This window comes from Caballeronia udeis, from assembly GCF_044909315.1.
Classification (GTDB): domain Bacteria; phylum Pseudomonadota; class Gammaproteobacteria; order Burkholderiales; family Burkholderiaceae; genus Caballeronia; species Caballeronia udeis_A.
The window spans coordinates 1-56,787 of the sequence record NZ_JBIYEB010000012.1 but is presented as its reverse complement, the minus strand read 5'-3'; the positions used below and the strand labels follow the sequence as shown (position 1 = coordinate 56,787).

Annotated in this window: 56 protein-coding genes and 1 pseudogene (1 of these 57 only partly in view); 34 read left to right on the top strand and 23 right to left on the bottom strand. The window is 59.7% G+C overall.

The window, feature by feature from the left end; genetic code table 11:
• The 3 genes in view from ABH944_RS20085 to ABH944_RS20075 are tightly spaced (each overlapping or abutting the next) and all read left to right on the top strand, a layout consistent with a single transcriptional unit that may run on beyond the window.
• Window positions 1-25 carry the 3' portion of an antitoxin MazE-like protein gene (locus ABH944_RS20085; protein ID WP_404609603.1) on the top strand. Its footprint begins 65 nt before the window's first position, so the window shows 25 of its 90 coding nt (coding positions 66-90); the start codon falls outside the window, past its left edge; its stop codon occupies window positions 23-25.
• Window positions 6-149 carry an antitoxin MazE family protein gene (locus tag ABH944_RS20080; protein WP_404659474.1) on the top strand — a complete coding sequence of 48 codons (144 nt, stop codon included), beginning with the start codon at window positions 6-8 and terminating at the stop codon, window positions 147-149. Before ABH944_RS20085 ends, ABH944_RS20080 begins: the two co-directional genes overlap by 20 nt.
• On the top strand, window positions 146-469 hold the full coding sequence (locus tag ABH944_RS20075; RefSeq protein WP_404609604.1) for a type II toxin-antitoxin system PemK/MazF family toxin: 324 nt from the start codon (window positions 146-148) through the stop codon (window positions 467-469). The genes ABH944_RS20080 and ABH944_RS20075 overlap by 4 nt, the downstream gene beginning before the upstream one ends.
• 9 nt (window positions 470-478) lie before the next feature.
• On the opposite strand, the gene ABH944_RS20070 is transcribed toward ABH944_RS20075, so the two are convergent.
• Both ABH944_RS20070 and vapB read right to left on the bottom strand, forming a co-directional pair.
• Window positions 479-904: a type II toxin-antitoxin system VapC family toxin gene (locus tag ABH944_RS20070; RefSeq protein WP_404609605.1), complete on the bottom strand. Its 426-nt coding sequence runs from the start codon at window positions 902-904 to the stop codon at window positions 479-481.
• Entirely contained in the window at window positions 901-1,164 is a 264-nt protein-coding gene (gene vapB / locus ABH944_RS20065) for a type II toxin-antitoxin system VapB family antitoxin (RefSeq protein ID WP_404609606.1), read from the bottom strand. Before vapB ends, ABH944_RS20070 begins: the two co-directional genes overlap by 4 nt.
• Before the next feature lie 214 nt (window positions 1,165-1,378).
• On the opposite strand from vapB, the gene ABH944_RS20060 reads away from it, so the two are divergent.
• Window positions 1,379-2,227, top strand: a complete 849-nt coding sequence (locus tag ABH944_RS20060) for a DUF2242 domain-containing protein (RefSeq protein ID WP_404609607.1) — start codon at window positions 1,379-1,381, stop codon at window positions 2,225-2,227.
• A gap of 144 nt (window positions 2,228-2,371) precedes the next feature.
• Here ABH944_RS20060 and ABH944_RS20055 read toward each other — a convergent pair whose 3' ends face one another.
• Window positions 2,372-4,480 carry a D-(-)-3-hydroxybutyrate oligomer hydrolase gene (locus ABH944_RS20055; protein ID WP_404609608.1) on the bottom strand — a complete coding sequence of 703 codons (2,109 nt, stop codon included), beginning with the start codon at window positions 4,478-4,480 and terminating at the stop codon, window positions 2,372-2,374.
• Between the two features lie 228 nt (window positions 4,481-4,708).
• Complete coding sequence (locus ABH944_RS20050; protein ID WP_404609609.1) at window positions 4,709-5,068, bottom strand: BON domain-containing protein; 360 nt, start codon at window positions 5,066-5,068, stop codon at window positions 4,709-4,711.
• Between the two features lie 808 nt (window positions 5,069-5,876).
• Here ABH944_RS20050 and ABH944_RS20045 point away from each other — a divergent pair.
• The 6 genes from ABH944_RS20045 (at window position 5,877) to ABH944_RS20020 (ending at window position 12,156) form a co-directional block, all read left to right on the top strand.
• Window positions 5,877-7,232, top strand: a complete 1,356-nt coding sequence (locus ABH944_RS20045) for a TAXI family TRAP transporter solute-binding subunit (protein ID WP_404659465.1) — start codon at window positions 5,877-5,879, stop codon at window positions 7,230-7,232.
• Window positions 7,233-7,302: 70 nt separating this feature from the next.
• Window positions 7,303-7,953, top strand: coding sequence for a 2-hydroxychromene-2-carboxylate isomerase (locus ABH944_RS20040; protein WP_404609611.1), 651 nt, complete (start codon window positions 7,303-7,305; stop codon window positions 7,951-7,953).
• 210 nt (window positions 7,954-8,163) lie between these two features.
• Window positions 8,164-9,144, top strand: coding sequence for a LysR family transcriptional regulator (locus tag ABH944_RS20035; protein WP_404609612.1), 981 nt, complete (start codon window positions 8,164-8,166; stop codon window positions 9,142-9,144).
• 205 nt (window positions 9,145-9,349) lie between these two features.
• Complete coding sequence (locus ABH944_RS20030; protein WP_404609613.1) at window positions 9,350-10,564, top strand: MFS transporter; 1,215 nt, start codon at window positions 9,350-9,352, stop codon at window positions 10,562-10,564.
• A gap of 169 nt (window positions 10,565-10,733) precedes the next feature.
• Window positions 10,734-11,315 (top strand): DinB family protein, encoded by a 582-nt coding sequence (locus ABH944_RS20025; protein WP_404609614.1) that lies wholly within the window; start codon window positions 10,734-10,736, stop codon window positions 11,313-11,315.
• Between the two features lie 94 nt (window positions 11,316-11,409).
• Window positions 11,410-12,156 (top strand): GntR family transcriptional regulator, encoded by a 747-nt coding sequence (locus ABH944_RS20020; RefSeq protein WP_404609615.1) that lies wholly within the window; start codon window positions 11,410-11,412, stop codon window positions 12,154-12,156.
• Window positions 12,157-12,176: 20 nt separating this feature from the next.
• Here ABH944_RS20020 and ABH944_RS20015 read toward each other — a convergent pair whose 3' ends face one another.
• The gene (locus ABH944_RS20015; RefSeq protein ID WP_404609616.1) at window positions 12,177-13,568 is read right to left on the bottom strand and encodes a CoA transferase; all 1,392 of its coding nucleotides are present in this window, start codon (window positions 13,566-13,568) and stop codon (window positions 12,177-12,179) included.
• 190 nt (window positions 13,569-13,758) lie between these two features.
• Between ABH944_RS20015 and mdtD the strand changes: the two genes are divergently transcribed.
• Window positions 13,759-15,207, top strand: a complete 1,449-nt coding sequence (mdtD, locus tag ABH944_RS20010) for a multidrug transporter subunit MdtD (RefSeq protein WP_404609617.1) — start codon at window positions 13,759-13,761, stop codon at window positions 15,205-15,207.
• Between the two features lie 305 nt (window positions 15,208-15,512).
• Window positions 15,513-16,787 (top strand): EAL domain-containing protein, encoded by a 1,275-nt coding sequence (locus tag ABH944_RS20005; protein WP_404609618.1) that lies wholly within the window; start codon window positions 15,513-15,515, stop codon window positions 16,785-16,787.
• 47 nt (window positions 16,788-16,834) lie between these two features.
• On the opposite strand, the gene ABH944_RS20000 is transcribed toward ABH944_RS20005, so the two are convergent.
• Together ABH944_RS20000 and ABH944_RS19995 are read right to left on the bottom strand one after the other, a co-directional pair.
• Window positions 16,835-18,892: a hybrid sensor histidine kinase/response regulator gene (locus ABH944_RS20000; protein ID WP_404609619.1), complete on the bottom strand. Its 2,058-nt coding sequence runs from the start codon at window positions 18,890-18,892 to the stop codon at window positions 16,835-16,837.
• 3 nt (window positions 18,893-18,895) lie between these two features.
• Complete coding sequence (locus tag ABH944_RS19995) at window positions 18,896-20,365, bottom strand: ATPase domain-containing protein (RefSeq protein WP_404609620.1); 1,470 nt, start codon at window positions 20,363-20,365, stop codon at window positions 18,896-18,898.
• A 231-nt stretch (window positions 20,366-20,596) separates the two neighbouring features.
• Here ABH944_RS19995 and ABH944_RS19990 point away from each other — a divergent pair, with 231 nt between their 5' ends.
• From ABH944_RS19990 to serC, 3 genes are all read left to right on the top strand, one after another.
• Complete coding sequence (locus ABH944_RS19990) at window positions 20,597-22,486, top strand: DUF3857 domain-containing transglutaminase family protein (protein ID WP_404609621.1); 1,890 nt, start codon at window positions 20,597-20,599, stop codon at window positions 22,484-22,486.
• Window positions 22,487-22,592: 106 nt separating this feature from the next.
• Complete coding sequence (locus tag ABH944_RS19985; protein WP_404609622.1) at window positions 22,593-23,996, top strand: hypothetical protein; 1,404 nt, start codon at window positions 22,593-22,595, stop codon at window positions 23,994-23,996.
• Window positions 23,997-25,088, top strand: a complete 1,092-nt coding sequence (gene serC / locus ABH944_RS19980; protein WP_404609623.1) for a 3-phosphoserine/phosphohydroxythreonine transaminase — start codon at window positions 23,997-23,999, stop codon at window positions 25,086-25,088.
• 62 nt (window positions 25,089-25,150) lie between these two features.
• Here serC and ABH944_RS19975 read toward each other — a convergent pair whose 3' ends face one another.
• The 5 genes from ABH944_RS19975 to ABH944_RS19955 all read right to left on the bottom strand — a co-directional run bounded on the left by ABH944_RS19975 (window position 25,151) and on the right by ABH944_RS19955 (window position 28,978).
• Window positions 25,151-25,975, bottom strand: a complete 825-nt coding sequence (locus ABH944_RS19975; RefSeq protein WP_404609624.1) for a LytR/AlgR family response regulator transcription factor — start codon at window positions 25,973-25,975, stop codon at window positions 25,151-25,153.
• A 47-nt stretch (window positions 25,976-26,022) separates the two neighbouring features.
• Window positions 26,023-27,126: a sensor histidine kinase gene (locus tag ABH944_RS19970; RefSeq protein ID WP_404609625.1), complete on the bottom strand. Its 1,104-nt coding sequence runs from the start codon at window positions 27,124-27,126 to the stop codon at window positions 26,023-26,025.
• Between the two features lie 24 nt (window positions 27,127-27,150).
• Window positions 27,151-27,435 carry a hypothetical protein gene (locus ABH944_RS19965; RefSeq protein ID WP_404659463.1) on the bottom strand — a complete coding sequence of 95 codons (285 nt, stop codon included), beginning with the start codon at window positions 27,433-27,435 and terminating at the stop codon, window positions 27,151-27,153.
• Between the two features lie 37 nt (window positions 27,436-27,472).
• Window positions 27,473-28,030, bottom strand: coding sequence for a DUF6622 family protein (locus ABH944_RS19960; RefSeq protein WP_404609626.1), 558 nt, complete (start codon window positions 28,028-28,030; stop codon window positions 27,473-27,475).
• A 342-nt stretch (window positions 28,031-28,372) separates the two neighbouring features.
• Window positions 28,373-28,978 (bottom strand): TetR/AcrR family transcriptional regulator, encoded by a 606-nt coding sequence (locus ABH944_RS19955; RefSeq protein ID WP_404609627.1) that lies wholly within the window; start codon window positions 28,976-28,978, stop codon window positions 28,373-28,375.
• A gap of 220 nt (window positions 28,979-29,198) precedes the next feature.
• On the opposite strand from ABH944_RS19955, the gene ABH944_RS19950 reads away from it, so the two are divergent.
• The 3 genes from ABH944_RS19950 to ABH944_RS19940 all read left to right on the top strand — a co-directional run bounded on the left by ABH944_RS19950 (window position 29,199) and on the right by ABH944_RS19940 (window position 33,137).
• Window positions 29,199-29,771, top strand: a complete 573-nt coding sequence (locus ABH944_RS19950) for a hydrolase (RefSeq protein WP_404609628.1) — start codon at window positions 29,199-29,201, stop codon at window positions 29,769-29,771.
• Window positions 29,772-29,781: 10 nt separating this feature from the next.
• Window positions 29,782-31,191, top strand: a complete 1,410-nt coding sequence (locus ABH944_RS19945) for an MFS transporter (RefSeq protein ID WP_404609629.1) — start codon at window positions 29,782-29,784, stop codon at window positions 31,189-31,191.
• A gap of 491 nt (window positions 31,192-31,682) precedes the next feature.
• On the top strand, window positions 31,683-33,137 hold the full coding sequence (locus ABH944_RS19940; protein ID WP_404609630.1) for a hypothetical protein: 1,455 nt from the start codon (window positions 31,683-31,685) through the stop codon (window positions 33,135-33,137).
• A 194-nt stretch (window positions 33,138-33,331) separates the two neighbouring features.
• Here the strand turns inward: ABH944_RS19940 and ABH944_RS19935 are convergent, their stop codons facing one another.
• Entirely contained in the window at window positions 33,332-34,090 is a 759-nt protein-coding gene (locus ABH944_RS19935; RefSeq protein ID WP_404609631.1) for an arylamine N-acetyltransferase family protein, read from the bottom strand.
• Window positions 34,091-34,111: 21 nt separating this feature from the next.
• Complete coding sequence (locus ABH944_RS19930; protein WP_404609632.1) at window positions 34,112-34,687, bottom strand: SRPBCC family protein; 576 nt, start codon at window positions 34,685-34,687, stop codon at window positions 34,112-34,114.
• A gap of 538 nt (window positions 34,688-35,225) precedes the next feature.
• Here ABH944_RS19930 and ABH944_RS19925 point away from each other — a divergent pair.
• From ABH944_RS19925 to ABH944_RS19885, 9 genes are all read left to right on the top strand, one after another.
• Window positions 35,226-35,678, top strand: a complete 453-nt coding sequence (locus ABH944_RS19925; protein ID WP_404609633.1) for a hypothetical protein — start codon at window positions 35,226-35,228, stop codon at window positions 35,676-35,678.
• Between the two features lie 1,169 nt (window positions 35,679-36,847).
• Window positions 36,848-38,281, top strand: coding sequence for a hypothetical protein (locus ABH944_RS19920; protein ID WP_404609634.1), 1,434 nt, complete (start codon window positions 36,848-36,850; stop codon window positions 38,279-38,281).
• A 976-nt stretch (window positions 38,282-39,257) separates the two neighbouring features.
• Window positions 39,258-40,226, top strand: coding sequence for a CobW family GTP-binding protein (locus tag ABH944_RS19915; protein WP_404609635.1), 969 nt, complete (start codon window positions 39,258-39,260; stop codon window positions 40,224-40,226).
• Between the two features lie 46 nt (window positions 40,227-40,272).
• Window positions 40,273-40,776: a DUF1097 domain-containing protein gene (locus ABH944_RS19910; RefSeq protein WP_404609636.1), complete on the top strand. Its 504-nt coding sequence runs from the start codon at window positions 40,273-40,275 to the stop codon at window positions 40,774-40,776.
• A gap of 49 nt (window positions 40,777-40,825) precedes the next feature.
• A complete protein-coding gene (nthB, locus tag ABH944_RS19905) occupies window positions 40,826-41,569 on the top strand; it encodes a nitrile hydratase subunit beta (RefSeq protein WP_404609637.1) in 744 nt (247 codons plus the stop codon).
• A gap of 21 nt (window positions 41,570-41,590) precedes the next feature.
• Window positions 41,591-42,217, top strand: coding sequence for a nitrile hydratase subunit alpha (gene nthA / locus ABH944_RS19900; protein WP_404609638.1), 627 nt, complete (start codon window positions 41,591-41,593; stop codon window positions 42,215-42,217).
• A 44-nt stretch (window positions 42,218-42,261) separates the two neighbouring features.
• A complete protein-coding gene (locus ABH944_RS19895; RefSeq protein ID WP_404609639.1) occupies window positions 42,262-42,609 on the top strand; it encodes a nitrile hydratase accessory protein in 348 nt (115 codons plus the stop codon).
• A 31-nt stretch (window positions 42,610-42,640) separates the two neighbouring features.
• The gene (locus tag ABH944_RS19890) at window positions 42,641-43,690 is read left to right on the top strand and encodes a HoxN/HupN/NixA family nickel/cobalt transporter (RefSeq protein WP_089161316.1); all 1,050 of its coding nucleotides are present in this window, start codon (window positions 42,641-42,643) and stop codon (window positions 43,688-43,690) included.
• A 71-nt stretch (window positions 43,691-43,761) separates the two neighbouring features.
• Window positions 43,762-44,769 carry a GlxA family transcriptional regulator gene (locus ABH944_RS19885; protein ID WP_404609640.1) on the top strand — a complete coding sequence of 336 codons (1,008 nt, stop codon included), beginning with the start codon at window positions 43,762-43,764 and terminating at the stop codon, window positions 44,767-44,769.
• A gap of 398 nt (window positions 44,770-45,167) precedes the next feature.
• Here the strand turns inward: ABH944_RS19885 and ABH944_RS19880 are convergent, their stop codons facing one another.
• The 8 genes and pseudogenes from ABH944_RS19880 to ABH944_RS19845 all read right to left on the bottom strand — a co-directional run bounded on the left by ABH944_RS19880 (window position 45,168) and on the right by ABH944_RS19845 (window position 51,512).
• A complete protein-coding gene (locus ABH944_RS19880; RefSeq protein WP_404659461.1) occupies window positions 45,168-45,590 on the bottom strand; it encodes a YunG family protein in 423 nt (140 codons plus the stop codon).
• Between the two features lie 25 nt (window positions 45,591-45,615).
• A complete protein-coding gene (aac(6'), locus tag ABH944_RS19875) occupies window positions 45,616-46,077 on the bottom strand; it encodes an aminoglycoside 6'-N-acetyltransferase (protein ID WP_404659472.1) in 462 nt (153 codons plus the stop codon).
• 199 nt (window positions 46,078-46,276) lie between these two features.
• Window positions 46,277-46,618: a hypothetical protein gene (locus ABH944_RS19870; RefSeq protein ID WP_404659459.1), complete on the bottom strand. Its 342-nt coding sequence runs from the start codon at window positions 46,616-46,618 to the stop codon at window positions 46,277-46,279.
• A gap of 337 nt (window positions 46,619-46,955) precedes the next feature.
• Window positions 46,956-47,834, bottom strand: a complete 879-nt coding sequence (locus tag ABH944_RS19865; RefSeq protein ID WP_404615774.1) for a hypothetical protein — start codon at window positions 47,832-47,834, stop codon at window positions 46,956-46,958.
• A gap of 445 nt (window positions 47,835-48,279) precedes the next feature.
• Window positions 48,280-49,002 carry a Type 1 glutamine amidotransferase-like domain-containing protein gene (locus ABH944_RS19860; RefSeq protein ID WP_404615772.1) on the bottom strand — a complete coding sequence of 241 codons (723 nt, stop codon included), beginning with the start codon at window positions 49,000-49,002 and terminating at the stop codon, window positions 48,280-48,282.
• Window positions 49,003-49,156: 154 nt separating this feature from the next.
• Window positions 49,157-49,951, bottom strand: a complete 795-nt coding sequence (locus tag ABH944_RS19855) for a bifunctional GNAT family N-acetyltransferase/NUDIX hydrolase (RefSeq protein WP_404615770.1) — start codon at window positions 49,949-49,951, stop codon at window positions 49,157-49,159.
• A gap of 294 nt (window positions 49,952-50,245) precedes the next feature.
• Window positions 50,246-50,449, bottom strand: coding sequence for a GNAT family N-acetyltransferase (locus tag ABH944_RS19850; protein ID WP_404615768.1), 204 nt, complete (start codon window positions 50,447-50,449; stop codon window positions 50,246-50,248).
• A gap of 437 nt (window positions 50,450-50,886) precedes the next feature.
• A pseudogene (locus tag ABH944_RS19845) lies at window positions 50,887-51,512 on the bottom strand (tyrosine-type recombinase/integrase).
• Window positions 51,513-51,646: 134 nt separating this feature from the next.
• Here ABH944_RS19845 and ABH944_RS19840 point away from each other — a divergent pair.
• Genes ABH944_RS19840 through arsN2 form a run of 7 tightly spaced genes read left to right on the top strand, consistent with a single transcriptional unit; the run spans window position 51,647 to window position 56,205 of the window.
• Window positions 51,647-51,979 carry an ArsR/SmtB family transcription factor gene (locus ABH944_RS19840; protein WP_404615766.1) on the top strand — a complete coding sequence of 111 codons (333 nt, stop codon included), beginning with the start codon at window positions 51,647-51,649 and terminating at the stop codon, window positions 51,977-51,979.
• On the top strand, window positions 51,976-52,443 hold the full coding sequence (locus ABH944_RS19835) for an ArsI/CadI family heavy metal resistance metalloenzyme (protein WP_404615765.1): 468 nt from the start codon (window positions 51,976-51,978) through the stop codon (window positions 52,441-52,443). The genes ABH944_RS19840 and ABH944_RS19835 overlap by 4 nt, the downstream gene beginning before the upstream one ends.
• Entirely contained in the window at window positions 52,440-52,961 is a 522-nt protein-coding gene (locus tag ABH944_RS19830; protein WP_404615764.1) for an arsenate reductase ArsC, read from the top strand. Before ABH944_RS19835 ends, ABH944_RS19830 begins: the two co-directional genes overlap by 4 nt.
• Window positions 52,948-54,033, top strand: a complete 1,086-nt coding sequence (arsB, locus tag ABH944_RS19825; RefSeq protein ID WP_404615763.1) for an ACR3 family arsenite efflux transporter — start codon at window positions 52,948-52,950, stop codon at window positions 54,031-54,033. The genes ABH944_RS19830 and arsB overlap by 14 nt, the downstream gene beginning before the upstream one ends.
• Window positions 54,030-54,455: an arsenate reductase (glutaredoxin) gene (gene arsC / locus ABH944_RS19820; protein WP_404615761.1), complete on the top strand. Its 426-nt coding sequence runs from the start codon at window positions 54,030-54,032 to the stop codon at window positions 54,453-54,455. The genes arsB and arsC overlap by 4 nt, the downstream gene beginning before the upstream one ends.
• Window positions 54,456-54,470: 15 nt before the next feature.
• Window positions 54,471-55,715 (top strand): MFS transporter, encoded by a 1,245-nt coding sequence (locus tag ABH944_RS19815; protein WP_404615760.1) that lies wholly within the window; start codon window positions 54,471-54,473, stop codon window positions 55,713-55,715.
• A 10-nt stretch (window positions 55,716-55,725) separates the two neighbouring features.
• Window positions 55,726-56,205: an arsenic resistance N-acetyltransferase ArsN2 gene (gene arsN2, locus ABH944_RS19810; RefSeq protein WP_404615759.1), complete on the top strand. Its 480-nt coding sequence runs from the start codon at window positions 55,726-55,728 to the stop codon at window positions 56,203-56,205.
• Window positions 56,206-56,622: 417 nt separating this feature from the next.
• Here arsN2 and ABH944_RS19805 read toward each other — a convergent pair.
• Window positions 56,623-56,787: IS1096 element passenger TnpR family protein (locus ABH944_RS19805; RefSeq protein WP_472975134.1), on the bottom strand; the 165-nt coding region annotated here is incomplete at its 5' end.

The window sequence follows — 56,787 nt, the reverse complement described above, 5'->3', positions numbered from 1 at the left end:
GCCAGATCCAGATCTGGGTACCTGACACGCGTCGTCCCGGTTTCGCCGAGGAGTGCGCGCGCCAGTCGCGCGTTATCCGCGAAAGTCACCCTGAAGCGGATCTGCTCGACTTCGTCGAACAGATCGCCGATCTCGAGGACCTGCGATGAGGCGGGGCAACATCGTCGCCGTCGCTATCCAGGGTAATGTCGGCAAGGCTCGGCCAGCGCTAATCGTGCAATCGGACCTGTTCACCGAACATCCAAGCGTGACCCTGCTACTGATGTCAAGTGAGATCGTCGACGCGCCGTTGATCCGCATCAACGTAAACCCGTCTGAACAGAATGGCTTGCGCGCGCCGTCGCAGGTCGCCGTCGACAAGACGTTCATCGTGCGCCGCGAGAAAGTCGGCCGCATCATCGGCCACCTCGAAGACGAAATCATGGTCGCAGTGAATCGCGCGATGCTCGTGTGCCTGGGTTTAGCGTAACCGGGACTGTCAGTTCGCGGGCGTGGCCCAGTCTTCGATACGTAAGCCGGGGACCCGTTCAAACTCGCGAACGTTGTTCGTCACCAGCACCGTGCCGGCGGCCAGAGCGTGGCCGGCGATAGCGGCATCGTTATCGCCGATGGGCGTCCCGCAGCTTGCCAGCGCGATTCGCACGCGTGTTGTCTCGTCGACGGCCGCAGTGTCCCAGGGCAGGATCCCGTCCAGTCGCGCGACAAAGGTCGAGACGAGTCCAGCATGCTTGGGAGATGCTTTTTTGCCAATGGAGCCAAAACGCATTTCCGCGTAGGTAATGGCTGAAATGACAATCCGCCGCTGAGCATCGACGCAGGCTTGCAGTTTCGCCAGGATTTCAGTTGGGCGCTCGCGCATGATGAACGAACAGATGTTTGTGTCGAGCATATAGAGTTGCGTCACTGGCCCGATTCCCCTGCGTCGTCATCGGGGCCCGAAAGATCAAAGCGTCCGCTCTGAATAATCGCCGGGCGCTCCGCGAGAAAATCTGCATCGGCGACCGGCTCGCCCACGAACGAAGTCCAGTTTGGCCGCACCGGGCGAAGCAGTATGGTGTCTCCTTCGCGCTGGATTTCAAGTTCGGTCACCCCTTCGAACTGCATGTCCTTCGGAATACGGACCGCCTGGTTTGCGTTGTTCTTAAAAATAGACACAGTGCGCATGAGAGCCTCCTGAAGCAAAAAATATGCATCTAATTTTATGCATATGCTGACATATGTCAAGTATTTAACCTGACCCGCTTCACCCTATGGAATCGATTGTCAGGGACACTTCCACATCCATGCAGCCCCCTCATTTCTTGCCTTTTTACGTCCGCCCGCGCGGCGCACTACAATCTAGCCCGCCGAAGTCCTTCGTTTCGATCAGCCGACTGTCATGCAAAACCCGTTTGTCCGTCTTTCACTCGCCCTGCCCCTGCTCGCCCTCGCCGCTTGTGGCAGCAGGGCCGCGCCCACGCCCAGTTACCAGGCCGAAATGTTCTCGACGGGCGCGAGTCCATTCGCCCACAACTACGACGCCACCAGCCAGGAAACCTGCGAGGCCTCGCGTCGCGCGCTGCTGAGCCAGGGTTACGTGACGACCATGCCGCAGCCCGATACCGTCGATGCCACCAAGAACTTCCAGCCCGCGGCGGATACACACGTGGTGGTGTCGTTCCATGTGGTCTGCACGCCGGGCGAGAATGCGAGCAATACGAGCATCGCGTATGTGAACGCGGTGCAGGACGGTTATACGCTGAAGAAAAGCGATACCTCGGCAAGCGTGGGATTGAGCGTACTCGGCTCGCTCTCGCTGCCGATCCGCTCAAACAGCGACTCGATGGTCAAGATTTCCAGCGAAACCGTGCCGGCAGGCAAGTTCTACGATCGTTTTTTTAGTCTGGTCGGGCACTATTTGAAAACCGTGCCGCGCAGTTCACCCATTCCCGGCGAGAACGTCAGCAGCCAGACGCTTGCGCCATCGCTGATCCTGAATTCGCCGGACCTCACGCCGACACCTATCGTCGTGCAGACGCCGGCCGCGAGTTCGGCCGCTCGAGCGGCCGTGGCCGCCAGTGCGGCGAATGTTGTCCCCGTAGTGAATGTTGCCCCAGCGGCGAATGTTGCGCCAGCGGCGAGTCCTGCACCAGCGGCAAGTGCTGTTTCAGCCGCCAGCACCACGGCGGCGACCGCGGCTACCTCATCGGCATCCGCGCCGGTGGCGGCGTCGGCGGCCACGCCTTAGGCACCCGAACGTAGTTGCGCTCAACCTGCGGCGAGTTACGCGCCAGTGGCCGCTACGTCAGCGGCCTCGCCATGACCGATCGGATGGAAACGTTCAGCCTGTCACTGACTGCGCGCGCTCGCCGGAAAGCCGTGTATCGCTCCGTCAATTCGGTACATTCACCCCGCCACCGCCGAACGTGATCGCGTTCGCCCCGGGCGAGGCGGAAATCGACGGTAAATTGGTCAGCGACAAAGCCGGCGCCGCCCCCGCCGTACCGCCCCGCGGCACCGTATGCACGACCTGCGACGGCGGCAAAGGCGCCCCGTTCTTCAAATGCGCCCACATCAGGTTCAGCGCCTGAAGGTTGTAGTACTGCAGCGGCACGAAGCGCGTATCGAAGCCCGCGACGCTCAGGAACGCGTCGAAATGCTGCCCGTTCGTTATCTCGTAAAACGACAAATTGCTTGAATTACCCTCGGCCAGCTTGTTCATCGCGGCGTACGGACGCGACGCGTGGTTGATCGGCACGAGCGTATCGGAGCGGCCCTGCACGATAATCGCCGGCTTCCCGCGCAGGTTCGCATTCACGCGAATCGCATTGACACTCGCCGTCATCCGCGCGTCGCCGTTGCTCCACAAACCGCGCAGACAAAACGCGCCGGCGAAACTGGCGTCGGCGGTAGCGAAGCGATGATCCGCCGCGCCCGAATTCCCCGCGTTGTAGACGAGATTGATACCGTTGGTCGGCGGCACCCCATTGCCGTTGCCGAACACGGTAAGCATCGGGGAAACCAGCGGGCTGACTCCGGCCGCCCCCGTCACCGCATTGGTCGTGCCGAAACTGAAGTTGCAGAGGTTATCGGCGACGCTTGAGCGCGTGTACGCATTGGCATACGTCACGGCAACCGCGGGCACGGCCTGCGAATCCCACATCGGCGCCTGCAGAAAGTCGGAGTCCGTCTGATACCCGGCCTGATGCAGTTGGGCAAGGGCATTGGTGGCCTCGCTGGTCACATCGCCCCCGGCAATCACGCCGTTCGCCGCGAGCGACGCGCAGCGCGCCGCCCGGATCGACGCGGTCGTGGCGGCAGGCAACGCCGAGAGATACGGCGCGCCGGCTGCGGCCGGCGCCAGCGCCGCGCACGGCTGCAGCAGGTTGGCGAGTGTCATGTAGTCGGCGAGCGGCCGGCCGAACGACGCCACCGGCGCGCCGCCCTGTCTCACCGAAACCTGTGACGGCACGTTCAGGTTGATCTGCGGCTCACCCACGACCACCGCCGTGATCCATCCCTGCGTGTCCTGCTCGGCGGCCGCGAGCGACGCACCGCCGCCATTGCTCACCGACGCCGCGATGGTCGTCACATCGCCGCGGTTATAGCGGATCTTGCGCGTGGTGCCGTCGAGGGAGCCGTAGGTGTCGTTGAGCGCCCAGTACGCAAACTGGATCGCCTGCAGCGTATTGGTGCCCCAGCTTTTCTCCGGGTTCTGCTGCGAGTGGGCGTGCTTGAACGCATAGCGGTTCGGGAATTGCGCGTTGAACGCGGCAAGACTGGTGCTCCCGAGGTTCGCCGTGAACACGCTCGTCTTGCTGGCAGCGGCGGCGTTGAACAACGTACCGTCGATGAGCGTAACGGTGTTGGTCGCCAGTTCGTGCGCGCCGTTGCCGCTACCTTTATCGGTATAGGCGACCGCGCAGCCGCGCTTCAAACCCCATTCTCCCGCCGCCGATATCGCCCCATACACCCCGCGTGACCCCGACGAAGTGGCCGTGACAATGCACGGCTGGCCGGGGTTGAAACTCGCCGGGATCTGCACGAGCAAACTCACGTTGAGCGTGCCGCTGCCGTCGTCGGCGAAAGCCAGGTATTCCTTGCCGGCGATCATCCCCTCGCCGAGCGTGTCGTTGCCGTTCAGGTCGACATTCGGGCCCCAGAAACGCCCGTAGCCGCCATTGGCGGACATATCGACGAGCGCTCGATAATTCGAATAGATCGCAAGACGACGCAAGTCAGCCGCGCTCGGCGCTGCCGGGTTGGCAATGGCCGGCGGCGTTGCCGATGCCAGTCCGTCCTTGCCCAGCCCCGCTGTCAGCAGGTCGTCGGTCGTGCCGTCATAGGTTTGCGTACGCACACTGCCGGAGATGAAGTTCGGCAGCACGTTGGTTTGCGAACCGTTGCCGTTGCCGTTGCCGTCATCGTTGCCGTGACAGGCCGCAAGGCCGAACGCCGCCAATGCCAGGGCAAGCGCCGTGGCTCCGGGAAATCGTTTCATCGTCGCTCTCCACCATGTTGTATTTATTCGGCGTACGTCTTTCGATGCACGTCGCCAATGCGCTCCTGCTCTCAACCAGGAAGCTTGAACCTAAAGCTTGAACCAATAACGCATAACGGGTTCCGGTGCGAAGCACCGGAACCCGTTATTTAAACCACTGGACGAAATCGCCTCGCACGCTGCACAACCGCTGCAACGACACGCTGCGGTCCAAGGCTCAGGAAAGCATTAGCCTCCACCACCGTTCGGTGCAGCCAGCGTAATCTTGTTCGATACCGACGTCACGCCAGCCACGCCCTTCGCCACTTCCTCGGCCTTCGGAATCTGCGCGCCGTCCGGCACCGTACCCGTCAGCACGACTGCACCGCCCCGTGCACGCACGAAGATGTTCGACACGTCGATGCCCTGTGCCTTGCTCAAGGCACGCCGCACATCGAGGCCGAGCTTACGATTGACCTTCTTGACGGTCTTGGCCGACGGTGCTGCGCCCGACGCGGCCATGGCATCACTTGATTGAGCATAAGCGCTCGACGCCACTGCGACGCACACCACGACGCTAAGCGCCTTCAACATATCGACTACTTTCATGACTTCTCCTTTTGTTTCGCTTTGGACTTCGCAAAGTGTTGCTCTTGTGCTTCTTTTGGACCGCATCAACCCAGCGGCTTGGCTACGACATCTTGCGGGCTGACTGTAAAAACGGCGACCTGACGAATGACGCACGTACGATACAAACAGACCGGCGATGCTGGCGACACGGTGTTGCGAGAGACTGGCGAAAAAACAAATGGCCTGGCCGTTTTCTACGGGTGTCATTACCGTTGGCTCAAGGACATAAGGTGCTGCACATCATGCGACGCTGCCGGTTCTGCTCGGAGCATTTCCCCGAATGCCGGTTAGGCGGCGCGGATGCTGGTTCTACGGCGGCGAACGTCAATTTAATCCAGCCTTGCGAGAAGCGCAAAGCATTTAACACGATGAAGCACGCACTCGCCCGTACTTATCCGTATTGTCATACCCGCTTAGGGCCTGCCCTTGATCCGACGGCACGGCCGATCATGTACCATCGGCGAAAATTGCAACAGAACGTGAACAGTGAATGTGAAGGCAGACGTTTCAACGTATTAGCACAGGCGTGTTTCATTACCGCGACTGAGTAAAAGGCTTAACGCGTGGGACCGGAGGGTTTTTTAAACAGCGCGGGTTGTTTTGTGAATGAGTGGATGCGAGGGTTTTCCCTTTCTCCTTTCACGTTTATAAAATCCACTGCTTTCAAGGTTTTGCGTCAACGCAGGTCCCCGCCCCACCGAACCCGACAATGACTCAAACTCCCGGCCAAGAACCTCCCGCCCAGAAAATCCCGAAGAAACCCCGCACCCGTCGCATCGCTCCAACAATGGCGCGTTTCGTCGCGATCTCGTGGCGCGACCTCGCGGTGTCGTTCGGGCCCATCCTGCTGATCAGCGCGGCTGCAATCTACCTTGCCGTGCGACTGATCCAGCCCGCGCCGCCCAGTACGCTGAACATCTCGGCGGGAACCAAGGGCAGTTCGTTCTGGAACGACGCGCAGCAGTACAAGAAGATCCTGGCGCGCAACGGCGTCACGCTAAACGTGCTGGAGTCGCAGGGTTCGCTCGATAACCTGCAAAAGCTCGAAGATCCGAAGGTGAACGTGGATGTCGGTTTCGTGCAGGGCGGCATGTCGGCGCCCGGCACGCCGGACAAGCACGAGGACCTGGTCTCGCTCGGCAGCGTAGCGTATGTGCCACTGGCGGTGTTCTACCGCGGATCGCTGCTGACGCGACTTTCGGAATTGAAAGATAAGCGGCTCGCCATCAGCACCGAAGGCAGCGGCACGCGTGCGCTCGCGCTGGCGGTACTGAAGGCGAACGGCATCGAGCCGGGCGGCGACACCGAATTGCTGCCGCTAAGCGGCGACGCCGCGGCCAGCGCGCTGACGGACGGGAGTATCGACGCCGCGTTTCTCACCGGCGATTCCGCGCAGCCGCCGACCATGGGCAAGCTGTTTCGCACGCCCGGCATCCATTTCTTCGACTTCACCCAGGCCGACGCCTACGCGCGCCGCTTCCCCTACCTGAAGGTGATCGCCTTGCCGATGGGCGTCCTCGATCTCGCGAAGAACGTGCCGCCGCATCCCATTCACCTGATTGCACCGACCGCCGAGCTGATCGCCCGCGACGGCCTGCATCCGGCACTCTCTGACCTGCTGATCGAAGCCGCGAAAGAGGTGCACGGGCACGCGAACCTGCTACAGGCAGCCGGCGAATTCCCTGCGCCGCTCCAGCACGAGTTCCATATCAGCGACGACGCCGAGCGTTACTACAAATCGGGTAAAAGCTTCCTGTACCGGACGTTGCCGTTCTGGATCGCAAGCCTCGCGGATCGTGTGATCGTGCTGCTGGTGCCGATCATCGTGGTGCTGATTCCGGGTCTGCGGCTGGTACCGGGGCTGTACCGGTGGCGAGTGAGGTCGCGGATCTACAAGATCTACGGCGCGCTGATCGGCATTGAACGGGAAGCCATGACCGATCCCGAACCGGCCCAGCGCGAGGCGCTGATCGAGCGGGTGGACGGTATCGAGAACACGGTCAACCAGATGAAGATGCCGCTTGCCTACGCCGACCAGTTCTACGTGCTGCGTGAGCATATCGGCTTTGTCCGGCAGCGGCTGACCATCGCGCAGGCCGCCGCACTCGATGCTCAGGCAGACAGCGTTCAGCACACCACGTAATATCGAAAGAAGAAACGACGGTAGCCGAATCAACGGGCGCCGCGACGAGCACCGCACCAGGGAGATTCAAATGAGCGCCTCGCCTTCCATCGATCCGCATCAGCCATACTTTTTTTTCGATTTCAACTCGCCCTTTTCGTACCTGCTGCTCGAACAGCACGAAAAGTGGCCGAACATGCCGTTCGAAATCCTGCCCATCGACTATCTGAAGCTCCTCAAGCACTGGGGCCAGCCGATGCCGGGCAATATCCCGTCAAAACGCGTGTTTATGTACCGATACGCGCTCTTTCGCGCCGAACAGCTCGGTATTCCGTTCAGAATGCCGCCGTCGCATCCCTTCGATTCCAGCAAGGCGCTGCGTCTGGCCGTGGCCGCGGGTGGGGAAATTGGCTGCATCCGCGAGATCTTCCGGTTCATCTGGAAACAGGGCCGCGATCCGTCGACCGAACAGGGTTTCGACGATCTCTGCCACCACGTGGGCCTGCCCGAGGGCGCGAAGATGATCGAGCTCGAGGACGTCACGGCGACACTGAAGGCAAATGTCGAGCGGGCCGTGGCGCTCGGCGTGTTCGGCGTGCCCACCTTCGTGGTGAACGGTCAATTGTTCTGGGGCGAGGACACGCTGCCGATGGTGCTCTACGTTGCCCGTTCGCCGAACTGGCTGGACGGCGCGGAAGTGCAGCGAATCAGCAATCTGCCCCGGACCGCACCGGCCGTGTAAGCGGTGAGGGCCTGAAGAATAGAAGGTTCGGCACATTAGGCAGGTTCGATGGATCGCGCCCTATGCCGTGCATAGCGCGCACGCTATGGCGTGAGCGTGCGCTCAGGCTTAACGTAGTGCATTCCCGGTCGGGCGCGCATCCCGCCTGGCCGTCCCGCCACGAATCGCTACGCAACACCACGCCAAAGGTCCGCGCGAAGACCGTGCTCTATGAACGATTCCATCGACCCCGCCGATTACGACGCCGGCTCCGCCACTGACTCCCTGGACATCTGGCTGATCCGCGTGCTGCAAACGCTGCTGACCGAGCGCAGCGTCACGCAAGCCGCGCTGCGCCTGGGCCAGACGCAGCCCGCCATCAGCACCGCGCTGCGGCGCCTGCGCGATCTCCTGCGCGACCCCATTCTCGTGCGCGGCAAGCAGGGCATGGTGCCGACCGAGTACGGCGCGTCGCTGCTGCCGGCTGTGCAGCGCGCGTTACGCGAGGTCGAATTTGTCGCCACGCCGCATGGCGCCTTCGATCCGGCCACGTCGCGGCGCACGTTCCGGGTCGCCGCGCCTGACTACCTGAACGACTTTTTCATGCCGACGCTGATTCGCGCTTTCCGCGTGGCGGCGCCGAACGCACGGCTGGAGATCGAGTCGCTGACACCCACGCTCGATCACGAACGCGCGCTCGATGAAGGCGATCTCGATCTCGTCGTCGGCAACTGGGAGAATCCGGAGCCGCGTTTTGCGCGCCGCGACCTCTTCACCGACAGCTTCGTGTGCCTCATGCGCCGCGGGCATCCGCTCGCACGCGAACCGCTGACAGCGGTGCGTTACGCTAACGCCGCGCATCTCGCGCCCACCACGTATAGCGGCGCGAAGCGTCATCCGGTCGATATCGGCCTGGCGGGCGCGGGCATTCGGCGACGCATCGTGACGACCATTCCGTACTTCGGGCTCGTGCCGCAAGTGCTGCTGCAATCGGACCTGATCTTCACCGCCACGCGACGTTTCGCGCTGCACTACGCGGAGCTCCTGCCACTTGTCGTGATGGAATCGCCAATCGAGTTTCCGCCGATCGAGAGTTATTTGATGTCCTTGCCCGAGGTCAGCCGTCCCACTGACCTGGCTTGGCTGCAGACGCTGATGGCCGATGTCTCCAGGGAATTGACCGGGCAACCCGCAGACGCGAAAAAGCGGTAAGAATTTCTCGCCGCGTGACCTGATGCTGGCCCGACGCTGGCCAGACGCAAATTCTTCTGCCGCAGCGCAAAATCCCGCGAACCCTTTCCCCACAAGCCTCCGGGCTATTCTGCAGCTTCTGAAAAAGCGTCCGGCGAGCCACGGCCGCCTTAAACCTATGGGAGAATCACGCTTCTTCAGCGATATCAACCCCGCACTTACCCCAATGTCCACCGAAGCCCCGTTGTCCCGACGCGCCGATCTAGCCATTACCGGGCGAATCGTCGCGGTTGTCACGTTCACGTTCATTTGCTACCTGACCATCGGTATCCCGCTCGCGGTGCTGCCGGGTTTCGTGCACACGGATCTAGGCTACGGATCGGTCATGGCTGGCGTGGCAATCAGCGTCCAGTACTTCGCGACGCTCGCCTCGCGGCCGCTCGCCGGGCGCACGGCGGACACCATTGGACCGAAACAGACCGTGTTGTACGGCCTGACCGCCTGCGCGATCAGCGGCGTGCTGCTGTTCAGCGCGGCGCTCGCGTCGCAATGGCATTCGGTGAGCCTGGGACTGCTCATCGCCGGCCGCCTTGTGCTTGGCTTCGGTGAAAGTTGGGTCGGAACCGGCGCGATCACGTGGGGTATCGGACGGGTTGGAACCGGCAGCAGCGGACGCGTGATCTCGTGGAACGGCATTGCCACGTATGGCGCACTCGCTATCGGCGCGCCGCTTGGTGTGGCGATGGAACGCTCGATCGGCTTTGCGTCGCTGGGCGCGTTCGTGATCGCGCTCGGCGGCCTCGGCTACTGGCTCGCGACGCGCATGGAGGCTGTTCCGATCGTGCATGGCGAGCGCATGTCGTATCGCAGCGTGTTCTTTCGTGTGCTGCCCCACGGCATGGGTCTCGCGCTGGGGTCCGCTGGGTTTGGGTCTATCGCCACGTTCATCACGCTCTTTTATGCCGCGCACAACTGGCCCGACGCCGCACTTTCGCTGACGGTCTTCGGCACGATGTTCGTCGGCTCGCGGCTCTTGTTCGCCAACACCATCAAGGTCTTCGGCGGCTTTCGCGTGGCGATTGTGTCGTTTGCGTTCGAATGCGTCGGCTTGCTGATGCTCTGGCTCGCCGCCGATCCCGCCTTCGCACTCGCGGGCGCCGCGCTGACCGGGTTCGGCTTCGCGTTGATCTTCCCCGCGCTCGGCGTGGAAGCCGTCGGACTCGTGCCGCCGGCCAGCCGCGGCGCGGCGTTGTCGGCGTATTCGGTGTTTTTGGATCTGTCGCTCGGTGTGACCGGGCCGCTGGCCGGGTATGTCGCGGGGGAATTTGGCTTCAGCTCCGTGTATCTGTTCGCCGCGGTCGCGTCGGCGGCGGGCGTGGCGCTGACTGTCGCGCTGTATATGCGGACCGGGCGCGGGCTCGGTGGCGCAGCTACCGCCTGAGAGACCGGGTTGCTCAACCAATGACAAACGTCCGCTTCGGCGGACGTTTTGTTTGGCGGGTCCGAATGGCAGAGGGAGGACCCCAAGACAGCGCTCACCGTTCCTCATGCCATAATTTCCGGCTGCTATCCCGCGATAGCATTCTTCCTGTCTCATGAGCCCGCCGACCATGTCCAACCTGCTTTCGCGCCACTTCCTCAGCATGGCCTACAACAATGCATGGTCGAATCATCGCCTGTTGAAGGCTTGCGCTTTACTGAGCCAGGCGGATTTCGTCGCGCATCGAACAAGCTTCTTCCCGTCGATCAAGGCAACGCTCAATCACAACCTCACTGTGGACTGGTTTTACATCGATGCGCTCGAGCGCGAGCAGCGCGACGACCCGCCCCATCCGCAGATCATGTCTTTCTTCGATCCGGAAGAACCCTTCAATGCCTGCGCCGACCTGCAACGCGAGCAACGGCTGGCGGACGGGCGGCTCATCGACTACTGCGCTCAACTGAGTGACGACACCCTCGAGCGCCAGGTCACCCTCCTGCGTCCACGCGTAAAACAGCAGGAAACACGCACGCGGCTGCTCGGGCATGTGTTCCAGCATCAGATCCATCATCGCGGGCAAGTGCATGCCATGCTTGCCGGAACGTCGGTCGCGGCGCCGCAGCTCGATGAGTTTTTCTGCGATATGGATGCCGGCCTGCGCGCCGCCGACCTTGCTGAAATGGGCCTGAGCGAAGCGGCTGTCTGGGGATAAACCGCCGGCCGCTGTTTGCCGTCGCGAACGAATCCGAACCGCCACCGCGCTGCTTGTCTTAAAATCCACCCTTGGTCCCCACTTCCTGCGCTCTATGAACTCGACATCGGAAGACCGCTGGCGCGACTTGCGCCCGGACCCGGACAGTGACACCCCGCTTTATCTTCAGCTCGCCCGCAAGCTCGGCAATGCAATTCACGACAATCGCTGGAACGCGGGCGAAGCGCTGCCCTCCGAACGCGTGTTGTCGGAAGCCCTCGGGGTATCGCGGATCACGTCGCGTAAAGCGATCGCATTGCTGGTCGAACAAGGACTGATTCGCCGCACGCAGGGCGCTGGTTCGTTCATCACGCCGCGCTATGAAGATCCGCTGTCGCGGCTGTCGAGCTTCAGTGAAATGCTGCGTCGACGCGGTTTTACGCCCGGCTCGAAGTGGCTCTCACGCGTGATTGAGCCCGCGAATCGCGATGAAGTGATCCAGCTCGGCTTGTCGCCGGCGGCGGCCGTGACACGCTTGCGGCGCTTGCGCACAGCCGACGGCATTGTGATGGCCGTTGAGAATTCCACCTTTCCGGCCGCATTGATTCCGGATCCGCTGGCCGTTGGCGATTCGCTTTATAGCTTCCTGGAACAGCGCAACCTGTCGATCGTGCGAGCCCTGCAGCATTTCCGCGCGGTGAACGCGAGCGACGAGATCGCCACGCAAATGGGCATTGCGCCCCACGACGCGCTGCTGCTGATCACGCGCGTGGGTTATACGGCGGACCAGCGGCCGATCGAACTCACCGATACCTACTGCCGCAACGACTACTACGATTTCGTCGCGGAGTTGCGCAAGTAGTCACACCGAAGCACAAGCAGTCACCACCAGTGCGGCTGATCGGTCCCAATAGGCACCGGTGGCAAACCCCAGTAAGGCGGCGTCAAGGACATGCGCTCAGGCGGCTGCGTGCAGGTCAGCGGTCCGAACGGCGATTCGATGGTTTGCAGCATGTCGCGGACATCGTCGAGTTGGGGATCGGGCACGTTCTGGCCATCGTCGACCAGACCCATGGATTGCAGCCAGCGCCCGGTCCGCGCCAGCGCCACCCGCACATGCCAGCTTCCGCCTTGCGTGGCGCGTCGTTGCAACGCGATCATCGCGCCGAGCGCCGCGAGATAACCGGTGGCGTGATCGAGCGCCTGACACGGCAGATGACGCGGTTGCGCGCTCCCGGCCGCCTGCGCTTCCGCCCACGCAATGCCGCTCGCCGACTGCACGAGGCTGTCGAAACCGCGCCGCTGCGACCAGGGGCCTTTGTGCCCATACGCCGATATCGTCACGTACACAATGCCAGGGCGCAGGCGCGCAACCTTTTCCGGGCCGAAACCGTGTGCTGCAAGCGCGCCGGGGCGATAGCCTTGCAAGAATACATCGGCATTGTTCAATAACGCGCGCAGCGATTCGCGGCCGTCTTCTTCGCGAAGATCGAGCGTAGCCGACCGCTTGCCGCGGCCGTTGTCGATCACCAGCGGTGGAATGTTCGGCAGATGCGGACCGTTGATGAGCAGGACATCAGCGCCATGCTCGGCGAGCGTGCGCCCCGCCACCGGACCCGCGATGATGCGGCTCAGGTCCAGCACGCGCACGCCTGACAAAGGCCGTTGCGGCCCGCCCTCGGTGCTCTCGCCAATCGGCTCCGGCGGGGCATCGTCGAGTTTGACGATCTCCAGCAACGGTATTTCCGCGATCGCCCGGGCTTGCGGCAACAGCGCCCATTCCTCCGGCGTGCGGATCAGCGCGGCGCACAGGCCTGCATCGGCGAGCGCCTCGTCGAGGATTGCGCCGTTCCAGCCGCGGATGGCCTGAGTGACACCGGCGTGATCGTTCGAGCAGCCGAGCAGCCTGACCACGCCGTCCCGATGATGCTTGAAGTTCGTATGGAGCTGGATCCAACGGCCGTCGCCGGTCTCGTAGAAACCCATCAGCGGATCGCGCAGCTCCGGCGGTTTATCGGTTCCGATGCGCAAGTAGCGCTCACTGCGGAACGCGATTGCCGCACGGCGCGTGTAGATGTGCACGTCTTGCTGCCGCCCCGTGCGATGCCTGAAGCATTCTGCCGCCGCCAACGCCGACGCTCCCACGCTCGCCGTGGCCAGGTCACTCACCCGATACACCGACGGCAGTTGCCGTTCATCGCCGCTAACCGTGAGGTGGTTCAGCGCTTCGGGGTCTCCCTGCACCAGACGCCAGAGTTCTTCGACAGCTTTCATCCTCATGCTCCTTCTCAATGTCGTCTGGTGCACCCGGGGTCTCCGGGTTCACCCTCGATGGTATGGACAGCTGGCGCTCCAATCAGTTTCCGGTCATGTCCAACCGGTGCGCCAGTCGTTGCGAAGATCGGCACGCAATCCGTGCGTACATCCACGTAAAATCACCCCACCCTTCCCGCCGGCTTCCTTCATGCCCGACACAATCCGCTCGAACGTTGCGTCCACTCCCTCCCCAAAAGCGCTCACGATCATGCTGTGGCTCGTCGCCACCGGCTTTTTCATGCAGACGCTCGATTCAACCATCGTCAACACCGCCCTGCCCGCCATGGCGAAAAGCCTCGGTGAAGCGCCCCTTCGCATGCAGGGCGTGGTCATTGCGTATTCGCTGACCATGGCGACGGTCATTCCGTTCTCCGGCTGGCTGGCCGACAAGCTCGGCACGCGTCATGTCTTCTTCAGCGCGATCCTGATCTTCACCATCGGCTCATTGCTTTGCGCGAATGCTCATACGCTCATGCAACTCGTGATTTATCGCGTGGTGCAAGGGGTGGGGGGCGCCATGCTGCTGCCCGTCGGTCGCCTCTCGCTGCTGCGCGTGGTGCCTGCCGAACGTTACCTCAGCGCCATGTCATTTGTGGCCATTCCGGGGTTGATCGGGCCGCTGATCGGACCGACGCTCGGTGGCTGGATCGTGCAGATCGCGTCGTGGCACTGGATCTTCCTGATCAATGTGCCGGTAGGCGTGATTGGCTGCATTGCCACGCGGCTTTTCATGACCGATAGCCGCAACCCCGCTACCGCCCCTTTCGATCTCGCTGGTTACCTTCTGCTCGCGGTCGGCATGGTCGCGCTGACGATTTCACTCGATGGCCTCGCCGATCTGGGCCTCCAGCACGCCATCGTGCTGGTGTTGCTCGTGCTGAGCTTCGGGTGTTTCGTGGCCTACGGGCTGCATGCCACGCGCGTGCCGCAACCCATCTTCTCGCTCGATCTGTTCAAGATCCATACGTTCAGCGTCGGCTTGCTCGGCAACCTGTTCGCGCGGATCGGCAGCGGCGCGATGCCGTATCTGCTGCCACTGCTGCTGCAAATCAGTCTCGGTTATTCGGCGTTTGAAGCCGGTCTCATGATGCTACCCGTGGCCGCTGCGGGGATGGTGTCAAAGCGCATCGTGACGAGCCTGATCATGAAGCGTGGGTATCGGAAGGTGCTGATCGTCAACACGGTTCTCGTCGGCCTCACCATGGCAAGTTTCTCGCTCACCAGCGCCGAGCAGCCTCTTTGGGTGAGGCTCGTGCAACTGGCGTTCTTCGGCGGCGTCAACTCGATCCAGTTCACCGCGATGAACACGCTGACGCTGAAAGACCTTGGGACCGGCGGCGCCAGCAGCGGCAACAGCTTGTTCTCGCTCGTGCAGATGCTGTCCATGAGTCTTGGCGTCACGATCGCGGGCGCGGTGCTCGCGACTTTCACCGGCATCCTGCCGAAGGTCACCGCGACAAATTCGCTGCCCGCCTTTCACGCGACTTTCCTCTGCGTCGGCGTTATTACGGCCGCGTCAGCGTGGATCTTTGCGCAGCTCGCGCCGGAGATCCGCGCCGTGAAGACCAAGCAAGCCGATCCGTCGGAAGCGCACTGAACGTTGGTTTTTCGCTCGCACTGGCTCACTGCTGGTCACGCAGTGCTCAGGGAGCGTTGCCAACAACGCGCCATCGCGCTGTGCGTGCTGCACTACGAGGGTGCACGCGGCTTCGCCCCCGGGCCACGATGAAAACCGGGGCCACAGCCCTGCCCCCGCCGGAGCAGCTTTCGGCGGGAATATCTCAATTGTGCGGCAAATGCGCATATTTCTTGCTCTTCTCGGAGTGGCCCTATCCTGTAAACTAGCTCGTTCCCGATGTTTACTCCCACTCGAGCCGCGTTCGAACGCCTGCCAAAACCACCATGAGCATGGTTGATCTCGACCCTCCCCGCTTTCAGCCTCCTCGCCCCGTCGCGGGCGACGACGGCTCGCGGCGCACTGTCCTGTACGGCGAATACACGGTGTTCAGCGTGTTCCAGCCGGTGTTCTCCGTGTCTCATCGCCGCGCGATCGGCTATCACGCGTCGCTGCGGGCTCGCGACGATTCCGGCCGGCAAGTCCCCTCGCATGAGGTCTTTACGCAGGCAGCACGGCGCGGCGATCTGCTCGAACTCGGCCGGCTGGCCGAATCGCTGCATCTGGGCAACTTCTTTTCTTTCGATAGCGACGACGAATGGCTGTTCCTCAGCCTCCATCCGGCCGCATTGATGGACACGAGCTACGGCGATGCGCTGCTGGCATCGCTGAAAAACGTCGGGCTGCCGCCGCAGCGCGTGGTGCTGGAGGTGCCCGAGCAAGCAGGCGGCGAGACCACGCGCTTCGCTGAAATCATCGATTCGTTGCGCAAGTCAGGCTTCCTGATCGCGCTGGACGGCTTCGGCGTGAAGCATTCGAACATCGACCGCGTGTGGCATCTGCGGCCCGATATTGTGACGCTCGACCGCTGCATCCTGCAGCAGGCGAGCGAACATTCGCATATCGAGCGCGTGTTGCCGGGCCTCGTTTCCCTGCTGCATGAGTCGGGTCAACTGGTGTTGATGGGTGGCCTGAGCACCGAACGCGATGCGCTGATCGCGCTCGAATGCAATGTCGATTTCGTGCAGGGCGCGTATTTCGCCGGACCCAGCGTGGAAGCTGTGAAACCGCAAGCCGCGCAAGGCGTGCTGGACGCGTTGTCCGCGGCCTCCCGCGAACGCGTGGCCGCGCGTGAACGCACGCAGTCGGCACGGCTGGCACCCTATGTGGGTGCGCTGGAAACGGCGGCGGCGCGTCTGATCGAAGGCGAAACGCTCGCCAGTGCAACCCGCACGCTATTGCAACTTCACGAAACAGCGCGCTGTTTCCTGCTCGATGCATCCGGCCGGCAGATCGGCGACAACGTCTTGCCCGTCGCGCGGGCGTCGCAACGGGCCAAGCGTTTCAGGCCCCTGTTGCATTCGGAAGGCGCTAGCTGGGAGCGCCGGCCTTATTTCATTGAAGCGTTGCGCACGCCGGACCGGGTCCACCTGACCGCGCCGTATCTGTCGATCAATGAGGCGCACCTGTGCGTGACGGCGTCCATCGCGGCGCAAACGCCGCGCGGCCTGCAGGTCCTGTGCGTCGATATCAACTGGGACGTGACTTCGCAACGGCGTTGAGCGATGTGCGTTGAACCTTGGTAAAGCAGCAAAGCAGGCTCGCTGCCTCACACGTGTGTGCGTGTCAGCGCGGCCTTCACCGTGCGCGCAAGATCTCCTATCTGAAACGGCTTCCTGAGCACCGCGTATCCGTCTACGCGGTCCTTCGATACATCCACGTCCGCATACCCCGTCGCCAGGATCGCAGGCAGTTGCGGACGCGAGCGCTTCGCTTCGGCAATCACTTCCAGGCCGTTCATGCCGGGCATCGCAAAGTCGACCACCAGCAAGTCCGGATCGTCAGTGTGCAGGCGATCCAGCCCCGCGCGGCCATGCGATGCCTCGGTGACGGTGTAGCCGAGCATCTTCAGGCAATCGACGAGAAAGGTCCGCACGTCCACGTCGTCTTCAATCACGAGAATCCGCTCGTGCGCGCCCGCGGTCTCTTCGCCCTGCTCCGCGACCTGCGCCTCGGCCACCACGCGCTCGCGTAAAGGCAGCCACAGCTCGACGGTCGTGCCCTCGCCTGGTTCACTATGAATCCGCGCCGTTCCTCCGGCCTGGCGCGCAATGCCGTAGACCTGGCTCAAGCCGAGACCCGTGCCCTTGCCAACCGGCTTGGTGGTGAAGAACGGATCGAAAACGCGCGACAGCAACTCCGGCGCGATGCCGGTACCCGTATCGCTCACGCCGATCACCACATACTGTCCCGGCGGCACCGCTTCATCCGGCGCGGTGCACTGGCTCACGCGAATGGTCAGGAGGCCGCCGTCGGGCATTGCATCGCGGGCATTGATGGCCAGGTTCAGCACGGCGAGTTCGAGCTGGTTGGCGTCGGCGTCGGTCCAGGCTTCCTTCACGTCGAACCGGGTGCCGAAATGAATGCCCGTTCCCAGCGACAACGTCAGCATGTCGCGCATGCCATGCAGCATCGAAATGACGTCGATGGCCTTCAGGTCCAGATTGCTGCTGCGTGAAAACGTGAGTAGCTGCCCGGTCAGCTTCGCGCCGCGTTCGGTTGCCCGCTTGACCGTCTGCGCCATGGTCTGCACACGCTCATCGCGGCTCACGCGTGTGATCAGTTCGGCGTTGCCCATGATCACGTTCAGCAGGTTGTTGAAGTCGTGGGCAATGCCGCCGGTCAGTTGCCCAAGCGCTTCCATCTTTTGCGCCTGCACGAGCACCGCCTGGACCTTCGCACGCTCGTGGATCTCTTTCATCAGCCGGTCGTTCGCCGACGCCAGTTCGTGAGTCCGTTCCGCAATCCGGCTTTCCAGCGTGTCGTTCAAACGCTCGACCACAAGCTGGCTCGCGAGAATCTTCTCGTTGACTTCGTGACGGTCGGTGACATCCAGCGACACCCCGATGATCCGCGTCGTACTCGTTCCCGGAACGCTGCCCGGCGCACGCATGGGATGGCCGCGCGACTGCACCCAGTGGACGGTGCCGTCCGCCCAAATCACACGATATTCGACCGTCAGGTTGGTATTGTTATCGATGCAATGATCCAGCGCCCGCTGGCGCATCTCGCGGTCGTCGGGGTGCACGAGCTGGACGATCTGCGCATAGTCCAGCGTCGGCCCCTTGTGCCCGTAGATCTTGCGGAACGCTTCGGTGGAGCGCAGCAAGCCAGTCTCCACATCGAGCTCCCATGATCCCAGTTGCCCCGCCGCGAGCGCCAGGTGCAACCGCTCCTGCGCCTCCACGCGCTCGGCAAGCTGACGCCGCGCCTCGTATTGCCGCAAGCGCGCGCGCAATGCTGACGACACCGCCCGGCGCAGCGTTTCTGCATTGAGCGGACGCTCCAGCACCACGACATTGCCCAGCATCTCGAGCCGGTCGAGCGCGTGTTTCGGACGTCGCTCGACGCGTTTGGTCGCAAGCAGGATCAGCGGAAAATCAGACCATGTAGGCTGCTGGCCAAGCCACTGGAAAAGCTGCGGCATGTCGCTGTCGGCCAGGGCTTCTTCCGCGATCAGCGCCGTGCCCGCACCGCCGCGCAACTCGGTGTTCAGCATCGCAGCAGTCATGCAGGCGAGGCAGTTGCGGCCATCCTTGCTCAGCACTTCAGCCACCACGTCCGCGTCGCGGCCGCGAGGGGCGAGGATCAGGACGCGGTTTTCCACGGCTTAGCGGCCCCTCGCTTCAGGGCTTCCCAGCATGGCCGAGCCGCCCCGATACGCGGGCAGCCCGGCGAGCACGCCGTCGAAATCGCGCAGTGCTTCGCTCAGCTCCAGGCCGCCCTGTGTCAGCCTGAACTGGCGGATCGTGCGCTCGTGCGCGCTGCTGCGGCTCTTGACGGCGGCGAGCGCCGTCAGCACTTCTCCCTGATGCTCGAAGTAGCGGAACAGGACCATCACGTCGCTGAGATAGCTGATGTCGATATCCGTCTGCACCTCGCCCACAATGCCGTGCTGCCCGAGCACGAGCATGGTCACAATGCCGCGCTGGTTGAGATAGCCGAGCAGCTCGTGCATTTGCAGCAGCAAGTAGCGCTCGCCGGGCATCGCCTGCAAATACGCGTTCAGGCTGTCGATAGCAACATACGTCGCGCCTTCCTCCTCCACCGCCTCGCGCACGTCGCTGGTGAACTGGCCGGGCGACATTTCGGCAGGATCGATCTGGCGCAGGGTCAGCAGGCCGTTGCCGAGATGGGCCGACAGGTCCATGCCGAGCGACTTCGACCGTGCCAACAGCGTACCGAGCGTTTCGTCGAAGAGATAGTAGATGCAGCGCTCGCCGCGCTTGAGCGCCGCCATCAGGCAGCACACCACGGTCGTGGTCTTGCCCACGCCGGACGGCCCAATCAGCAGTGCATTCGTGCCGGGAATCAGGCCGCCGCCGAGCATGGCGTCGAGGCCCTCCGACCCGGTCGACACCGGCGTGCTGGAAAACTCCGCATGATGCTCGGCCGCGATCAAGCGCGGGTAGACATCAATACCACCCGTCTCCAGCGTGAAGTCGTGGAAGCCTTCGCGAAACTTGATGCCGCGCATTTTTGCCACGCGCACGCGGCGACGCGCGCCGCCGTAATCGTGGACAAGCTGGTCGAGGCTGATCACCCCATGCGCAATGCTATGGAGCTGCAGGTCACCGGGGTCAGAGGTGTTGTCGTCGAGCAGGTAGACGGTGCACTCGCGCGTCGCGAAATAGCGCTTGAGCGCGAGGATCTGGCGCCGGTACCGCAGCGGATTCTGCGACAGCAACCGCAGCTCCGACAAGCTGTCCAGCACGATCCGGACAGGCTTGAGCGTTTCAACCTGGCGGATCACGTTTTCGACCGTCTCGCCTAGCTCCACTTCCGCCGGATGCAGGATGGACTGCTCGTACTCGGGATCCAGCCCTTCGTCGGAGAGCAGTTCAACGATCGACAACGCATCGACGTTCCAGCCGTGGGCATCGGCTACAGCTAGCAGCTCCGAGCGCGTCTCGGATAGCGTGATGTACAACCCCCCTTCGCCCAACTCTGCGCCCTTCAGTAAAAATTGCAGAGCGAGAGTGGTTTTTCCCGCCCCCGGCGACCCTTCGATCAGGTACACGCGGTTCGGCGTCACTCCGCCGCCCAGGATGTTGTCCAGCCCGGTAATGCCCGTCGACATGCGTGCTGCGGGGAGAGACGGCTGAGGTTGAGTTCTCATGGTAGAAATAGGGTTCAATAGGCGTAACGTCTCGCAAGGAATGCGGCCAAGCTTGGGTCTCGCCGCGATCGGCCGCAATATATGTCCGGTGACAGCAAAGAACAGGCCCGTGCAGCGTGGCGCGCAGGCAAACCGGGCCCGATACCGCCTGAGCGGCGATAAGCCGTTGAACCCGCAGGTAAAAACGCCTCCATGAGCTCAAGATCGATGGATGTCAAACGCCGTGTGCTGCTGGCCGCTTCGCTGGCGTGCCTGGGATCGCCGGCATTCGGCATGGACACCATTGAAACCGAGCAGCCGTCCACGCTGGTCAGCGACATTCATACCTTCGTCGTAGCGGAAGACGGCTCCCTGACGGAAGATGATGAAACCACCTTGCGCTCGAACACGCCGGCGGGTGTTGGAGAAATCGCGCAACGCTACATCTGGTTCGACAAATCGACGTCGACCGTCGACATAAGCGACGCCTACTCGCTCGGCGCTGACGGCATTAAACATATCGTGGCGCCGGACCAGATTCGCGAGATCCAGGAACCGCGTTCGGCAGGCGCCCCCACATTCGAGGACTCGCGCCTGAAAGCCGTGGTGTTTCCGGGCGTGAGTACGGGATCGATCGTGCATCTGCGGTTTCACAAGACCCAGTCGAAGCCGGTCATCGCGGGGCAGTTCGATTATTTCGTCGAGCCCGGGCGCGGCCCCGTGGAAGAGCAGCGGCTGATCTTCGACCTGCCTGCCAACAAACCGCTTTATGCCGATGCACGCGGTTATATCGCCGTGCTGCCGGTGACGCAGGGTGGCCGCACGCGCTACGAATTCGACTACAGCCGGGCTCACTACGATCGCGTGGAAGCGGGCTCGGTCGGCTATGCGCAGTATGGCGACCGGCTGATGGTGTCGACGTTTCCGGACTACAGGAGCTTTGCCGCGAGCTATCGGGACGGCACCGTCGACCCGAGCGGGAATGACCCGGCCGTGCGCGCCCTCGCCCAATCGCTCACGCGCAACGAGACCGACGCTCGCGCGAAAGCGGCCACACTCTACGACTGGGTCCGCCACAACATCCGCTATGTGTCGCTGTTCCTGGGGCAGAGTCCCGCCATCCCCCACCGCGCCGCCGATATCCTCGCCAACCGCTATGGCGACTGCAAGGACTACGTCGCGCTCTACGGCGCGTTGCTGGCAGCGGTGGGGATCGAGAACGAACCCGCCTTGATCAGCCTCGGCTCGGTCTATACGCTGCCGTCGGTACCGGGCTATGGCGGCAGCGCGATCAATCACGTCATTACATGGCTGCCGGGGCTCGCGCTGTATGCAGACTCCACGGCGCTCAGTATCGAGTTCGGTTATCTGCCGCTTGCGGACATGGACCGTCCAACGCTGCTGGTCAGCGACGGCACGCTGTCACGAACGCCCGCTACCCAAGCGTTGTCACGTGCAGCGCGCCTGCAGATCGAGGTGGCGCCCGACGGCTCGGCCTCGTTCGCCGACCAGGTGGAAGACGCCGGATGGAGTACGGGTCCCGAGCGTGCGAACCTGCTGCATGCGACCACCGAACGCCGCAAGCAGATCGCCGATGCCCGCCTCCGGGCGAGCGGCCTGCGCGGTGTGGCGACGCTGAGCGCCAACGACCTGAACGCAAGCAACGGCCCGCTGACCACCACGATCAACGGCACGCTGGACAATGTCGTGTGGCCCACCGGAACGACCGCCCTCCCGGCGCTGACGAGCCTGTCGGGCGGGATCGCCACGCAGGTTGAGAACCTGCTCGCCGAGCGCGTGCGGACCCAGCCATTCATGTGCACGGGAGGCGCATTCGATGAAGTCGCACAAGTCGAATTGCCGAAGACGGTTCAAGTCACCGATGTCCCGACCGATGCCAGTTTCACGAACGCGTTTTTCGATTATTCGTCACGCTATGTCTTCGACCCCGCGACGAACCTGATTCAGGCGGAGCGTCATCTGAAGGCGAACTTCGGCAAGCAGGTTTGCACGCCTGCTGACTTCATCGCCATGCAGCCGGTGCTGAAGCGCATCGAACGGGACACGGATGCGCAGATCATCGTCAAGGCGGCGCAGCCGTGACCGGTGACCGAACGGGTTCGACCGGCGCGTAAATTTTCGTAATGGCGGCATGCGTGCCTGTAACCGGAATGTCGGGCGAGGCCGTTATGCTGCAAAACTCGCATTGATGAAGCGTCCCGATGCGCACGGCCAGGCCATGATGACCCGAGAATCCGACGACACCCCCAAGCATTCGTCTGCGCCCGTTGATCGTTTGAGCACAATCGCGTCGCCCGATCCGCGGGTTCACCGCACGCTCGCCAAGGCATGCCGCCACGCCGGCGATGAACTCGGCGCGCTGGCTCATCTGATCGCAGCCCATACCCTCGACGCGTACGCCACCGACTCGCCGGACGCCCACACGAGCGGCCTGTGCGACGTCGCCACGGGTTATTTCATGAAGGGTGATCACGCAGCCGCCGCGCGCTGGTACGAGCTCGTGCTGACGCTCGATCCGAATGTCGCTGTTGCATGCCAGAACCTGGCCGCCATTCATGCGGGCGAGGGAAACACTGCGCTTGCCGAGGGTTATCGCGAGCGCGCTTATGGAATCCAGCGGGTTTTTGTCGAAGAGACGGCGGGCTGGACTCGCTCCGTCCTGATCCTGTGCGCGGGTAAAAGCACCGGCAACGTGCCGTTCGAGGCGTTGTTGCCCGGCGCAAGGAACCGTCGTATCAAGTACGCAATCGACTACGCCACCGACGACGAAGACGCTCAGCTTCCCTCCTTCGATCTCGTATTCAACGCGATCGGCGATCCGGATATTGCAGCGCCGCTTGGAGACAGACTCGCGCGTTTTGAGGCGCAGTGTTCGCGCCCGTTGCTCAATCCGAACTCGGCAATCGCCCCGACCTCGCGGCATAGGCTGCCCGCGCTGCTTGACGGCCTGGATGGCGTAGAGACCGCGCCGTGCGTGAGGTACGAAGGAGCAAGCGAAGAACAGGGCATTGGAGCACTCGCTTCGCTGCTCGCCAATCACGCCGTTACGTTTCCGCTGCTGGCCCGGCCCGTTGCGGCTCACGGTGGCGACGGCCTGGTTCTGTGCGACAGCATCGAAGCACTTGAAAGCCGGTTATCGACGCAAGCAGGCGCCCAGTACCTCACCGCGTTTCGCGATTGCCAGTCGGCCGATGGCTTCTACCGCAAGTACCGCATGATCTACGTCGACCGGCAGCCGCTTCCTTATCATCTCGTGATCTCGCCGCACTGGATCGCGCATTATTTTTCCGCTGATATGGAAAGCCACGCATGGAAACTCGACGAGGAACGGCGCTTCCTGCAAGACCCGCGTGCGGCCCTCGGCGAGCGCGCGATGAACGCCATTACGGCTATTGGCCGGCGGCTCGATCTGGACTACGGCGGCATCGACTTCACGCTTCTGCCTGACGGTCAGGTGTTCGTGTTCGAAGCCAACGCGACCATGCTCGCGCACTACGAGCGCGGCAGCGGCGTGCTCGCCCACAAGAACCAGCATGTGCAACATATCGTCGATGCGTTCGAGCACATGCTGGCGCACAGGACGGCGGGCTGAATGAACAAGACCATGAACTTCTCCGGCGGACCGGGTGCATTACCGGCCTCGGTGCTGCGCGAAACGAGCATTGCAATCGATGCGTTGCCCGAGACGGGTTTGTCGGTGCTGGGAATGAGCCATCGATCCGACTGGTTCCGCGGCGTGCTCGATGAAGCCGAGCGCAACCTGCGCGTTTTGCTCGATATCCCCGGCAACTACCATGTGCTGTTCATGCAGGGCGGCAGCAGCCTTCAGTTCTCCATGCTGCCGATGAACTTCCTGCGCGGCAGCGGCAAGCATGCCGAGTACATCGTGTCGGGTTACTGGAGCGCCAAGGCGCCGGTCGAAGCGCGGCACGAGGGAACAACGCATGTGGTGTGGGACGGCCGCGCGCAGGGGTATCGCCGTTTGCCTGCGCCTGAGGAGCTGAGCCTCGCGCCGGACGCCGCCTACCTGCATTACGTGTCCAACGAGACGGTTGAGGGGCTGGAATTTGCGGATATTCCGGGCCTGCATGAGGTGCCGCTGATCTGCGACATGTCGTCGAATCTGCTGGCTGCGCCGCTCGATATCGACCGTTACGCAATGATCTATGCGCATGCGCAGAAGAACCTCGGACCAGCCGGTGTCACCGTGGTGATCCTGCGCGATGAATTCGCTCAACGGGCCACGCATGCGTTGCCGACCCTGCTTGATTATCGGACCCATATTCAAGCGCGTTCGGTGTACAACACGCCGCCTGTGTTCGCCATCTATGTGTTGATGCTCGTGACGCGCTGGCTGCGCGACGAAATAGGCGGCGTGGAAAACATGGCGGCGATCAACCGAGAGAAATCGGACCAGCTGTATCGCGCGCTCGATGCCGAGCCGGATTTCTATCGCGTGCATGGCGAGCGCGCTTGCCGCTCGACCATGAACGTAGCCTTCCGTCTGCCCGATGCAGCCACGGAAGCGCAGTTCATCCATGACGCCCGCCGCGACGGATTGCATGGCCTGGAAGGACATCGGTCAATAGGCGGCCTGCGGGCTTCGCTATACAACGCGGTGACGCCCGAAGCCGTGGCGGTGTTGTCGGAGTGGCTGGGCGAATTTCGCCGGGTGCGGGGTTAAGCGATGCGAGGTGGCGAAGGAGTATCGAAGCCGCCGTTCCCGCGTACGCGCTGCCCGCTCGGCTAAAGGCCCTTGAACCTGTCGGCGTAAAGGCGGCTCACGCTCAGCTTGTCGGTGTGGCCGCGCAACGTCAGCGTGAGTTTGCCGCTGTCATCGCGTAATGCGGTGGCGATGGCATCACACCGTACGATCGTGCTTCGATGAACCTGCCAGAAACACTCCGGATCAAGTTGCAATTGCAGTTCACGCAGCGAGATCCTGATCAGGTGCTCGCGTTCAGCCGTGACCATGCGTACGTATTTGTCGGCGGCCTCGAAGTACAGCACGTCCGCTATGGGCACCATGGTGATGGTATTGCCGGCACTCGCCTGGATCAGCCGCAGCGGCGGGCTTGCTGCCGGTAGTTTAGCCTGCGGCCCTGCGGCGTCGGCATGCAAGAGCTCGCGCAACGTGTGAATAGCAGCGTCCAACGACGGATCAGCCGCCTGCGATTGCGTCCTCTGCCGTAACGCGGCTTGCAGACGCGCGCAGGTTTTTTCCAGGCGATCCGGTTGCACGGGCTTCAGCACATAGTCGACCGCCGCGTGTTCGAATGCGTGCAGTGCGTATTGATCGTAGGCGGTCACGAACACCAGCAACGGAAACGGTTTGGCGAGATCCGGCCAGTCTTCGGCAAGCGCCTGCGCGGCCTCCAGCCCCGTCATGCCGGGCATGCGAATGTCGAGGAAAAGCACGTCGGGCTGCAGCGCGAGGCTTTGTTTCACCGCGGTCTCGCCGTCGGCCACACTCGCGACGCAACGCAGGTCAGGCCATAACCGGGTCAACTGGGCCTGCAAGTCTGCCGCCAGCAAAGCTTCGTCTTCAGCAATCAGTACGGTGGCTTTCATGATGGGCACGGAATGGTCGGTGGTCGGAATCAACTCAGTGGTCGGAATCAAGATACAGAAAGGCGCACGATAGCCAGGGTGCCGCCCTCGTCGTCGCTTGCGGCTATGAGTTCAAGCGACGCGGTTTTGCCGTACAACGCGGCAAGCCGTTCACGAACCTGCTGGATGCCGAAACGGCTGTCGCCGGATGGCAATGCACCAGGACCCGTCCCGCCGATACTGATACCCGCCCCCGTATCGCGGACGCTCAGCACGAGCGTGGCTCCTTCACGCTGCGCGCTCACCCTGATCCAGCCGCCTGCAACCGTGGGTTCAAGTCCATGCTTGATGGCGTTTTCGACCAGAGGTTGCAGCAGCAGCGGCGGCACCGGCAACCCCGCGAGGTCATCGGGCAAATCAAGCCGCGTGCTCAGGCGGTTTCCCATGCGGGTCTGCATCAACTCGAGATAATCGCCAATACGCGCAAACTCAGCGGACAACGAATGTGATCCCGATCCCGAGCGCGAGGCGTCAAGCGTGGCGCGCAAAAACGCAATCAGACGGTCGAGCATGGCCTGGGCGCGCGGCGGGTCTTGCGCAATCAGCACTCGCAGGTTGGCCAGCGTGTTGAACAGCATGTGCGGTTCAAGCTGCGACTCCAGCAGCTTGAGCTGGCTCTCGGCGGCGCTTCGCAGCGCGGCCTCGGTGCGCGTTTCCATCGCGGCCATGCGGCCTCGGGCATAAAAGAAATACGTGATGCCCAGCGACAACACAAACACGCCGGTGATGCTCACCAGCACTGCCCGGGGGTTGTCCATGATCGTGGCCGGTGCGTGCTGCACGCCGGTCAGCAGATCGCCGAGCATGTGCGCGGCGATGTAACCCACTACGCCCGACACAACGACCCACGGGGCCATCAATCCCCAGCCGGGCCAGTTTCGCTGGGCCTCCAGGTTATCGGGGGAACGCTTGCGTATCAGCGAGGCCAGGCTATAGCGGCCTATCTCGATTAACCCCTGGATGAACAGCGTGCTGCAAAGCGAATAGATCAGGTTGTCGGCGAACGAATCGCGATTCATCACGTAGAAGAACACGGTGGTCGCCACCGATATCGCGATAAAGATCCGCAGTTCGCGCCATAGCCAGTGCAGGGTGTGGTGAGCGTGAGGCATTCAGTGGGCTTGGTGTGCGGTGGTTCAGGCGCGGTTCGCGCCGCTTGGTTGTCCGGTAGTCCACGCTCGCAGGTCGGCAGTGGTATTGCCTTCGTCGCTTGGCGCCCGGCCGGGAGGCTTAAACAAGTATCCGAGGATCGCGGACACACTGCACGCGCCGGCCAGATCACCCGGTAGATCGACCCATTGCGCGGATTCTACGCGTAGCGGGTTGTAGCGGGTGATCAGCCCATGGCGGCACGGCGGATCGTCTGTGCTCCCGGTGATGTCGTGGCTGCCGGCTCGTGCGTTGTGCGAAGAAGCCGGCATGCGGCATACGGTGCGCTTGCGTCGCTCGATCAACCGCTTAATAAGCCATGCTGGATGACTGGGCTTGCCGGGCGACGCGCCACATTGCGAGACCACGTGCGAGGAAGATGCCGCTGAAAGCGCCGTACGCAAAACCCACCGATACCGCGAACAGCTTGTCGACGTTCAGATCGGGATGCATCGCCAGCATGACGTTGGCACCGAACTTGATGATGAACAGGCCGAGGATCAGCATGAGCGGAACCCAGCTTCCCGGCACGAGCAGACGCTGCTCTGCCGCAAGCCAGCGAACCTTGCTGCCAACGCCCGCAGCTTGGGACATCCTGAGAGCCGCAAGCACGGCCGCCGCCCACGCCACCAGCGCGATGGACTGCGCGGCGAAGAGTGACACAACGCCATAAAAAGAGAGTGCGGCCATGACGATGGGAATTGCCGTTGCGGCGCGCAGTGTCCTGTGCCGTGGTTGCGTTTGCGAGACGCCGACGGAAATCACGGCCGCGAGCAGCCACCAGACCCAGTGCGGTGTGTTCTGAAGAATGCCGATGAACATGATGATCGTCCTTATCCGTAGGGAGGAGATTTCGATGACGCTCATGGTCGGCGTTCGCCTCTCGCGTCGCGAGCGGCTTGCGACGGGACGACACATCGCGCCGCGAAACGCTTGCGGCGCGGCGTGAGTGGTTGGTGTGCGGACCGCACGGATCGCCAGGTGGCCTCAAAACGAAGACCGCAAATGACAACGGCCCGCCGGGCAAAAGCCTGGCGGGCCGTCTTTTTGAACGGGTGAAACAAGGCGAAAGCTGATCCGGCACACCCGGGCGATAACATCATCCTCAAGCGCTTAACGCTTTATCGCCCAACCGGTAAAGGAGATATTGCGCCGACACGCGGTTAGATCAAGACCGCTTTATAGCGTCGCCACGCGGTCTTGCGCATGCTACTCGGAAGCACCACCTGATGGTGGCGCCGCGGCCTGAGCCACGGGCAGTTCGTGCCCAGCGAGCTTGCTGGCGAGATACAGGCGGTTCATTAGACGCAACTCGGCGGGGCCGCCCGGGCTGGTCGGAGCCGACTTGTCGAGCGTCATCGCCACCATCGTCTTCATGTTGTTGAGCAATACCACCGCCATGTCTTTGGCGGTCTCTCCCGGCAATGTCGGCGCCCTGAGCCGCAGCGTGCCAACAATTCGCTTGAGCGCCTTCTCGCGATACTCGAGTCGCTTGCCCGACCATTCCGAACGGGCATCCAGCAAGGCGACGAGCGCTTTGGCCTCGTCATGGATCTCCGCAAGGGAGTCGATCAGCAAATCGGCCAGCTCGTCGGTTGACACCACGCAGGCGCGGGCATCGATTTCGTCGCATTGGGCATCACGCAACTCGCTGAAGCGCTGCATCAGCGCGTCGGCCAATACCTCTTTGTTCGGAAAGAAACGATAGAGCGAACCGATTTTGGTGTCGGCGCGCGCCGCTATCTCGGCCATGGTTGCCGCATCAAAGCCGCGCTCCTGAATCACCTTTGATGCAGCGGCCATCAACGTGGCCACGCGCTCACGGCCGACACCACGCTGCGGCGCAAGCGCCGGCCGTTCACGATTGGGCCGCGGAGCAGCGGATAGAGCTTTAGTTTTGGCGGGAGTCGAAGACATGCCGTCAGTTTGCCAGTTACGGCGGCCATCGACCACATAACTCTATTTGAGCAAATACTCAAATAGAGTTATGCTTGGGCGTCAGTTACCTCCTCGAATCCACCGCAAGGCTCCCATCATGCTCACTCTTCCCGCGACAACAACAGCACTCATTCTCGTCGATCTCCAGCAAGGCATCGTGTCGATGCCCGCTCTGGCACCTCGCCCCGGCGCTCAGGTGGCAGTAACCGGTGGCCGGCTAGCAGCGCGTTTCCGGACTGCCGGGGCACCGGTCGTACTGGTCAACGTCGCCTTCACGGCGGACTTCGGTGATGTGTTGAAACAGCCAGTGGACCGTCCTTTTTCGCGTCCGGAAGGGGGCTTTCCAGCGAACTTCAGCCAGCTCGTCGAAAAACTCGCTCACCCGTCCGACATTCTCGTGACGAAACATCAATGGGGCGCGTTCTACGGCACCGATCTCGATGTGCAGTTGCGGCGCCGGAACGTCAAAACGGTGGTGCTCGCCGGCATCGCCACCAATATGGGCGTCGAATCCACCGCGCGCCAGGCCTACGAGCATGGTTACGACGTCGTGATCGCTGAAGATGCGACGACGGGGCTGTCTCATGACATGCACGCGTTTGCAGTCGACAACATCTTTCCGCTACTCGCACGCGTGGTGAAGTCCGATGACATCGATCTGAAGAACTGAGCCACGCAAGATGCACAGCAATCCGGCGACAACCGGCGGCGATTCCGATCGCCCGAACGAACAACATGCGGGCTTCGGCTTCCGTTTCGTCGCGCCGCTAGCGCTCGGCGCCGTGCTGAATCCGATCAATTCGACCATGATCTCTACCGCGCTGGTGCCAATTGCGACCGACTTCCATGCAAGCGTCGCGGAGGCTGGATGGCTGATTGCCGGGCTCTACCTGGCAAGCGCCGTGGCCCAGCCGACCATGGGGCGACTGGCGGATCTATTCGGCCCACGCCGGATTTACCTGATCTCTCTCTTCATCGTCGCGATATCCGCGCTGATCGGCCGGTTTGCTCCCACGCTCGGCGTCTTGATCGCGGTTCGGGTGGCATTAGGAATCGGCACGGCCGGCGCCTATCCGTCGGCCATGCGCATCTTCCGCGTCCAGGCAGATCGGCTCGGTGCGGCGCCGCCACGCGTCGCCATGAGCGTTCTCTCGCTGGCGGGGGTCTCCACCCTGGCCATCGGCCCCTTGCTGGGTGGCGTACTGACAGGCGCTTTCGGCTGGCACTCGATCTTTGCCGTGAACGCGCCGCTCGCGCTGCTCGCTGCACTGCTGGTTTTTTTGTGGGTGCCAAAGGATCAGCCGCGCGAAGGCAGCTTTGCGCGTCTGATGGCAGAGCTCGACGTGGTGGGCATCCTGCTGTTCACCGGCTTTTTGCTCGGCCTGATGATTTTCCTGATGAATCTCGACCGCCCAATCTGGAGCATGCTGCCTGTCGCCGCCGTTCTCGGTATAGCGCTCGTGCTTCACTCGGCGCGACGCAAGCAGCCGTTTATCGATGTGCGGATGTTGGGCCGCAACCGACCGTTGACGGTAACCTATCTGCGCGCAGGGGCGGTCCTGATGATCGTATATTGCATCCTCTACGGATTCGCTCAGTGGCTCGAAAGCGGCGCCGGCTTCTCCACTAGCCAAGCGGGCCTCATCACCATGCCGATGTCGCTGCTCGCCGCCGTCTCCTCTGTGACAGGCGGGCGCACAAAAGGCATTCGAGGGCCGTTTATCGTCAGCATTGGCGCAGCGCTGGCCGGATGCATCTGCCTGTTTTTTATCGACAGCAGCAAGTCCGCATGGATCATCGCTGCCGCGGTTGTGTGCTTCGGTGTGCCGCAAGGCATGTTTTCCACAGCCACCCAGACCGCCGTCTATCTGCAGGCGCCGGCCGACGAGATCGGCACTGCAGCGGGACTCCAGCGCACCGCTGGATATCTAGGTGCAATCGCGGCGACCAGCCTCCTTGGGGCCTTATATGGCAAAACTGCGAGCGATCACGGCCTGCACAGCTTGGCCATCGTTATGGGTGTGTTGAGCGCCTGCCTGTTTGTCGCCACGATATTCGATCGTACGATTCCGCGAATCGCCGCGGCGTGAACGGCTGCGGGCGGAGCGCCTACCCGCCGATGCGGCCGCTTAAGCATCATTCTGTGCAAGTGAATAGCTCTTGACGACCCACAAGCGACCATCGCCTGTCTCAATAGGAGCCATTCACTGAGGAAACTCAGATGCCTAGAATCCGCATCATTCCGAGTTTTCCAAAGTTAGCACATAAACAGAGTTGCCATTACCTTGCGCTAACGTTTTTCCGTCTGGGCTCACAGCAAGACCACGACCAGCGGAAGAAAACGTACCCATCCTACATAGCAACTCGTAGTCTTGCTATTGAAGTCCTCGTCATTAATCTTCATTCCGTCATCGACGTCGACAAGAATACTAGTCTCAATATGACGAACTTTTCTTCACGCGCGAAAAAGGCAAATTAAAGTTTTTGCCGATAATGTCGATAAGCCGGTGTATTACCTTTAGGCAACAGGCTCGCGTAACGTATCCGTCGGCATCCGCGAACTTCACCTCACGTGGACGCCATGATCATCGCCTTTCAAATAAAGAAACTGATCGCCTCGTTGTTACTGCTTGGGATGAATGCAACAGTAATGGCAGAGGTGACGCCCGACCCGCTACCGGCCCTGGAGGCCGCAAGATGGCACGTAGCGACTCATGCGATCTTGTTGGAGGCAAGGGACGATATCCGGAACGAACCTTTTCTTCCAAAGCAGCTCGCGTTAGACGGCTTCACATCGGATGCCATCAACAGCGCGCGGATGCTATGTCGAGCTTGCCAGCCGGCTGCACTTGTCGACGTGGTTTCCGCGTCCACCGCCATGTCCGTCGACGAGAAAGAACGCGTTCTCAATGAAGCACTTGCAAACTTACGCGGTGGTTCGCAGCAACCCGTTTTCCGCTCGGGAACGTTCACCGCAATTGCGTTGCTGTATTCAATGTGGGGCTTTGGCGCGCAAGCTCACTCAGTATTCGACGAAGCGATAGCCTCGGCTGTTACCGACCCGGCATCAGGGCCCGGTTTTCACTATATCGCTTTTGAACTAGCCAAAGCGGCTCCCGAAAGCGTACCGGATTGGATGATCTTATCCCTCGTGAAAGCTATTGGCCGATGGCCGCCATCGGACGACGCGGCGCTGGCATACCTGGATTTGGCCCGGATACGGTTTAAACAGAGGCAGCCCGAAGCCGAAATCGATCTTATGGAGAGAGCTTTGGACGCATGCGCCGTGATTGCCAGCTATGGCCAAGCTCAAGGAATCCGGTCAATGGTTGGGAGGCTGGCACTTGACTCGAATCAGGTCGAGTTTGCTAGGCAACGAATTCCTGCACTGCTAATAACTGACGCGAATGCGCTTTTTGAGGCGCGTAGTGGGCACGAAGACACTGCGCTTTACTACCTTGCAAAACTGCAGGGACCTACGCTCTACGTTGATCACCGTGGTGAGACGTTACGCAGCATAATTCGCGAGGCATCGAACCGTGGTGACTTCTCGACAGCCAAATTCTTCGTCGATCAGGTTGATCCTCAAATGACTGGAATGCGGATCGAGTTGTGGACCATCATCGCTAGGGCGGAATGGCTAAACGGCGACTCCAAGGCGTCTCAGTTGGACTTTCGAAGGGCATTGAGTATCGTTGAAGCTATACCTTTCGAGCAACGTCACTCATCTATCGACCAGGAAGGTGTTTTGGCGGAGGCAATGGCGAATGCCGAATTGCACGAAGAAAGTCTACGTCTCTCGCACAGTATCAAGGTCTCGCTTATGGCTCTGCCCGAGAGACAAAACGATACACGGATTGTCGGCTTGCTCTTGTTAGCCGCCGCATTTCGCGCTGCAAGTGATGCGATTGAAGCGAAGCAAACGCTGATACTCGCGTACCAGACCGCTCACGATTACCAGTCTCCCAATCAATATGGGACGAAAAAGTCTCAACTGCTAATGCGCGTCGCCTCAGTTACTGAGGCCTTTCGCTAGCTGACTGTGCTCGATCGTAAGTCTCGAATCCGCCTATAGGCAATACTTGGATCGTGGATGGCGCAGTTCGACGATCGAGCGTCCCCTCAACAGAGGCAGCATGTGTTCCGTCGTCGCAACCGATTGTTGACGATCTAGGAGTAGAAGCCGAACGGCTCATTCTGGCCGCAAACTGCTTCCGGGCGCGCTTACTTTCACAGAAAGATTCCAAAATGTTTGATCAGTGCGTGCTGTCTCTCTTCGCTGGACGTAAGTTCCACTACATCCCTCGACTCATTGTCGGTCTCGATCAACTGCGTGCCGCTCAGTGTGATCCGCCCGGATGATGTTGCGCGCGAGCAAACTTCCTTACTAGTGAAATGAGACTGATCCGAGGTCTGGTGATATGTGCACATTTCATCGAAATCTGAGAGGTGGCGCGGTTTCGTCGAGAACTTGAATGATGGCTTGATCGAATCGGTTCTGGCGCTACTCCCGGCCATTACCGTGTACGCGCTCGCATCTCTCTGGAGGCGATATATGCGATGGCCTTGCGTTTGATCGGTAGTATTGGACAGCAGCAACGGGGCGATAAACGAATCGCCAAATCCGACATCGGTGAGGTACTGGTCGTCACCGATACGGACCAGCAGAGCCATGTGATCGAATAGCGGACCCGTTGTACCGTCCTCCCTGAACACCTCGGCCGCAACCATGCTCACTTCGAAGCCGATATCAGCCAGCAACCGTGCGAACAGTCCATTCAGTTCATAGCAGATTCCGCCGCGTTGGCGTTCCACGATCTTCTTAAACAGGACATCTTCCTCAAGCACGATTTTTCGACCGAGATGGATGTCCAGATTTTCGAAGGGGATCGTCAGCATGTGCGCAAGTTGCAGATTCTTAAGCGTTTCCACATCGAGCCCAAGAGCTGCGTGAAAATCAAGCCGAGCTAGGTACTTTTCAATTTGCATGTCTATCCAGATAAACCGTAGTCAGGGTGCTTTCGCTTCCGCGCGCTGCTTAACCGCGTTATTCATCGCCTTAAAGTTCCGCTGCGTTTCCTCGATTATGTCTTCCGTCAACCGGCCGACGAGCAATCCGGAGAAAGACTCTGTTTGCTCAAGACGCGTTCCGTCGGCCACTGCCGTGAGGTGGATGCAATGCGTACCGTCGAAGATACCGCGAATCCATACACTGCCACGCCAGCAGAGGTCTTGTTCCGGATGAACGAGCAGAACAGTCGGCTTGAATACCATCGAATCCGGTCCATTGCCTAGCGTAATGCGGATTGTTGTTCCTTCCCTGAAGTCACCGTCAACCCGAGTAATGAACGGATTCCAAATACGATATGCAGCGCTATTCGATACGACCTTCCAGACATCGGAAGGCGGCCGATTGATAAGAACGTCAGCATCCGCGCTGCTGTCTTTGTGCAGAACAAAAAGGGCACCAATTACGACGACAACACTGACAATCATGCCTTTCAGCAGCAATCTCCGTACGCCCATATTCGCCCCGTAGTCGGTTGCAAGTGCGTAGCAGCATTCTTGAATACGCGGATTGTCCACGATCTACCCAACGATGTCGAACGTCCGAAAGTGGCCGCGTGCTGCCCGACGCGTCGGGCGCATGTCGACCCTCAGCGGTCTTTCGACCGCATCCAAAGCGGCCCTTCCGGTAAGCCGACGGACTATCAAACTAAAGAAAGCGTGTTGTCGGCCGTTAATACAGGCAGAGGTTCAAGATGGACCGTTCAACCCATGCCACCCTCATGAAGAACAAAAGTCTGGCCTGCGTTCTCGGACTCTCGTGCGTGTTGCTCGCGGGATGCCTAACAATTGTCCCTAACCGGACTGCCAATCAATGACTGACCCTCACCGGAAGTCATCAAATGACTGACCCTCACCGGAAGTCATCATATTGACTACGGGGCGATAGCTTCGCTCCGGTCAGGATCACGAAGAAACGTTCGCCCCTCCTCCGGCAAATCTTGCCTTTTAGTGCCCCATGTCAATCTGCTAGTCCGGTTGGCGCATCTTTTGCTCCAGGGCACGACAAAAAAAGTCGAGCATTAACTAATCCGCTCAGATTGAATTGGGAGTTGGCATGAAGGCAGCGTTCAGAGAAACCGTTCCGATCCTACACAAAGAAACCCCGAAAACGATTCAAATTGCGGTCATATTGTTAATATTCGTGTGGGTTGTCGAAGTGCTTTTTTTTGCACACATGGCGTGGTTTGCGATTCAGCACAACCTAATCGTCTCTCCAGTGCAACGATTAGGGGCGACAACCCTCGTGGTTATTTTCGGTGGCTGGCTCGTGCTAAAGGCAGGTCTCACAGTCTGTCTCGCGTTCAGGCAAAACTGGGCAAGGTATGTCGAACTGTTGCTGACCGTTTTTGGGCTGATGATGACCATCGACGCTTCGATAAACACTGGGATGTGGACGACGTTTGTGACGTTCGGCCCTCTGGATTTTGCGAATGTAGCAGCGACGCTATTGCTATTCGTGGGACCAGCCAACGCTTGGTTTCGCAGGATCTCCACTCCGTCAGCCTGAGAAAGTAAGCCCTGTGCCCGCCTTGATACCTGAGGGCGGCATGTCGAATGTCAGCGATCTGGACACCAGCGCCGAATGACCGTAATTGGCCGAACCCGGTCCGACATTGAACTGGCGGAGTGGGCCGCCATTGATCGGTCCGCGTCAGGCCGAAGTCGACCCACAAGAGCCCTTCAGCTTCGCCATAAGCGGACGGTCGAGACCGTTACCAAGAGCCATCAATTCTGTACAGGCCGCGCATTGCCTTGGAATTCGAAAGAGATCCTTCCGAGGTGCCCCGCATTTGTGCTCGACGGCTAAAGTTTCCCGCCAGTTCCGCAATCAGGCACAAAGCCGCTTGGGGTAGCGTCGTCGCTCAACCCATGCCAGGGCTTCGCGCACGGCTGGAAGATTCGGCTCTGGCGTTTCTGCTCTCAAGTCTAGCTGCCCTCGGATGCTAAAGTCTTTCGAGCCGGCAGCCTTTTCAATTTTTTAATGCCTCTGCGCCCGTCCCAGTAACGCTGATTATGTTCTGCGCATCTGAAAGACGTATAAATCGCCGAAAATAGCGACGTCGCGAACATCGAAACTGATGGTCTCGGAAAAATCATTGGCACTCTAACCGCAGCTATTTTCTGCCTTTCAGTTATCTTCGATTGAGAAAATCCTGAAGCGTTCGAGCTTTTCTTTTCCGACGTGCCAACGACAATAGCCGATCACGTTCGAAACGTGCCTTTGTGGGTCGCATGGTTGTATCTGCGGCGATCGGTTACACGCTACTGGACCGATGAGCCACCGTATTTAACGAGGACTTCCTGCCTCTATCGTGGAATAGCCCGACGCCCCGCTTTTAACGGTCACAATCCAGTGGAATAATTCGAGGAATTTGTCGCTGTTTTTGCGCCCAGAAACAGCACTGGCTCTGCCCATTTTTTTGTAACAGTGCTTTCGATAATGTCCTAAATCGTGCGATTAATTGCACCGTAACCACGTCTGCTAAGAGCATGAAAATGAAAGTAATTTGCTCTTCCTTCCAGAACGATGGTCCTCGCCTGTCTTGCTATGTGTCTAGCCATGATGGCTAGGCTTTTTTGGTAAGTGTAGGTGCATTTTTGTTGTCTGCTTGTGGAGGCGGGTCATCCGATCCCGCCGATATTCTCGGTATCGACAATTCTGAAAGGAAGCGAAAAGTGGCCATTACTATTACTTCTCCTGCTTCGGGCGCGACAGTTAGCGGAACTATTAACGTCACTGGTACTGACGGCGCTACCGTCACTGCAACGCATGGCTCTACAGTTCTTGGGGCAGTCACTGTAGCAGCCCAGTCTTATAGCATCAGTGTCGACACAACTGCTTTGGCTAATGGTAGCCAGACTCTCACCGTTAGTGATGGCACTAATACCGCTAGCGTGCCCGTAATAGTGAATAACGTTACAACGGGCTTTGCGGTCACGTCACCTACCAATGGTTCAACCGAACCTCCAACGTTCACGATGAGCGGTACGGCGGGAACCGAATGGGTCAACGTGGCTGTCTACAACAGCGCGGGTACCAAGGTCGGAGCGGACGTAACGCCGAGTGGTGGGGCATGGAGTACAACAATCAACATGGGCGCAGTGACGGGTTCGCAGGTGCTCACGGCGACGGCGTTTAGCGTACCTGCTGGGCAATCGGGCGGCACTTCGACCTCAGTTAACGTAACGTACACCATTTATGGATCGCTTCCGTACTACGGCGTCAATTGCCATTATAACCAAGGCGGTCTGTACACTACCTCGCTGGCCACGCAGGTTTCCCTTATGTCTGCCAACGGCATGACGGCGTGTCGTCAGGACTGCTGGAATACAGCCAATATGCAAGCGTTGGCCAACACAGTGATTCCGGGTATGACGGGTATTACAGTCCTGCCGGTGATCACCTCTGTTCCGACAGGCACCTCGGTATCGAACGCTTATACTCAGGGTTACAACATGGGTGTGTCTGCGGCGAATATCTTTGCGGGAATAGTGCCAGTCATCGAGATGGGCAACGAGTTCGATGAGGCTTGTATTAATAACAACGTGGATGGCACCATCCCTTCTAACTTTAGCTCCAGCGCGCCGCTATATGTTGCCTATCAAGCTGGACTGTGCAACGGGTTCCGCAGCGTTGATACGACTGGAAAAACCAAAGTGATGCTCGGTGGCATAGCCTACATTCACTTCGGTTTCCTCGACATGATTGTGAACAACATCGAGCCGAACGGTTCGGCTATGCCTACGGCAGCTGCGACGTTCGACATGATTGCGTGGCACTACTACTACACCGGTGGCAACATGGAGTCGGTAAACGGTCTGAGCGGCACGTACAATATCTTCACGTCGATTGCCGCGATCAGCACAAAGCCGCTGTATTTCTCGGAATGTGGTTTGGGTCAGGCCTCAAGCTCAACCTCGACCGGTACGGCGGAAGGTTACATTAATCAGGCCATGCCACAGTTTGTCGCGCAAAGTCAGGTCGTTGGATTCAACTGGTACGAGTTGTACGACTTCACCGATGGTTATGGCCTCTATAACAACAGCGGCACGGCTTATGGTTGGCAGTCGACGTTGGCATCTTTCATTGCAGCGAATCCAAAATCTTGATCTTTTGCAATTGATTGCAACTGGCCACCTTCGGGTATGTGTGCTGGGCGTCCTATAACAATTCATAACATTCAAGCCCGGGTTCCAACAGGAACCGGGCTTTTTTATACTAATGGGGCTGATCCAGGCCATTTCCTTATGCAGATCTTGTTTGCGGCATGACCGCCGCGCCGAAAGATCGTTTAACCACTGGCTTTTCTAATTTATTCCATTGGCTTACCGATCCGCCCGACGAAGCGCCAGTGAGTTGGCTCAAGGGGATAGCAACGGTTGGCAGGTTTCTTACTCCTGCTTGCGGCGCCGGCTTAACGTTTTTGAAGTTGGCTGGTCGACAATATCGTTAGTTCGCTTTGAAACTTTGCCTAAAGGGATGTTCTCAGACAGCATCGTCTCACGTTGTTGACGATTCGATTGATAACGTCGAATGACTACTCTTGGCCGGTTTCTGTCTGACGCGGTCGGCTCAGTTCGACCCACTGCCGTCATTCGCGCCACCGTGAGAGCAACGGGGGTTTCCGGGGTCCAGCGGACATTCGCTCGTGCGGGTCGACTGCCGCTTACGGGAGGACTTTCCGAACACTGTTAGGCGGACCATAGAAAAAAATCGAACTCGACCCGAGAACACTGGGTTAGTGCGCACGGCTTTACCACACCTCTCGTCTGTCGGATATTCGCGTTCGACGCGTGGCAGGTTTGAGTCGCCCTGTGGCGAGGCATCTCGTTGTGCTCTGGGCACAACTTCGGGGAAACGTGCACCGACGCGGGTCCGTTAGCAGGGGATTATTGCGGGCTCATCAAAGCGCGCCGCATCTCGTCGTTTGGCCGGAACTTACGGTTTCGACAAAACTGGTCACGCTGCCCGGCGATTCACGCCAAATGCATCGCGCATCGGGACACCCGAGTTTTCTCGGTCCGGAAGTCGCTCTACCTGCCTCGTCTTCTGGCATTTGTGCCGGCGAACATGAGGAGAGTAGAGATGCGGCTGAACAAAATTCCGACCACAGTGGTCACCGGCTTTCTCGGTGCCGGCAAGACTACGCTGGTCAATCATCTTCTCGAACATGCGCGACCAGCACGCGTGGGCATTGTCGTCAACGAATTCGGCGAAGTCGGCATTGACGGCGACCTGATCGTCGCCGATGAAGACGCGCTGGTGGAGATCAATAACGGCTGCGTATGCTGTACCGTCCGTAAAGACCTTGTTAAGAGCGTGTCTGAACTACTGGCACGCGCGGGCGAACCGCTAGAGCGGCTGGTCGTTGAAACCTCGGGGCTGGCCGACCCAGCTCCCGTACTGCAGACATTTCTTGCCGACCCGGATGTGCGGGAACGCGTTGAGTTGGAGTCGGTGGTCGTCGTTGTGGACGCGCATCATTTCCATGAGCAACTCCACGATGAGATTGCCCGTGAGCAGGTCGTGTTCGCGGACCACATCATCATCAACAAGATGGATCTCGTTAGTGCTGAGGAGGTGACGGGGCTCATCGCACGTATCCGCACACTCAATCCCACCGCAGCTATCGACATTGCGCGTCATGGCGCGGTTGACGTTAAAGCAGTCTTCGGCATCAGGCACTTCTCGCTGGATACGTTGCTCTCGGTCGAGCCCGATCTGCTCGACGAAGACGCGCATGACCATGAACACGACAACTCCATTGCGTCGCATTCGTTCATCATTCCGCGGCCATTGGACGCCATGCGCTTTAATCGCTGGGCCAATCAGCTTGTGCAAACCCACGGACAACAACTCCTGCGCATGAAGGGCGTCCTGAACCTGCACGAAGAGCGTCGCCGCCTGCATTTCCATAGTGTTCATATGTTGCTCGACTCGAGCTTCGGAAAAGCGTGGGCGCAAGATGAACCGCGCGACGGCAAGTTCGTGATGATTGGGCGCGATCTCGACATGCCGGCCATGCGCGAGGGCTTGCTCGGTTGCATGACCTGAGTGCCCCATCTTTCTCCCCCCTTTTACCCACCTCAGGAGTACGAAGATGAAAAAGTCAGAAGCCTACACCGTCAGCATTGGTGTGCTCGCAGTGGTCGATACATGGCTCACCGCGACCGTCTTTCCCGTGCCCGTGTGGGTCACGTTTATCGCCTGGGCGTCGTTCTTCGTGTTAGGCGCGGGGCACGCCGGTTTCGTCAAAAGCGTGGCGTCGAATCTGGCCGGCGCCGTGATCAGCTCGCTCACCCTGCTAGGCATCGCAACAACCAGCGGCAGCGCACTAGCGGTTGCGGTTCTGGTCGGTATCGGCAGTGCTGCGATGGTACAGGCGTCGAAGATCAAGCTGCTGGATGTGCTGCCAGCCATCGTCTGGGGCTTCGCCTCGACGGTGGGAACAACGGTGGCGACAGGTAAGCCCATCACTACATGGGGGCTGAGCAATCCTGGCCTCGTTGCCGCCGCAGCGCTCGTGACGGGTGCCGCATTCGGGTTCGTGTCAGAAGTGCTGGGCGACGCGCTTGCATTCAAGCGTGAGCACAAACTGGGATAAGGCATACGCCGCCTGGCTTCCAATAATCGCTAACTTTCTGGAGTAAGCCGTGAAACTACAGCACCACCTCGGGGGCGTCGAGAATCTGGGCCCCGTCAGTGTCGAAACGCGTGTCTTTGTGGAGCCGTGGGAGCGTCGTATCTTTGGCATTCACACAGCGATGATGGCCGAGAGCAATCACCTCGGCGATGCATTACCGGCTTACCCAATCAAGGAACTGCCGACTGCTTTCAAAAGCACGTGGACATGGGCGTCTTTGCGCACCGGCGCTGAAGACATGCAGCCCTTCGAGTACTTCAAGTACCGCTACTACGAGAAATGGCTGATGGGCATCTCGCAGTTCTTCGTGGATCAGGGGTACATCACCGCCGATGAGCTGGCCGAACGCGCTTCACTGTATCGGGCAGATCCCCAGGCTCCTATGCCCGATAGCCCCAGTGCTCCGATCAAGGAGCAGATCGATGCGTATCTCGAGAAAGGAGATTCCGGTTATCGCGAACGGCGTACCGAGGCGCGCTTCTCGAACGGACAAACAATACGGGTCGCCGATCCTGAAGCGGTCGATCACACCCGTCTGCCGGGTTATCTGCGTTGCAAGACCGGCAAGGTGGTGGAGGTCTATCCCGGTACGTTCTCGTACTTCGTTTCAACCGGTGTAGACGGAATCGGTGAGCCGATGGTGGTGTACCGGGTCGCATTCGACGCCGCCGACATTTGGGGCGAGGGCAAGAGCGAGCCCCACACCACGATCTACGCAGACCTGTACGAAGCCTATCTTCAGGCCAGCCTCTAACCAGCGCAAGAAGGAATCGTCATGACTCAACTGTTTCAGTATGAAGATGACCGCGAGGTTTCGAGCGCGGCTAAAGTGCGCGCACTCGAAGCATTGTTGATCGAAAAAGGTGTGATCGGCAGTGACTCGGTCGATGCAGTGCTGCAGCATTTCGAAACCGTCGCTGGTCCGTTCAACGGCGCAAAGATTGTCGCCCGGGCATGGGTAGACCCTGCGTTCAAACAGCGCCTGGTTGAGGATACGCCGAAGGCAATCGCCGAGCTGGACCTGTCAGCCGGCATGGCCGGTGCGGAGGGTGAGCATATGGCAGCCGTTGCAAACGGGGACGGCGTACACAACCTGATCATCTGCACGTTGTGCTCATGCTATCCGTGGCCGGTGCTTGGCTTGCCGCCTTACTGGTACAAGGATCCGGTATTTCGAGCACGGGGTGCGCGCGAGCCGCGAGCGGTGCTACGCGAATTTGGCGTCGAGGTACCGGCGGAAACCGCGGTCAAGGTGTGGGATAGCAGTGCGCAGATCCGCTGGTTCGTTGTGCCTGAACGTCCCGCGAACACCGACCGCCTGAGCGAGCAGGAACTGGCTGCGCTTGTGACGCCTGAGTCGATGATGGGTGTCGCGCTGGTCGCGTCTCCCGCTGCCGCGTAAGGTCAACCATGTTTACGCGCTTCGAAGAATATGCGGCAGCGTCGATGCTCGGCGCCGATGATTCTCCGCCCCGGCTGGACGGCAAGCTGTTCTTTTCCAATCGCTGGGAAAGAGATGTGTTCGGCCTCGCGCTGTCGCTTTCAAAAGCAGGTTACTTCGAGTGGGAAGACTTTCGCCAATGCCTGATTACGGCAATCGCGCGCTGGGAATCCGCGCCGTGCGAAGGTCAGCCGCGCTGGGATTACTACGAGCATTTTCTCGAGGCACTGCTGGATGTGGTCGGGTCGAGGGGCGTCCTTTCGCGTGACGAGCTCGCGCACGTAATGGTCGCCAGACGCCCAGCCACAGCGACGCACACGGCCGCCAGACCTCTGCACTCGAAAAACCATTGAACTTGAGTCTTTATCAAACCAGGAGAAGGGCATGGAAACGCTTAACGCCGTGATGACGTGCTTCAAATCACCTGCACGTCAGAAGATTGGCGCGATGTATGTCGCGCTTGCACTCATCAACGTTCTTGCATGGGCATGGGCGTGGATCGTATTGAGGGCTTCACCGTCGCTGATCGGTACCGCCTTTATCGCCTACAGTTTCGGCTTGCGCCACGCAATGGACGCAGACCATATCGCCGCTATCGACAACGTGACGCGCAAATTGATGAACGACGGAAAACGCCCCGTGACGGTCGGCTTTTTCTTCGCGTTTGGCCATTCGCTGACCGTGGTAGTCGGCGCGGTTGCGGTTGCGTTTACAACCAAAGCTCTGGCACATCATTTTGATTCATTCAAAGAGACGGGTGAGGTGCTCGGCACCGTTGTATCTGCGGCTTTTCTGATCATGATCGGCGCCATGAATATCGTGCTGCTGTCAGGTCTGTTCCGCGCGTTCGGACGCATGCGTCGCGGCCAGCGTCATGACGGCGACCTTCGCATGACGCACTTCGAAGGCAATCTGCTGGCGCGTCTGTTCAAGCCGCTCTTTCGTCTTGTCGGTTCGAGCTGGCTGATGCTGCCGCTGGGTATCCTGTTCGGGCTCGGCTTCGAAACGGCCACCGAAATGGCATTGTTCGGCACTTCGGCCGCACAGGCTTCGGCCGGCTTCTCGATCTGGACTATCCTGGTGTTTCCATGTCTGTTCGCAGCCGGCATGGTAACCATCGACACCACCGACGGCATCCTGATGCTGGGCGCCTATGGCTGGGCATTCGTCAAGCCGATGCGCAAGCTTTACTACAATCTGACGATTACACTGATTTCCACGGTCGTTGCGCTGATGATCGGCAGCATCGAGGCGCTTGGACTGCTGGGCGACCGGTTGAGCCTGACTGGGCCGTTCTGGCAGGCCATTGGTCGTCTCAACGACAATTTCGGCTTGCTAGGATACGGCATTGTCGCGGTGTTCGTGATCGGCTGGCTGGCGTCTGCGCTGCTTTATAAAATGAAGGGGTACGATCGTGAAACCGCCTCGGCCTGATCCGGGCGCAAACCAGCCGCAATAATGCCGTTGGATCTCCGTGAGCTTGACGACCTGAGTGCGTGAACTCGATGAAGCAGATCAAAATAGGCATGATTGTCTTTCCGGGCTTCCAGTTGCTGGATGTTGCCGGGCCTAAAGACGCGTTTGCAGAAGTCAAGGTATTGAGCGGCGGCGAATGCCAATATGAAATGCTCACCGTGGGCACTACGCGCGGCAGTGTGCAGTCCTCAAGTGGGCTGACTGTCGTACCGGATCGTACGATCTTCGACCTGTGCCCGCACTTCGATACTGTGCTGGTGCCCGGCGGCCTGGGCATTTTCGAAACCTTTGACGACCCGGCTCTCAGTGATTGGCTCAAGGAACAATTCAAACATGCCCGGCGCGTGTCCGCCATTTGCAACGGCCTGTTCGCGCTCGGATCTGCAGGATTGCTGAACGAGCGCACGGTGACCACGCACTGGATGGATGTGCCGCGTCTGGCTGCCACGTTTCCGCGCGCACGGATCGAGCCGGATCACATCTACGTGAAGGACGGCAGCATCTACACCACGGCGGGCGTGACGGCAGGGATCGATCTTTCCTTGGTGATGATCGAGGAAGATTTTGGCAGGAAAATGGCGCTGGACGTCGCCAAGTATCTGATCGTGTATCTGCGAAGAGCAGGTGGACAATCGCAGTTCAGCCCGTTGCTCGAATCGCAGGCCGCGCCTGATTCGCAAATGGTGGCGATCCAGCAATATATGCTGGACCACCTTGCCGCCGAGCACACGCTTGCTTCGTTGGCGGAGCGGGCGCATATGAGCCCGCGCAACATGACGCGTCTGTTCACGAAGGAATGCGGCCTGAGTCCGACTGCATTCCTGAACAACGCGCGTATCGATGCCGCAAGGCGTTATCTGGAAAGCACGGATCTTCCGCTGCGCCACATTGCCCGACAGTGCGGGTTCGATGGTACGGACGCACTGCGACGCACGTTTCAAAGGCGACTGAAAATTAATCCGGCTGACTATCGCAGCCGCTTCCGTTCGGCCGATTCGCCAGATCGTACGCAGGACGTTGTCGCCGAGGCGCGGTAGAAACTACCAACGCACTCGATTGGATCCCTGGAACATGATACGAGAGGCTGCACATTTAATGAGGTCAGGTTCCGGGCAGCCGGGAGAGCGACTGATATCTGTACGCCGGATGCATTCAGACGGTCAAGAAGACCCATAGTCCAATGTCCGAATCTTGCCGATCGTAGCGTGAGTGCAATTGACAGCACCCAAACCTCAGCAATCGTCGGAACCGCGACCATGTCAATGGCCGCTTCCCCGGCTTGAACAGACCCTTGAACGTGCATATCGAAACATCGGCCAACGACCGCTTCTGGCCGACTCGGGACGACGGCGATTAGCCCTGGTCGACTCGTTTCGGGCAACGGCCTCGTTCCACAGAGGCCATTCGACACGAGCCTCGAACATTGGCTATCCCGTCAAGCTGATGGAAATGTGGGACGGTCTTGGAGCGCTGTTAGATACTCGCCGACCCGTTTCAACAGCAACGCGCAGCGTTGCATCGTCGCTTCACCATCATTCAATTCTCGACGTCCGATGATTACGAATCCCTCAATAGTTGAACCTGCGGGGAACTGCTGCCAGCTTAGGTCAATGTGGGACCAGTCGTTGCCAACACGAAGCCCATTCCAGAAATGAATCTCTGTCGTTTCTCCTGTCCAGACCGTTCCTTTTATGATTTCGGTTTCGGGATAATAGTGCTGTACCACTCTGGAGGTAGGGTAGCACTGGCCCAAGGCAGGGTTTCCCGCCTGCTCCACCTCAAAATATGCGGTCCGTTTGTCCCACGAGGCGGCCAGTGCTTCACGAAGGCAGAGCATAAAATCCAGATTTCGCGCCATAGTCAGGTCCGATCTATCATTTCAATCAGCCGAGTCGCTTTCGGAAAAATATGACACGCTCGGTTTCATCAAAACCGAGGGCGTGATGCAGCGAGTGCGCGCACACATTGTCGGCCTGAGAGTCGGACGCGAATTCCGTGCAGCCGTGCGCTGAGCTCCACTGACCGGCGGCGCTGCATAACGCCCTCGCAACGCCAACTCGGCGCGCCGCCGGAACGACGTATATGCCTTCCAAAAAGAGCACGGGCGAGGTCTTGCAACCATTTACGTAGTCGTGGCGCAGTGCGGCTTCTGCGAAGCCAATCGGCGAGTTTTCACAAGAAAAAGCGATGAAGCTCGCATACCGATGCGGGTCGGCAAGCAATCGCTGGGTTTCGCTAATGTGGTCGTCCTCGCTCACGTGTTGCCAAAGCAAACTCCGCAACGAGGACCACCCGGCTGCGTCTCGCGGCGAAGCAGCACGAACTGTAAAGGTAAATGGAGGCATGCCTGTAGTCATCGCCTATGAGATGTACAGCACCTAAGCAGAGTAGCTGATTGTCAACCATGTGGCCGAGCATATCGAACGGCCGGTTGTGGCCGAACGCCGGCAAATATCCGCATAGTAATTCAACCCTACCATTCATCGATCGTAGTCCGGCGCTCGTCGACCCTAGCGGACGGTCAGCGTGGCGACGAGTATTCACTCACATTGAGTGAACGCGATATTGCCCATACGCGAGCAGCATGAAGAACACCACAGCAGCTAAAGCACCAACAAATAGTGCCGCTCTTGCTACCCGCGCCCAGCTATCAATTTGTGGATCGTTCAGCGACCTATAGTCACCGGTGACGAGCCAGATAATCGAAGCGTAGTTGAACCTACCCCCTACACCGACAGCAGCATCACTGAGGCGCGCACTTTCTGTCGGGTAGTTTTTCTCCAGCTTGGCAGAAATTTTGTTTTGCATAAGGCCGCAGCCTCCCAAGCCGATGAGCGCTAGGGCGATAAGCGCCTCGAAGATGTGCATAACGTCGGCGGAAGTCATGTCGCGGAAGTTTCCTGGGTTTAATACATGCCAAGCACCAAAAGCCCGGGGCATTGGGGTTGCGCAATTGGCAACGTCTAGCGCCTCGGTCAAACGGCGGCTTCAGCAATGAGCCGTTCATACTTGCTCTACGGCCAATGACTATTAGTTTGGTCGCCGTGACTGTGCGCCGAGAAAAAGCCTGCCCGGAGATTGTTACCGATATGGTGGTCTGTGTCGAATGACCGTTCGTGGCCGAACCCGGTCCGACGCAGACCTCTATCGATCGCTGATTGCAGCAGGTATGGGAAGGGCATCAACCGACCCACAAGGAGCAGCCGCGATTTCTCCGAAGTGGTCATTCCGATGCCGAGTCGCAACCCGGCTTGTCGAACAATGCCGCCTGCCCGCACACCGACGAGAACATTCGGTAGCTGGAATGCCCAATCCCACGAGCCTCGTAAACTCGCTGAGTTGTGTGAGGATCAAGTGTATGCACGTAGGCATCAAAGGCTTCTCCACGTGCATAACGGGTCGCACCTTGCGCCTCGGCAGCGCATGACTGATCCTGGCCGTCCCCGTCTGGGGCGTTGTCTGCGGTCCCAAGGAGATAGATGATGTCGCGTCGGAGGTAACGTGTCTTGAGTTCATCGATCGAACCCGGCCGAGGCGAATAGGCAGGGATGTCAGCTTGCAGACCGTAATTCCATCGATTGAACGCGCGACACGAGGCTGCGTTGAAAGGCGCAAAGTCCCCGTTGGAATCGGGACGCTCGTCTGTCAGATAAAGGTACGTCGCAGGATTTGCTACTACATACCGGACGTGGACCGGAGCGTCCCCAAGATTAGCCTCACCTCTTCCAAGAACTGCATAGTCCTGAACAAATTGTCTCCCTGCCGAATGCCCGGCAAGCACAATAGTTTTGAGGCTCGGGAATATCGCGCGATTCGCCAACCGGTGAAAAATCTCATCGACGACTTGAAATGAACTGATTGCCGCCGAGCCCTGAGATGGCTTTCCTACCTTCCAGTCATCTTCACCCCATCTGAGAATGTTGTCCGCTAAATTGTGCGCGGCGACATCTCGCGCCGTCAAAAACTGAGGCGTGACTATGACAGTTGCGCGCGCTGCGGCTCCCGCCACTTCCGCCGCGTGCTCTCCCGAGCGAAGATCCGCCGCGGCCAGCCAGGGATCACGATGACGGCACGGGTAACATCGTCTTGTGGCTTGGTCCAATCCCGCGACACCGCAATCGGTAATTCAAAGTCGCCCGACCGGGTCTCAATGTCCAGTCGTCCTTTCTGCACTACAGGTACGGGCGTATTTACAAGCTCACGCTCTGGCATGACCCTGATGCCTGAATCGGGAGAAATAGACTTGATATCCTGAGTTTCGGCTGAGGCAATTGACGCCGATACCGCACTTAGAAACACCAACAGAGAGCATGCGACACGGCGTGATCGATACACCTGGAATCTCCATTTTCAGCCTTGTCGATAGGCTGCTAGGCGTTTGACAAAGCCAGCTATATGTATGTCTAGGAACGCCAGAGGGCGTGGGCCCGTTGACTCGAATGTTGGCGCGAAGTGTAACGGGCTATTGCTCGCCTGTTGACTGTTGAGGATCTACAAGGCAACGCCGACCGGCCGGTCTGGGGCGAACAGTGACTGCGCCTTGCGCGCTACACCGTCAGGTTCCGATCGGAGACCAACGCGGTCTCAAATACCGTAGTGTCATCGATATCGACTTGATATGCTGTCGCGCCCGCTTTCCATGAAAACACTCGATCGACGGACGTGTTCGCATACAGCACTGCTGCGAAATCATCTATAGCGATTGACGGCGGAATCGCCCGAGCCTGCTGTGCCGCATGGAGTGTTTCGCGCCTCTTGGGATCGCTGCCGTAGTGAACGGCACAACCGCCGGGTAAAAATCCCAAGCCTTTGAGTGGGCGATAGACTCCGCCCCAAAATGAATCAGTGATTCCTGCCTCGAACCAGCACATTGCTCCAGCGCTCATGCCTGAAAGCAATATGCCGCTTTCCCATGCTTCTCGTAGGACTTGGTCGAGTCCCCATTCGCGCCACACAGCAAGCGTGGACTTTGTGTTTCCGCCACCGACAAAAATCGCGTCTTGCTGCAATATGCGAGTCCGAAAGTCGGACAGCAGAATCGACCTGGAGTTCGGCTGCCGGAAAAATGCAAGATGAGACGTTTCGCAACCGATGTCGCCGTATGTCTGGTGAAACCTATCGATATGTGCCGGAAGGTCCCCGCTTGGGGTAGCCAGATAGCAAACGCTCGGATGCGCCTTTTTTGTAAGGTCTCGGATAAGCTCGTCGACTGGAGTGGGCGAGTTCTCCATCATAAAGCCACCACCGCCGATAGCCAGGATACGTCGCATGCATGCTCCGGTTTTTTGACCCTTGTTGGTTACTGGTCTATTCTCAACAATTCTGACATGGTCGCCAACTGTCTCATAGTGGGCCGGCTGTTGCCCGTCAGCTATCGGCAGAAGTTGACCCCTCCGATCACTTGGTTTGTTCCAAAACGGCCGGTCATGTGCAGAAAACTCCCGGCTCGCTCAGCATTTCGATCAGATTTTCCGGATAGACCGTCTCGGTGGTAGAGCGCAAATCATCCAGGCTCCACCATCGGTGCTCCGCCATTACTTCGCGCTCTTGCGCCGTCCAGCTGTCGCGTGAAATGAATTCCGAGCGTGTGTGCGCGACAAAATATTGTTCGACGGCGAGGACCCACTCGCCGTCTGGCAGCTGTAGCTGCACTTCACGCACTCCAACCGGTCCAGCTATCTGCGCCGTGTGATTGCCCGTTTCTTCACGGAGCTCTCGCATTGCGGCATCCGCAAACGTCTCGCCATGCTCGACACCACCGCCCGGCGTTGCCCAGTGGGTCTTTCCAGCGAGCGCCCCAGACCTATGCACGAAACGGAATAACAACACGCGCCGCTTTGGAGTGGTGATCAGAAGCCTGGCCGAAGGTCGCCGCCGCATGGGATTCACCGATTTCTCGTACAGCGAATCGATATAGTCGCCATGTTCGGGCATTGGCTTGACTCCTATCCGGACAAAGCCAAGCGACTCATAGTAGCCGCATAGCTTGGTGTTTCTCACGTCGCAGCCAAGCCGCACAAAACGTCGGTTCAGAATGCTGACTTGGTTAGCGCACCAGTCGATCACGAACCTGCCCAGTCCACGACCGTCAAAGCCCTTTCTCACAGAAAGTCCATGGGCGTAACCTGCGATTGGTTCTTGAGGCCCCCAGTACACTTCATCATCCCAATCCAGAGAAAACGTCCCCACGGCCGTGCCGTCCTGCTCGACAACATACACCGCTCTTCGCGAGAGACTGTTTAGCACCCATCCTTCGGAAAATCCGTCCCCTTCCTTGCCCCTGCATAATCGCCATGAGCCACCTTTTTCGCATGCGCGTCGTTGCGGATCTGTGTAACAACCGGCACGTCATCTGCTGTTGCTCTGCGGATGCTTCTTGCGGTCATCGCGTATTGCTCCGTTCGTTGTACAGTAGGTCGTCTTGATCGCCGTGGCTGCCCTCGCCTCTAATGTTACCGATTTCAGTGCTCAAGGCGAACAGCGGTAACTGGCCGAGACGGAATGGACGCTGACCTACGAACCGTGAACATCGACGTGCAGCGAGAATCCACGACTTTCAAATAACCGCTCGGAGGCAACATTTCCCTTGGTAACCATCGCACAGCATTCCGAGTGACCAAGCGCGGTTAATGTAGCCAATGCGGCGTCGAGCAACGTCCCGGCGCTGCCTGACCGCTTACTTGTAGGCGCGGTGGCTACGACGGCTATGACAACCATAGGGCTTGTAGTCGCAAACAAGGCACGCCGATTGGAGCCCACTCGTCTGTTCAACCGCCCACGACGCCTCAGAGATCCATTCGCCATATCGTCCTCCAAGGATCGCCTTTGCCTTCAATGCGTATTGAGTTTCCGTCTGCCCGGTGTCGTCGATCGTTCCTTGAAACGCTGCGAACAGAAGCAGCCCCAGCGCCGATATGTCTCCAGACTGTATGTGGCGTAAACCGACCGGTAGCGCAACAGACCGCAGGAGACGATCGGACAGCGTGCGCCTCCAAAGCTGCGCGCTACGCTCGTGGGTTGAAGCTGGCATCCCGGAGCCCTCGCGCCTGAGAAGTTTACTTTGATAACTCTCGGATTGTCGACGATGTGGGCCCCGTCGTCGACCGTCTCTTCCTGGCTGGACAGCGACCGACCGCCGTCCGGCATGCCTTGGTTCAGACCTCAGTCTGTTCGGCCATCTCAAGTGCATCGTCTACCTCAATGCCGAGGTATCGGCCTGTGCTTTCAAGTTTGGAACGGCCAAGTAGCAACTGGACCGCCCTCAGGTTTTTTGTGCGCAGGTAGATCAGCGAAGCCTTTGTCCGACGCATGGTATGGGTTCCGTACGCCGTGTCGTCGAGACCAATTGATGCGATCCAGCGATGCACGAGGCGAGCGTATTGACGCGTTGAAAGGTGCGGCGACCGGTGGACCCGGCTCGGGAACAAAAAGTCCGACTGCGACAGTCCGGCGGTCCTGATCCACGCTTCCGCGCTATCGCGGGTCTGCCCGATAAGCTCGAACTGGACCGGACGCTGTGTTTTCTGCTGCAAGACCGTTGCCCGGGATATGACATGTTGGCCGTGGCAAATATCACGCACTTGTAGCTTGGTCAGATCGCATGCTCTCAACTGCTATCGATGGCCAAGTTGAAAATCGCGAGATCACGTGTCAGCGCGGAAAGTTGCAGGCGAATCCGGATGGCCCAGATCTCTTTCAGTTTTAACGACGGCTTCTGTCCTGTGAACTTGCCTTTGTTCCATGGGACACGCCCCGGTGTGTTGATCGCGGTCGTTTCCATGACGCTCTCCTTCCGTGTGACTACAGTCGCTCAAACAATCTGATCTCCCGTCTCACCGCTCTGCACAGGCCTGCGCAACGACATAATTTCGACAATACTTGAAATATCGAATTGAACGCTCTATCGTTCCGTCCATGGACTCCAATCTCGTTGTACGCGCGCTGAGCGCGCTCGCCCATGAATCGCGTCTCGCGATTTTCCGCATGCTGGTCGTCGCCGGGCCGAACGGCATGGCTGCCGGTGAAATCGCGAAGCAACTCGGCCTATCCCCTTCAAGCCTGTCATTTCACCTCAAGGATCTGTCACATGCAGACCTGGTGAAGCCTCGTCAAGAAAGCCGCTTCATCATCTACACCGCGAACTTTGACGCGATGACGGGCCTGATCGGCTTCCTGACGGAGAACTGCTGCGCGGGCGCGACCTGTGCCGCGAGCGATCTTCCCAACTGCTGCGGAGATACACCATGAAGCGCATGCACATCCATGTCGCGGTCGAAGACCTCAACGATAGCATTCGGTTCTACGGCGCCATGTTCGGCAACAAGCAACCCACAGTTCTCAAGAGCGATTACTGCAAATGGGAACTGACCGATCTGGCCGTCAATTTCGCGATTTCGCAGCGCGGCGCGAAACCGGGCGTCGATCACATCGGCATCCAGGTTGAAACCGACGCGGAGTTGGAGGAGATGAATGCCCGCTTCACTGCCGCAAAGCTGCCGGTACAGGAACAGACGGAGACAACCTGCTGCTACGCCAAGTCGGACAAGGCGTGGACAGTCGACCCGCAGGGCGTCGCTTGGGAGACGTTCAGAACCCTCGAAGCCGCACCGGTCTACGGTGAGTCTCACGATCGAACGCAAGCACAAGCCCGATCAACGGCCGCATGCTGTTCGCCTGCCGAATCCATTGTGAAGATGCGGAGCCGCGCGTGAGCGATAAACCTTACTCAATTCTCATCCTCTGCACTGGCAATAGCTCGCGCAGCATCATGGCCGAGGCGCTGTTCAACGTCTTGGGCAAAGGAAAGTTCCGGGCGCACAGCGCTGGTAGCCATCCCTCTGGTGCGGTCAATCCGTTTGCCATTGAACGATGTGAAGCGCTCGGCTACGACACGTCGGAGCTGCGTAGCAAGAGTTGGGATGAGTTCGCAACGCCTGATGCTCCCCACATGGATTTTGTGATCACGGTCTGCGATCAAGCGGAGAGCGAAGTCTGCCCGATTTGGCCGGGCAAACCGATGACGGCGCATTGGGGCTTTGAAGATCCAGCCGCGTTCGAGGGCAGCGATGAAGACAAGCGCAAGGTGTTCACCAAGGTATATCGACAAATCATGAGCCGGGTGAGCCAGTTCGTGAACCTACCCCTCCATGTGCTTGATAGCAACGCGATTCAGCGCGAAATGCGCGCCATCGGTGAAAGACCTGCAGAGGAATCAAATGAGCAGCACTGATACGGCGGTCGTCGGCGCACGGCCGGCGATCGGATTTTTCGAGCGCTACCTGACAGTCTGGGTCGCCCTTTGCATCGTGGGCGGCATTCTGCTCGGGCAGGTGCTTCCGCAGTTCTTTCAGGCCATCGGCCGCATGGAGGTGGCACAGGTTAATCTACCGGTCGGCATGCTCATCTGGGTGATGATCATTCCGATGCTGGTCAAGATTGATTTTGCCGCGATGACGCAGGTCAAGAGTCAGTGGCGTGGAATAGGCGTCACGCTGTTTGTGAACTGGTTCGTCAAACCGTTCTCGATGGCGTTACTCGGCTGGATCTTCATCCGCCACGTGTTCGCGCCGTGGCTTCCCGCCGATCAGCTCGACAGCTACATCGCCGGCTTGATCCTGCTGGCTGCAGCCCCCTGCACGGCAATGGTATTCGTCTGGTCGCAGCTCTGTAAGGGCGATCCGTATTTCACGTTATCGCAGGTGGCGCTGAACGACTCCATCATGATCGTGGCCTTCGCGCCGCTCGTCGCTTTGTTGCTCGGTTTGTCGGCCATCACGGTGCCGTGGGATACGCTGATTATTTCGGTCGGTCTCTACATCATCATCCCGGTCATCCTCGCTCAACTGCTGCGCCGGATGCTGATGACGAAGGGTGAGGCTCATTTTCGGAAGACCGTTGCGCACCTCGGACCCTATTCGATCTGCGCGCTGCTCACGACGTTGGTGCTGCTCTTCGCCTTCCAAGGGCAGGCGATCATCAAGGAACCGCTGGTTATCGCAATGCTGGCGATACCGATCCTCATTCAAGTGTTCCTCAATTCCGGCCTCGCCTACTTGTTGAATCGGCGCCTCGGTGTCGCGCATTGCGTCGCGGGACCGTTCAGTCTGATCGGCGCGAGCAATTTCTTCGAGCTGGCGGTGGCCACGGCAATCAGCCTGTTCGGCTTCCATTCAGGCGCTGCGCTAGCCGCCGTGGTCGGCGTGCTGATCGAGGTGCCGGTGATGCTGCTGGTTGTCGGTGTCGTCAATCGATCGCAGCATTGGTATGAAGCAAACCACAGCATCAAGGGACAACGGGTATGAGCGTCGCGATCTATCACAATCCGGATTGCGGCACGTCGCGCAACACGCTGGCTATGATCCGTAATGCCGGCATCGAGCCAGTCATCATCGAATATCTGAAAACTCCGCCGAGCCGGGACGTGCTCAAAAATCTCATCACAGGCGCTGGCCTGACGGTGCGCGCCACGTTGCGCGAAAAGGGGACGCCTTACGCCGATCTAGGTCTAGGCGACCCATCACTAGGCGATGAGCAATTGCTCGATGCGATGCTGGAACATCCGATCCTCATCAATCGCCCGCTTGTCGTCACACCGCTTGGCGTACGCCTGTGCAGGCCCTCTGAGGTCGTTCTCGACATCCTGCCCGCAGCGCAAAAAGGTGCTTTTGCCAAAGAGGACGGCGAAAAGGTCATCGATAGCGAAGAACGCAGGGTCCGCGAATGACACAGGATCGTTCCGATGACAGCAAAACGAAGTGACGGCGCTCGCGGCGCTATCGCGACATGGGCGCTCGCAGCCGCGCAACTCGTGTCATGGGGTTCGATCTATTACGCGTTCTCCCTGTTTGTCGTGCCGATGGAAAGTGCGCTGGGCTGGAGCCGGACCGCCACAAACGCAGCGCTCTCGATCGGTCTGCTGATCTCGGGACTCGCGGCCTATCCCATCGGCACTTGGATCGATCAAGGTCACGGCCGCCGCGTCATGGTCTGCGGGTCTATCCTCGCTGCAGCGATGTTGGCGCTATGGTCGCAGGCTCATAACCTCGCGATACTGTTCGTCGTCTGGGCCGGTCTTGGTGTGGCGATGGCTGCCACGCTCTACGATCCGGTCTTCGCGGTGGTCACCCGCGATTTCCCTGAGAGCTTTCGCACCAAGATCACGCTGATCACTTTGGTAGCCGGTTTTGCCAGTACGGTTTTCATCCCGCTAACCCAAGGTCTCATCGAATGGTGCGGTTGGCGGGGCGCATTGCTCGTGCTGGCCGCGTTCAATCTGGCGATCTGCTTGCCGCTGCACATTTTCGCCATCGACCGAGACGCACCGCGCGATGACGAATCAACTTACAGGGCGACGCAGAAAGCTGTCAATGCGACGGCTACGCAGCGCGCACTTCGCACGCCAACATTTTGGGCGCTCGCAGTGTGCTTCACAGCCTACTACGCGACATTCGCTGCGCTCACGTTCCATCTCGTACCACTGATGATGGAACGGCGCGTATCGCCAGCACTGATCCTGACGACGATGGCCGTTATCGGCCCGGCACAGGTTCTGGCGCGCGTGCTGTGGTTCACGATAGGCCGCAACCTACGGCCGTCGATCGTGGGTATCGTGATCACGATCGCCTTCCCGGCTTCGGTCATCGTTCTAATGTGCGCCGGGACGTCGCCGGCGTTACTTATCCTGTTTGCGATCGTCTACGGCGGCGCCAACGGCATGATGACGATCCTGCGCGGGACGATCGTGCAAGATCTGATGTGGACAGAGGGCTATGGAGCCGTGAGCGGACTGCTCTCGATGCCCTCGAATATTGCCAAGGGCATTGCGCCGATTTCTGCCGCTGCGATCTGGATGGTCGGCGGAAACTATCTCCCGGTCGTTTGGACCGTGTTGCTGGTGTCTCTGGTTTCAGCGGTTGCGTTCATCCTGGCGACACGTCTCGCCTCCGGAGAAAAGTTCGGAGAGCGTCAAGTCAATTTCGAGTGAGTTTGCCGCCATGCAGATACGAACAGCCGAAGAGACCGACCTGTGTAAGATCCTGAGCCTCTTACGCGCGAATGACTTACCTGTAGAAGATGTTTCGAGCGGGCTCATCGCAGGATTTCTCATTGCAGAAAGTGCAAGCGGATCGGTTATCGGCATTGGCGGACTTGAACAACTCGGCGCTAGCGTGCTGTTGAGATCGCTTGCTGTCGCGCGGGAGGCGGGTGGAACAGGAATCGCACGTGCACTGGTAGCACGTCTCGAAGACAACGCACGCTCCTGCGGGCGACAAGATGTTTGGCTACTGACAACGACGGCCGAGCGATTTTTCGAGCGAGCCGGCTACGAGCGGGTGACCCGCGAAGACGTCCCGGCCGAAGTGCAGTTATGCAGACAATTCGTGGCGCTGTGTCCGTCGACGGCGTCCTGCATGCGAAAGCGGCTGCGCACCACATCTTCCGCACCCGTCGCCGAGCGGCCGGTATCGAACTGATTTCCGACGCTCGACGCCAGTTCGTCACCGACTCTTGTTGGCCGGACCCGGTCCGACAATGAGCTTGCGCAGGGGTCGTCATTGATCGGTCCGCGTCGGGCGGAAGTCGCCCCGGAACCGCCTTTCGGATTCGCGACACCGCAACGACCGCTTCCAGAGGCGAACCGGCGTCTAACCGTCGCATTGACCAGACAAGCGAATGACGCTTGCCGGCCGCATCAGGGCGATCTGAAGGGGTGCGTTTTTCGACTGGAGCGATCGACTTGCGTTTGCACATAGCCTCAACCCGAATCAGTCTTACGTGCCAGGCCGTGCCCGCTCATACGGTAGCACCGACATTCAGGGGTTTCGGCATGCGAAAAAGACGGGGTGCAAGTTGTCTAGTCGTAAGCGTCATGCAGAGGCCGCGCCGACCGTTCAGAACTCAAATTCCGATAGTCGTTCGTTGACGGCAGCGAGGTCAAAAGCATCGGGATCGAAGCTGCCACCACACCATTCGAGCAGTTGCTCATGGTCTTCATGAGACGGGTCGGTTATAGCTTCTAAGAATTCGATGTACCCGGGTCCACCACCGACGTCTTC

Excerpts from the sequence above, each read along its gene's own strand:
- ABH944_RS20040 (WP_404609611.1), top strand. The coding sequence starts at position 7,303 with ATGAGCGCCTCGCCTTCCATCGATCCGCATCAGCCATACTTTTTTTTC.
- ABH944_RS19870 (WP_404659459.1), bottom strand. The coding sequence starts at position 46,618 with ATGACTTCCGCCGACGTTATGCACATCTTCGAGGCGCTTATCGCCCTA.
- ABH944_RS19915 (WP_404609635.1), top strand. The coding sequence starts at position 39,258 with ATGCGGCTGAACAAAATTCCGACCACAGTGGTCACCGGCTTTCTCGGT.
- ABH944_RS19935 (WP_404609631.1), bottom strand. The coding sequence starts at position 34,090 with ATGCAAATTGAAAAGTACCTAGCTCGGCTTGATTTTCACGCAGCTCTT.
- ABH944_RS20050 (WP_404609609.1), bottom strand. The coding sequence starts at position 5,068 with ATGAAAGTAGTCGATATGTTGAAGGCGCTTAGCGTCGTGGTGTGCGTC.
- vapB (WP_404609606.1), bottom strand. The coding sequence starts at position 1,164 with ATGCGCACTGTGTCTATTTTTAAGAACAACGCAAACCAGGCGGTCCGT.
- ABH944_RS19965 (WP_404659463.1), bottom strand. The coding sequence starts at position 27,435 with ATGCCGGCTTCTTCGCACAACGCACGAGCCGGCAGCCACGACATCACC.
- ABH944_RS20015 (WP_404609616.1), bottom strand. The coding sequence starts at position 13,568 with ATGAAAGCTGTCGAAGAACTCTGGCGTCTGGTGCAGGGAGACCCCGAA.
- ABH944_RS19860 (WP_404615772.1), bottom strand. The coding sequence starts at position 49,002 with ATGCGACGTATCCTGGCTATCGGCGGTGGTGGCTTTATGATGGAGAAC.
- ABH944_RS19815 (WP_404615760.1), top strand. The coding sequence starts at position 54,471 with ATGACAGCAAAACGAAGTGACGGCGCTCGCGGCGCTATCGCGACATGG.
- ABH944_RS19995 (WP_404609620.1), bottom strand. The coding sequence starts at position 20,365 with ATGTCGACGGGCATTACCGGGCTGGACAACATCCTGGGCGGCGGAGTG.
- serC (WP_404609623.1), top strand. The coding sequence starts at position 23,997 with ATGAACAAGACCATGAACTTCTCCGGCGGACCGGGTGCATTACCGGCC.
- ABH944_RS19885 (WP_404609640.1), top strand. The coding sequence starts at position 43,762 with ATGAAGCAGATCAAAATAGGCATGATTGTCTTTCCGGGCTTCCAGTTG.
- ABH944_RS19970 (WP_404609625.1), bottom strand. The coding sequence starts at position 27,126 with ATGCCTCACGCTCACCACACCCTGCACTGGCTATGGCGCGAACTGCGG.
- ABH944_RS19880 (WP_404659461.1), bottom strand. The coding sequence starts at position 45,590 with ATGGCGCGAAATCTGGATTTTATGCTCTGCCTTCGTGAAGCACTGGCC.
- ABH944_RS20005 (WP_404609618.1), top strand. The coding sequence starts at position 15,513 with ATGAGCATGGTTGATCTCGACCCTCCCCGCTTTCAGCCTCCTCGCCCC.
- arsC (WP_404615761.1), top strand. The coding sequence starts at position 54,030 with ATGAGCGTCGCGATCTATCACAATCCGGATTGCGGCACGTCGCGCAAC.
- ABH944_RS20055 (WP_404609608.1), bottom strand. The coding sequence starts at position 4,480 with ATGAAACGATTTCCCGGAGCCACGGCGCTTGCCCTGGCATTGGCGGCG.
- ABH944_RS19990 (WP_404609621.1), top strand. The coding sequence starts at position 20,597 with ATGAGCTCAAGATCGATGGATGTCAAACGCCGTGTGCTGCTGGCCGCT.
- ABH944_RS20025 (WP_404609614.1), top strand. The coding sequence starts at position 10,734 with ATGTCCAACCTGCTTTCGCGCCACTTCCTCAGCATGGCCTACAACAAT.
- ABH944_RS19840 (WP_404615766.1), top strand. The coding sequence starts at position 51,647 with ATGGACTCCAATCTCGTTGTACGCGCGCTGAGCGCGCTCGCCCATGAA.
- ABH944_RS19940 (WP_404609630.1), top strand. The coding sequence starts at position 31,683 with ATGATCATCGCCTTTCAAATAAAGAAACTGATCGCCTCGTTGTTACTG.
- ABH944_RS19835 (WP_404615765.1), top strand. The coding sequence starts at position 51,976 with ATGAAGCGCATGCACATCCATGTCGCGGTCGAAGACCTCAACGATAGC.
- ABH944_RS20075 (WP_404609604.1), top strand. The coding sequence starts at position 146 with ATGAGGCGGGGCAACATCGTCGCCGTCGCTATCCAGGGTAATGTCGGC.
- nthA (WP_404609638.1), top strand. The coding sequence starts at position 41,591 with ATGACTCAACTGTTTCAGTATGAAGATGACCGCGAGGTTTCGAGCGCG.
- ABH944_RS19925 (WP_404609633.1), top strand. The coding sequence starts at position 35,226 with ATGAAGGCAGCGTTCAGAGAAACCGTTCCGATCCTACACAAAGAAACC.
- mdtD (WP_404609617.1), top strand. The coding sequence starts at position 13,759 with ATGCCCGACACAATCCGCTCGAACGTTGCGTCCACTCCCTCCCCAAAA.
- ABH944_RS19975 (WP_404609624.1), bottom strand. The coding sequence starts at position 25,975 with ATGAAAGCCACCGTACTGATTGCTGAAGACGAAGCTTTGCTGGCGGCA.
- ABH944_RS20035 (WP_404609612.1), top strand. The coding sequence starts at position 8,164 with ATGAACGATTCCATCGACCCCGCCGATTACGACGCCGGCTCCGCCACT.
- ABH944_RS19850 (WP_404615768.1), bottom strand. The coding sequence starts at position 50,449 with ATGGTTGTCATAGCCGTCGTAGCCACCGCGCCTACAAGTAAGCGGTCA.
- ABH944_RS20020 (WP_404609615.1), top strand. The coding sequence starts at position 11,410 with ATGAACTCGACATCGGAAGACCGCTGGCGCGACTTGCGCCCGGACCCG.
- ABH944_RS19985 (WP_404609622.1), top strand. The coding sequence starts at position 22,593 with ATGAAGCGTCCCGATGCGCACGGCCAGGCCATGATGACCCGAGAATCC.
- ABH944_RS19950 (WP_404609628.1), top strand. The coding sequence starts at position 29,199 with ATGCTCACTCTTCCCGCGACAACAACAGCACTCATTCTCGTCGATCTC.
- ABH944_RS19910 (WP_404609636.1), top strand. The coding sequence starts at position 40,273 with ATGAAAAAGTCAGAAGCCTACACCGTCAGCATTGGTGTGCTCGCAGTG.
- ABH944_RS19960 (WP_404609626.1), bottom strand. The coding sequence starts at position 28,030 with ATGAGCGTCATCGAAATCTCCTCCCTACGGATAAGGACGATCATCATG.
- ABH944_RS20060 (WP_404609607.1), top strand. The coding sequence starts at position 1,379 with ATGCAAAACCCGTTTGTCCGTCTTTCACTCGCCCTGCCCCTGCTCGCC.
- ABH944_RS20030 (WP_404609613.1), top strand. The coding sequence starts at position 9,350 with ATGTCCACCGAAGCCCCGTTGTCCCGACGCGCCGATCTAGCCATTACC.
- ABH944_RS19890 (WP_089161316.1), top strand. The coding sequence starts at position 42,641 with ATGGAAACGCTTAACGCCGTGATGACGTGCTTCAAATCACCTGCACGT.
- arsN2 (WP_404615759.1), top strand. The coding sequence starts at position 55,726 with ATGCAGATACGAACAGCCGAAGAGACCGACCTGTGTAAGATCCTGAGC.
- ABH944_RS19895 (WP_404609639.1), top strand. The coding sequence starts at position 42,262 with ATGCTCGGCGCCGATGATTCTCCGCCCCGGCTGGACGGCAAGCTGTTC.
- ABH944_RS19945 (WP_404609629.1), top strand. The coding sequence starts at position 29,782 with ATGCACAGCAATCCGGCGACAACCGGCGGCGATTCCGATCGCCCGAAC.
- ABH944_RS20045 (WP_404659465.1), top strand. The coding sequence starts at position 5,877 with ATGGCGCGTTTCGTCGCGATCTCGTGGCGCGACCTCGCGGTGTCGTTC.
- arsB (WP_404615763.1), top strand. The coding sequence starts at position 52,948 with ATGAGCAGCACTGATACGGCGGTCGTCGGCGCACGGCCGGCGATCGGA.